The organism is Butyrivibrio sp. INlla21, assembly GCF_900116875.1.
GTDB lineage: Bacteria > Bacillota > Clostridia > Lachnospirales > Lachnospiraceae > Butyrivibrio.
The window spans coordinates 1-57671 of record NZ_FPCC01000004.1 but is presented as its reverse complement, the minus strand read 5'-3'; the positions used below and the strand labels follow the sequence as shown (position 1 = coordinate 57671).

Sequence of the window (57671 nt, the reverse complement as noted above, 5' to 3'; positions counted from 1 at the left end):
ATCAGGAACACACAAGGATTATATTAAAAGACCTTATTAAGCATCCAAATGCAGGAGGTGTGTTGGTTCTCGGACTTGGCTGCGAGAACAGCAATATAGATGTCCTTAAGCCTTATCTTGGAGAATATGACAGAGAAAGAGTGAGATTCCTTGTCTGCCAGGATTCCGAAGATGAGATGGAAGAAGGACTTGTTTTGTTAAAAGAGCTGATTGATGCGGCTTCGGAGGATGTAAGAGAAACAGTCGATGCTTGCAAGCTTACGATAGGACTTAAATGCGGCGGAAGCGACGGCTTTTCGGGAATTACGGCAAATCCTCTTGTCGGAAGAATATCCGATAGGATAATAGAGCATGGAGGAACTTCGATATTAACCGAAGTTCCCGAGATGTTTGGTGCCGAGACAATACTTATGAACAGATGCAAAGACGAGACAATATTTAACGATACCGTCTCGATGATAAACGGCTTTAAGGATTATTTTACAAAGCAAGGTGAGCCGATCTATGAGAATCCGTCTCCGGGAAATAAGCAGGGCGGAATAACGACTCTTGAAGATAAATCACTTGGATGCACGCAGAAATCAGGCGGGTATCCCGTTATGAATGTCCTTGAATACGGCGAAGTTACGGATAAATCAGGGCTTAATCTGTTGTGCGCTCCGGGAAACGATCTATGTGCCGCAACGGCATTGGCGGCATCGGGCGCTCAGATAGTTCTTTTCACAACCGGAAGAGGAACACCATTTGCTTGTCCCGTACCTACTCTTAAGATAGCAAGCAATAACACACTAGCAGAGAAAAAGAAAAAGTGGATCGATTACAATGCAGGCAAGATCCTAAACGGCTGCTCATTTGATGATCTTACGGATGAGCTTTTTGTTCAGATTCTTCGCGTTGCATCGGGAGAAAAAGTAAAAAGCGAGATAGCAGGTTTCCACGATATGGCGATCTGGAAACGCGGAGTGACATTGTGAATGACCATAAAAAGGGGGCTGATAATTCAGCCCCTATAATAATGCATATTTTTGCTCTTAAACTTCCGCTACCACAAGATCATATCCGTTCAGATGCAGTTCTTTTTCATTGAAACGCACTTCTTTGCTGTTTGAAAGAAGGATCGTCTTGATAGGTGATTCAAGCTTAATATCAATTTCTTTTGCCTGATAATTGGTATAAATAATAATAGTCTTATCACCGGTGCGCTTGTAGCAGATAAGATTATCCATGTCGGTATACATGGGGGTAAATTTGCCATAAACAAACGTATCTGTGTATTCCGGGTCTTTTCTTAAAGCTATCAGTTCTTTGTAGAAATTAAATACAGAATCATCGTCTTTTTTCTGAGCTTCCAGGTTTATCTTCTTATAATTTGGATTAACCAAAAGCCAGGGATTGGCGGTACTAAAGCCTGCATGAGCTTCCGATGACCACTGGAAAGGTGTTCGCGCATTGTCCCTGGAGTGCTTGATAAGTACATTAAGAGCATCTTTTTCCGAAAGACCGGCGTTTATAGCAGTGTTGTAAATATCTGCATTGGCGCAGTCATCAAGCTTGTCTGTGCTGTCTATATCGGAACTTTTTAGGTTTTCCATTCCAATTTCCTGACCTTGATAGATAAAAGGAATTCCGGGGAGAAGGAAATAAATTCCGGCAAGGGCTTTTTTACTGTGCTCCGATAAGTCGGAAGTTTTGATATATCTTGATACACCTCGCGGCTCATCGTGGTTTTCGATGATGTTTGACAGATAGCCTATGCCTTCAATTCTTTTGTGATTTGCAAAAATCGCATCTCTGTATTCGTTTGCGGTTATTTCTTTTTCCTCATATCGAGTTTTGCTTTCTTCATCAAGATGTGTCGTGGAGAAATCAAACATGGATGAAAAATAGCCGTTCTCGCCGATGAAAAGAGGAAGCTCGGAATCCTTCTCGTTAAAGACTTCGCCGACAGAAAAGGCGTCATACTTTCGGAAGGTTTCGCTTGCCATCTCGCCTAAGAATTCACCGATGCCGACAGCTTCCTTAAGCATATTGTCCATCGAGGAAAGCCCATCGTCTCTGTCCGCGGGATAATCGGAAAAAGGGAGCTTTTTCTTGATGTTGATGATGGCATCAATCCTAAAACCGGCAATACCTTTATCGAGCCACCAATTGATCATCTTATAGATTTCCTTGCGAAGAAGGGGATTTTCCCAATTTAAGTCAGGCTGTTTTTTATGAAATACATGGAGGTATATCTTGTCATCGTGGCCGGGGAGCTTATCCCAGCATGAACCGCCGAAGTAGCTTCGCCAATTACAGGGTAAGGGCTGACCTTCTTTATGATCCTCGATATAAAAGAACTTTCCGTAAGGTCCGTCCGGATCTTCACAGGCTTTTTTAAACCACTCATGCTCATCTGAGCAGTGATTTACGACAAGATCCATAACGATGCCGATCCCTAGCTCTTTTCCCTTTGCGATAAGATCATCAAGATCATCCATGGTTCCAAAGCGAGGGTCGATATCGTAGTAGTCCGAGATATCATAGCCCTGATCTGCAAGGGGAGACTTATAGATCGGAGAAAGCCATAGGATATCTATTCCAAGTTCTTTAAAATAATCCAGTTTACTTATAATACCTTTGATATCACCGATTCCGTCACCGTTAGAATCCATGAAGCTCTTGGGATAGATCTGATATGCGATTTTGTTATGCCACCATTTGCGTTCCATAGGATTAACCCCCGTTTTTTATAAAATACAGTTTTATTTTAATTTGAAAGTATCACAGAAAGCTTGACAGGTAAATAGGTTATGCGTATAACTAAAAACAGGAGGGTTATAGTAATGGTTCGTATCAAGGATATTGCGGAGAAGTGCGGAGTCAGCACTGCCTCCGTTTCTTATGTTATACACGGAAGAACGGATAAGGTTTCTTCTGCGGTCAGAGAGAAGATTGAAAAAGAGATAGCTTCAAGCGGATATGTTTCCAATCAATCGGCGATGTCTCTAGTAAGCAGAAGCTCGGGACTTATCGGCGTTGCGGTCGCGAATGGGCAGGATAAGAAGAATATTCTTTCAGACCCTTATTTTGGTGCATTTTTTGCATATCTTGAAAGTGAATTCAGAAAGAATGATAAATATATATTGATCATATTAAACCAGAAATCGGATGAGATTCTAAAGGACGCTATGCGTTGGAATCTCGACGGACTTATCCTTTGTAATCATCACAAGGATGTCATGGTAGATATATCAAGCCAGTATCTAAAGCCCGTTGTCACTATCGATGCCTCTTTTGTCTATGAATACAATAAGCTGGTTCAGATCTTTGTTGATGATTATAACGGCGGTTATATAACCGGAAAGTTTTTGGCAAGCGCAGGACATAGAAATGTCGCTATGATCGACGATACCGATTATGAGGCTGACAGGCACAGATGGAGAGGCTTTCGTAAGGCTTTTGAAGATGCCGGAATACCGATCGATGAAAAATCCCATTTTATAATAGATATCCAAAAAGAGGAGATGACAGAGGGGCTTAACAGGATGTATCCGTTGATGCTCGAGAAAACTGCCATTTTCTGCGTTTCGGATTTCTATGCTCTTCAGGTAATAAATTTCCTTCAGAGTAAAGGTGTGAGAGTTCCCGAGGATATATCGGTTTCGGGATATGATAATATCAATTATTCAACGATCTGTACTCCGAAAATAACAACAGTTAGTCAGGATATCGAGAAGAAGGCAAAGTATGCCGTAGATAGCATGCTTAGAATGATCGAAGGAAAAGAAGTTGAACATAATATAAAGATGCCGGTTGAACTTGTTATAAGAGAATCAACAAGAGCATTGTGAAAAATGTCTAAAAATATCCTCCATAACATGTATAGCTTTTATAGTTATGCGCATAACCATTGACATGGTACATTGACTGAGTTACCTTGAATTTAGATAGTTATTCGCGTAACTAAAGCGAAGTGTTTTGGAGGACAACATGGAAAAGAAGTGGTGGAAAGAGAGTGTTGTATACCAGATCTATCCGAGAAGTTTTTGTGATTCCAACGGAGACGGTATCGGTGATCTAAACGGTATCAGAAGTAAACTTGATTATCTTCAGAACCTTGGTATCAACGTCATCTGGCTAAGCCCTGTCTATAAATCACCTAACGATGATAACGGATACGACATATCCGATTATCGAGATATCATGGACGATTTCGGAACTATGGATGATTTCGACGCGCTCCTTAAGGAAGCGCATGAACATGGTATCAAGATCGTTATGGATCTGGTTGTAAATCATACATCCGATGAGCATAAATGGTTCATAGAGAGCCGCTCATCCAAGAACAATTCCAAGAGAGATTATTACATATGGAGAGAGCCAAGGAACGGCAAAGAACCCAATAACTGGGGAAGCTGTTTCTCGGGAAGTGCATGGCAGTTTGATGAGACAACGGGGATGTATTATCTTCATTGTTTTTCCAAAAAGCAGCCCGATCTTAACTGGGACAATCCCAAGGTAAGAGATGAAGTCTTTGACATGATGACCTGGTGGTGCGATAAGGGGATCGATGGATTTCGAATGGATGTTATTTCCATGATCTCCAAAGTTGAGGGGCTTCCCGACGGAAAGGTTTGGCCCGGAAGTAAATACGGAGATCTTGCCAATACTACTAACGGACCGCATGTACATGATTATCTGAAAGAGATGAATAAAAGAGTTCTTTCAAAATATGACATCATGACTGTCGGAGAATGCGCAGGAGTTACGATAGGCGAAGCCAAGAAGTACGCTTCTGACGATCAGACTGAGCTTAATATGGTATTTCAGTTTGAACATATGGGCCTTGATTATGATGAAAACGGTAAGTGGACAACAAAGAGATTCTATTTACCCGATCTTAAGGAAAACCTTTCCAAATGGGAGTATGAGCTTGAAGGTAAGGCATGGAATTCTCTTTACTGGGATAATCACGATCAGCCGAGAATAGTATCCAGGCTTGGAGATGAAACACCTCAGTCCGCAAAGTGTATCGCTACAATTCTTCATATGATGAAAGGTACACCTTATGTATATCAGGGCGAAGAGCTCGGTATGACCAACTGCAGGTTTGGAAAGATCGAGAACTGCAGAGATATCGAAGTGATAAATGCTTATAAGGACATAGTCGGTTCGGGTAAAAGAACCGAAGACGACTTTATGAAGGCGGTAGAAGCAAAGGGCAGAGATAATGCCAGAACGCCCATGCAGTGGGATTCATCCGAGAACGCCGGTTTTACAACCGGAAAACCTTGGATCATGGTCAATCCCAACTACGAGAAGATCAACGCCAAGGCAGAAATTGGTGATGAAGATTCAGTATATAATTATTATAAGAAACTGATTAATATTAGGCGTAATAGCGATTGGTCAGATATAATAGTATATGGTGAATATGAATTATTAGATCCGAAAGACGAAAATGTATTTGCTTATCTCAGAAAACTGAATAATAAAACATTGTTGGTGATATGCAATGTAAGCAGCAAGGAAACTGAATACAGAATTCCTGTAGATTTTAAAGATGAAGCGGCTTTATTGATCTCTGATAATGAAAATGTAAAGCTTCAAAAAGATATAAAGCTTCCACCTTGGTTTGCCGGAGTTTGGGAAATCAATCTGAACAAATAATTTAGTTTGGTAGAGTCTTGGCTCTATAAATAAATGTATTAAAGGAGAGGAAGATTATGAGAAGAAGGTTATTATCACTTATGGTTGCAGGGCTTATGGCAATAAGCCTCGTGGGATGCGGAGGTGCCGAGAGCGGCGCAACAACCGATTCCACAAGCACAGGATCAGCCGGAGCGGCAAGTGCATCATCAGGAAAATCAATCCGCGTGGTTAACGGAAAGATTGAGGTTGATTCACAGCTCAAGAAGCTCGCTGAGATGTATGAGAAGGAATCAGGCGTCCATGTTGAGATCGAGTCAATGGGTGGCGGTATTGATATTCAGGGGGAGCTGAAAGCTTACTATCAATCTGACAATATGCCTGACGTTTTTGTATGCGGTGGAGAAGCTGATTTTAACAACTGGGATGGTTTGCTTCAGGATATGAGCGATCAGGAATGGGTTAAAGATACCGATGCCGCTTATGTAAGTGCTGACGGAACCGTTGGTTTCCCTTACACAACAGAGGCTGTAGGTCTTGCTTATAATGCAGACATTCTTGAGAAAGCAGGCGTTGATCCTGCTTCGATCACAAGTCCCGCAGCGATGAAGGCTGCTTTTGAGACTCTTGATTCCAAGAAGGATGAGCTTGGGCTTACAGCTGTAATCGGATATTTTGCTGAGCCGGTTAACCTTTATTGGTCAACAGGTAACCATCTCTTCGGAACATATCTTGATTCCGGATTAAAGAGAGAGGATACAACTTACATTGACATGCTTAACGACGGCGGAAAGCTTGATGAGAAGAGATTTGCAGATTTCGCTGATATGGTTGAGCTTTTCAATAAGTATTCGGATCAGGCACTTCTTGTTTCGGGTACTTACGATCAGCAGATCCTCAACTTTGCATCAGGTAAGTATGCATTTGTTACTCAGGGATCTTGGATCGGTGCAACAATGACTACAGATGATAAGGATGCATATGCACAGGCAGGAAACTTCAAGTGCGGAATGGCTCCTTATGCTTTCGAAGACGGTATGGATACAATCCTTACAAATTCACCTTCATGGTGGGCAGTTTATAAGGATGGTAATGTTGCGGAGGCAGAGGCTTTCTTGCAGTGGCTTACAACTGATTCCGCACAGGAAGTTCTCGTTATGGAAGCAGGCTTCATCAGCCCCTTCAAGTCATGCACATTTGTTGCCAACGATCCTTTTGCTCAGACTATTTCTGACTACACAGCTGCAGGAAAGACATCCGCATGGCACTGGCTTAACATGACAGACGGCTATGCACAGAATTACACAGGTCAGGTTTTTGCTGACTTTGCTTCGGGAACAATTGATAAAGACGGATTCATCCAGATCTTTAAGCAGGTAACTGAGCAGGCATATGCTAAGTAATCTTAAACTATAAACTTTGAGGATGGGTTGCCATATGACAGCCCATCCTATGTTCATAAATAAAGGGGGTCTACCTAATGAAAAGCAATAAGTCGGCTCGGCTTGTCACATCGATACTTGTGTTATTGGCAGGACTTTCAAGTATTGTTGTTTCTTTGATCATTGATATATTACGTATTGATTTTAGCTTCAGGGGATCAATGTTGGTCCTGGGTATCATTTTGTTTTTTACAGGGCTATATTTTATTCCGACTCAAAAGCATCATAAAGCAATAATCAACGTTATATTTTTATTCCCGTTATTATTTTGTTTTGCCGTTACCGTTATAATTCCGTTTGGTCTCGGACTTTTTTATTCCACGACCGATTGGAACGGAATCAGAATGACAGGCTTTGTGGGACTTAAGAATTATACGGATATGTTCAATGAACCAAGCTTTCTTTGGTCACTTATCATAACTGTGGTATTTGTAATTATCAATATGATCGCCGTAAATGTTATCGGCCTTGTTTTAGCGGTTTTATGTACGAGTAAGATACGTGCGGTGGGATTTTTCAGAGCTGCATATTTCATTCCCAATCTTATCGGTGGTATTGTACTTGGCTATATTTGGCAATTCATATTTAACAATGTAGTTCTCAAGTGGACATTAGATGCATTCAACTATAACAGTTCAATGCTTTCAAAATATAATACAGGTTTCATGGCTATTGTTCTGGTTTATATCTGGCAGTATGCCGGCTATATAATGATGATCTATATCACGGGACTTACAACCGTTCCGACAGATGTTATAGAAGCTTCGGCTATTGACGGAGCCAATGCGGTCCAGACATTCTTTAGGATCAAGCTTCCGATGATAGCTTCGACTATTACAATATGTACATTCTTAACGCTGCAGTCTGCTTTTAAACAGTTTGATGTAAATATGGCTCTTACAAACGGAACCGGATCTGTGCAGGATTTTATGGGGCAGTATCTTTCAAACGGTACGCAGATGCTTGCACTTAATATTTACAATACTGCGATTACCAAGAACAACTACGCAATGGGTCAGGCCAAGGCTGTTTTGTTCTTCATCATCCTGTCGATAGTTTCGATCATACAGGTGCGAATTTCTAACAAGAGGGAGGTGGAGATGTAATGGTAAAAAAGCTTACACCTTTGGGTATTTTGATAAGACTTATATTCCTAATCATAGCGATATACGTTTTATTCCCGTTTGCGCTTGTTGTCATAAACGTATTCAGAAGCGCCAATGATATAGTGGCAAATCCCGTCAGTGTTTCGGGTATGTCTGTTACTAAACTTCATAACAACCTTGTTTCGGTCATAAACAATTCAAACTTCAGCTTCTGGTCAGCTTTCATGACATCGGCTGTAGTTACGATCTTTTCGCTGGTTCTTTTGGCGCTTTTCGGAGGAATGGCAGCGTGGGTAATCTGTCGCAATAAGACAAAATGGTCGACATTTATCTACATGACTTTTATTGCGTCAATGATCATCCCGTTCCAGGTAGTTATGCTTCCTCTTATCTCTACATTCAGAGATGTCGGAAAGTTCCTTGGTATAAGCATGCTTCAGTCATTTCCGGGAATCATATTTGCATATCTTGGATTTGGCGGTGCCATGACGGTATTTATCCTTACCGGATTTATCAAGACAGTGCCGTTTGAGCTTGAGGAAGCTGCATCCATCGACGGCTGCTCACCGGAGAGGACATATTTTAATATTATTCTTCCTCTTTTGAAGCCGCCTGTTGTGACGGTTACCATTCTTAACGGTATGTGGATATGGAACGATTACCTGCTTCCGTCACTTATGCTTGGTCACAACGGAAAGGTCAAGACGCTTCCGGTGGCGGTTCAGGCTTTTGTTGGTTCTTACGTTAAGCAGTGGGATCTTATCCTGACCGCAGCGCTTCTTGCAATAATACCTATGATCATTCTGTTCTTGTTTGCGCAGAAGCAGATCATGGGCGGACTTGTTGACGGCGCTATCAAATCTTAAAATAAAACAACAAATATAAAGACTGTTAATAAACTTCCCAATAAAGTGGGAACTTATTAACAGCCTCTTTTTTATATTTAATGGACAAAAAATTATCTGCTTTCCAGATATTCAATCTGTCCTTCAAGAACAGAAGGAACCTGGATTCCATCTCGTATAAGCTTATTTTTAAGATTGATAAGCGGCTTTGACAGGTTGGCGTTATGCGATGCCAGGTGATTGATAAGATCTCTGTACTGAGGATTTTCTGCGATCGCATCTCTTATATTCTTTGAGAACGGGCAGAACGTGAACAGTATCTCACGGCTTACCTTGTTAAGCCTCGGCGAACCGGCCGATTCATATTTGATATATGCAAGGTAATCGGCAATAAATACGTTCTTGTAATTATTGCTGAATTTCTTAAGATCGAGCTTGAGCTTTTCCTTAACCTCCGGTGAGAGAGAAGAGTTCTTTTTAAAGAACTGCAGGTAGTCGCAGTACATCGAAGTAAGCGAAGGATCTGTAACATCGTTCCAGTGTACGCCCTGCTCGGTCTTGCACATTTCCCATCTGAACTCACCAAAGAGCTTGATCATACATTCTTCTGTATTTTCCGTATTGAATATGGAAACAAGCATTCTCGCCTTGGTACTTCTCTTTTTACCTTCGATTTCCTGCCACAAAGAAGCTCTGCTTCCGATGTTGGGCATGAGGATCATATAAGGTGTGACATCTTCTGCATAAAAGAGCTGAGTAATACCGACCTCGGGATTGGAGTAAAGTGCCTGTCTGCAGAATACGCCATAGTCGATACTTCTTATATTGTTATAGAATTCATTTATCTTGGATGCGGTGATGTAAGCCATATCCAACGGTCTTAATACATTCTGTGAATCAAATACGGGAACGAATGCGGATATACGACCAAAAGTCATGCGGTTTCCAAGTCCAAAGAGATTATGAATCTCGAAATCAAGTCTGCTGAGCGGATCGTCGGTCATTGCATCAATCTGTGCCTGATTAAGATTTCCTGTTGCCTTCTGTTCGCGAAGATAGGTGGGCCAGTCCTGGTCAAATTCATTTCGTGAAGGCTCAACTTCGAGATTGTAAACTTTCTTAAGCCATTCATATAAAAGAAGCACATTTCCTTCGGGATCGGGCACATAGGCTCTTGCCATGTTGCAGAGTATCCGGGTATTCTTATCACCAGCAAGTTCCTCGTCGACAAAGCCGAACATAAAGAACATCTTAAGCTCCAGAGGAATATCGTTGTCCTCCAGGCTGTGAAGAAATGCTCCCTTATATACATCATAGAATGAAGAAGCGAGCTTTCTTCTAAGGCTCCTTGCTTCATCGGCAGAGTCGTAGCGGTTGTCATCACTCTTGAATTTATGTATTCTTTCCTCAAACTTTGCCGCTATTTCAGGAGCGACGTTTGAATAGCTGATGATCGTGTTGAGCGCATTTACAATGACGATATCGGAAGAGCCGCCTTCGCCTTCGGAAGCAGCCATTGTTTCGAGCTTACCGTTTATCATTTTCATTGTGGTCGCAAAGTCTGTGGTGTTTCTCTTGAGCTGTTTCCTGTATGCGATAAGATATCTGGATGCATCAACAATAAGCCTGCAGCGTTCAAGCGCAAGCATAACGACACCGATACAAATATCAATATTAAGAGGGTAAAAGAACTTTTTGAGATTGACCTCCTGTTCTTTAAGACTCTTAACCATATTGAATTCCCAATCGGAGACCTTATCGGTTCTTTCGGGTGGAATAAGAAGATCTATCTTTTCAAAAGAGATCGGAGTTTCACCTGCTTTTATGCATAAAACAGGGTAGTCTGCGTAATCTGACTTTATCTTTTCGTATTCGGCTAGCGCATCGTCGTAGAGCTTATCGTAAGCGTTAAAATACTGATATACGCTGTCCGAAGCCTGTGATGAAAGTATCGATGCGATCTTTGGATTGGACCTGATCACGACTTCAACGTCTTCATCCGAATTGAAAGGGTAGGAGTATACGGCGCTGTCCTCCAGAGCCTCATAGGTAAACGAATACTCTTTTCCCGGGATCTCGGTAATGCCCAAAAGACCACCGACGGTAAGTACGACTTGTGAATACTGATCGTATACCTTGAATTTACCTTTGACAAGGACTTCTATGGTATTAACGCTGTCATTTCCCGCTTTGTGAAGAATCTGCCCCTTGGCTATCGTTTGAAGACCCATTTTATCCTCCGAAATTTACTGATTTAAATTCCCATAGATTAATGTTATCACGATAATAAAACGGCTGCAATCACATGATTACTGGCTTTAAGCGATATTCGTTTTTGTAACCTTGCTTATTTACTATGTTGTAAATTCTTCCGGCATTAAGAGACTCCTCAAAAAGCCTCATCTGAAGCGGGTTTAGCTTATGCGGAGCATCTTTTAGTCTGTTGAGTACAGGAAGCTTGGTTTTCTTATTTATTTCTGACAAAAGATCTTTTGAGGACGCTTTTTGACCAAGTATTCTGACATAGCCCGTATAAGAATCACCGGCGTATTCATTCATGGCGTCCTTTTTGATATCAAGCAGGATATGTATTAAGATCCGGCTTATCCTTGAATATGTGATGTCTTTTGACTTTATCTTCATGCAAAAGCTTTCAAAATCCTCATATTCATCGAGATTCTTTATGATCTTATTTGAGATATCCGCTGTTACATCAACGTATTCTTCAAAACCTTTATCAGCATTTTGAAGCAGTTTATAGCGCATGATATCGGAGAAATCGTTGCTGCTTACAAAACCTGTTTCTTTGGATAAAAGCAGTTCAAGCGCTTCTTTGGGTATAGAAGCTTTAAGCGTTTTCTTAAGTTCTTTTTTATCAGAAATATCATTAAATATGGTATTTCTGATAGCCATGGCACTCGGAATCTGTGAGAGCGCCTCTGACTTGTAGTCGTCGCCTTCTCTTTTTATCGTAAATGGCTTTATCTTACTTTTAAAAAGCTTAAGAGCACGCACGTATTCGATGGCCAGAATGTTATTGGGAGATGAGATTATTTCTTTTAACTTGGTCTTGGAAAGCTTTATGGGATTCTTTTTTGTAAAAGACTCATCTTCAAGAACGGATAAAAGAGCTTTCTCCCGCGCCGAAGCAAAGCTGCTTCCTTTCTTTAGTTCTTTTGACAGAGCTTCTTTATAGATACGAGGCTCGGCGCTTAATATGCCGGCAACTGTGCTTATCACATCTATATCGCCGCATTCGCTTCCAAAACATAGGTAGTCGACTGCTCCCAATTTATCAAGGATAGAAACTGCGCCTCTTGCAAAGTATTCAGCGCTTCCGGTAGCGTAATAAACAGGAAGCTCAAGAACGAGATCCGCACCGCAGGAAATCGCTGTTTTGGCCCTTGTGAATTTGTCTGTAAGAGCGGGAGCGCCTCGCTGAACGAAGTCGCCACTCATTATAACTATGCATTTATCGGCACCCGTCAGCCTTTTGCACTCGTTTATAAGATGCAAATGCCCATTGTGAAAAGGATTAAATTCGGCTATAATTCCTATTGTATTCATGTGAAAGCGCTTTCAGTGAATATGATAATGATACGATATCTAACTATTATGATATCATAAATAAAAAATGTACGAAAAGAGGTTACGCTAGTTATGAAAATCCTGGTTATCAATTGTGGAAGCTCATCACTTAAGTTTCAGCTTATAGATTCAGCTTCCGAAGATGTTATCTGCAAAGGTCTTTGCGAGAGAATCGGTATTGACGGAAGTCGCATAGTTTATACTCCCGCAGGTAAGGACAAGATCATAAAGGAATCACCTATGCCCGACCACAACAGAGCTATCGAGCTTGTTATCGAAGCTCTTACAAATAAAGAAGACGGTGTTGTTTCACTCGATGAGATCGGCGCTGTCGGACATCGTATAGTTCACGGCGGAGAAAAGTTTACCAAGTCTGTTGTGATAGATGATGAAGTTATCAAGGCCATCGAGGATGTGAGCGATCTTGCACCTCTTCACAATCCCGCCAATCTTATCGGAATCAGAGCATGTCAGAAGGTTATGCCCGGTGTTCCCATGGTTGCGGTATTTGACACGGCTTTCCATCAGACAATGCCTGAGGAGGCTTATATCTATGGTCTTCCTTATTCATATTACGAAAAATACGGAATCAGAAGATACGGCTTCCACGGAACAAGTCATTCTTTCGTAAGTAAGAGAGCGGCTGAGATTCTTGGCAAGAATGCTGCGGATCTTAAGCTTATTGTTTGCCACCTTGGAAACGGTGCTTCACTTTCAGCAGTTGACGGCGGCAAGTGCATCGATACTTCAATGGGACTTACACCTCTTGAGGGGCTTATCATGGGAACCAGAACGGGAGATATCGATCCTTCCGTAGTTGAATTTATTATGAAAAAAGAGAATTCAACCGTTGCCGACGTTATGAATCTTGTTAATAAGAAATCCGGCGTATTCGGACTTTCAAACGATCTTTCTTCTGATTTCAGAGATCTCGAGGATGCATACGTTGCCGGAAATCCCGCAGCTAAGCGTGCTGTAGATGCTTTCGTTTACAGAGTGGTTAAATATATCGGATCTTATACGGCTGCCCTCGGAAGAGTAGATGCTATCTGCTTTACAGCAGGTGTTGGCGAGAACAGCGGCTTTGTTCGTAAGCTCATCTGCGATAAGTTGCAGTTTATCGGAGCTACTCTCAATGAAGAGGCCAATAAGGTTCGCGGTAAGGAAGAGATCATTTCCGGTGCAGACAGCAAGGTAACTCTTATGGTTGTTCCCACAAACGAAGAGCTTGCTATCGCAAGAGATACCTATGCACTTTGCAAATAATACGGAGTTTTTATGAGTTTAAAAAAGAAGAGATATCTTTCGATCTCGCTTATCAGCCTTGTTTTCTTCCTTGCTTGTATTATTCTCGGAAGACTTAAATATTCCACCAATGACGATACGATCATGAATCTTATCGCCGCAGGGGCTTTTGGCGAGAGCTCGCAGTATCTTGTCTATAACAACATTATATTCGGATATGTATTAAAGGTTCTGTATACCGTGATCCCCGGTGTTAACTGGTATTTGTGGTCATATCTTATCTTTAATCTGTTTTCCGTGATCGTTATAAGCGCAGTACTTACGGATGGTTTTTCTCTTCCCGTAACCGCGTTTATAACTTCGGCACTTAATCTTTTATTTGCCTATGATTTTTATACCGAGATACAGTTTACGCAGAATGCGTCTTTTTATGCCATAGCGGGCTGCGTGCTTCTTCTTTCTCTTGTTCTTAAAAGAAAGAGAAGCATTCCCGGTATTGTTATTGCGACACTGCTTATTTCGATGGGTGTTATGGCAAGAGCAGCCGGAGCGGGTATTGTTCTTCCGTTCCTCGGAACAGTGATGCTTTTTATTCCCTGCTTTTTCAAAAAAGAGCTTAAGAATGCACTGATCACATTTGCGGCTCCTATCGCAGCGGTTTTGATATGTCTTTTGGCCAATTACTGGGCTTATTATATGAATCCCGATTGGAAGTATTTCATGGAGTGGAATACTATCATGGTCGAGAAATGCGATCACGGTAACTATAATTTTAATTGGGACAAGGAAGCATATCTTGAAGCCGGGTTCACTGAAACGGATTTTCAGCTGCTTGACCAGTGGGTGTGGAATGATACCGAGTACTTCAACCTCGATAAGTTAAGGACTATGCAGAAGATTGGTCAGGGAACGAGAAAGGATAAGCTAAGACTCGATCCCGAGGTCTTTAAATACACCTTCCAAAAGCTTGTTGAGACACCAAAATACGGTGCGAGCAGTGTTGTTTTTGTTCTATTATTATTGTTCTCTTTACTGTTTCTTAAAAAGAGATACAAGCTGCTTTCGGTTATCCAAACGGCTTGGATATTTGTTTTATATTATGTTCTTACCTGTTCAAAGAGGATAATGTGGCGAGTTGAGAGCGGAGTGTGGCTTTCGGCGATTCTTACTACGGTTACATTTATAATATGTACCGGAGCTTATAAGGATAATGCGCTGTACAGATTATATGAAAAGCGCAGAAAAGGCTTTTCTATTGCAGCTGCGATAGTTGCTGTTCTTTCATGCATCATATTCGTATGCGGACAGTATAGCTTCTTTATTACAGAGAAGAACGGACATGTTGTATATGAGCCCGATCTTACTTATGAGAAGGTTAAGGCCATAACCGAAAGAGACGGCTTTTATATTGTTGATGTCGATACTACGTACGGTGAGCTGTGCGGAGCCAAGAATATTTTTGATATGGACAGAAAGTATCTTGATTATTATGCGAATTTCTGTCAGATAGGCGGTTGGATCCAGCCTTCACCTATCGGGCTTTATCACGCCAATGTCAACGAGATAGACAATCCCATGAAAGCACTTGTGGACAGGGATGATGTCTTTTATATAGGCGGCGGTGAGAGAGCCGGATATGTATATGTTTTCTTAAACGAGAAGTACGGACCGGGCATCAACATGGAAATGGTTGATGAAGTTTGCGGGGCTCCTGTCTGGAGATATTATAGGTAAAAGAGTTTTTGTTTTTGGTATTTTCTTATGAAGGAATTAAATTCATGTAAGGCCGCTATGGCTGAAAGTATAGCGAATAAGTATTTTAGCGTTGCTCATCTGTATAAAGATGAAAAAGCTATGGAAATGCATATTCACGACTGTTATGAGGTTTATTATTCGATATCCGGAGGAAAACAATTCCTTATAGATAATAAGCTTTATGATATTGAGCCGGGAGATATCTTTCTTATAAGTCAGTATGATTCGCATTATCTTACTCAGATAGACAAAGAGCTTCATGAGAGGATCGTTATCATGATCGATCCTGAATTTATGAAGAGCATATCCAGTACGGAAACAGATCTGGATGCTTGTTTTCATAACAGAAGCGAAGGTTTTTCACATAGGATAAGACTTACACAGGAACAGCAAACGAGATTTCTATATTTTATTAATAAGATAGTTACCAGCAACGGTTTCGGTCATGATCTGCTTGAAAGAGCTACCTTTACCGAGCTCTTTGTTATGATAAATCAGATAGTGAGCGCAAGAGACAACAATTTTTCCGAAGAAAAGCTTGCCACTTATAACGAGCAGGTGGATGCGATCCTTTCTTATATCAATAACAATATTAATGAGCCTATCAGTATCGGGGACCTTGCAAAGCAGTTCTATATCAGTGAATCCTATATTTGCAGGATATTTAAATCTGCGACCGGAACAACTATAGGTAAATACATGACGGCCCGTAGGATATCGATCGCAAAGTCGCTTCTGGCCGATGGAAGAGGCGTCAGTGATGTGTGTGAAGAATGCGGATTTTCCGATTACAGCAATTTCCTTAAAGCATTTACCAAATCGGTTGGTATCTCACCTAAGAAATATTCGCAGAACTGCAACAGATAGCGCGAAAAAAACTGTTGACAAATCTATTTCGCATAAGTATACTACTTAGGTATGCTAATGAATAAACGTAAACAATTGCCTTAAAACATAGGCAGTTTCTTATACGGTTACTGGTAAGGAGGTGTTACTCAAATGTCAATCTGCCCTAAGAATAAATCATCAAAAGGCCACAGAGATCAGAGAAGAGCTAATTGGAAAATGACAGCTCCCACTTTGGTTAAGTGCAGTCATTGCGGAGCTCTTATGCAGCCTCACATGGCTTGCAAGAAGTGCGGCTATTATAACAAGAAGAGCATCATTGAAGCTGAGGCTTGATTACTTTTGGTACAACCTCAAATGTGCGTAATTTAAAGGCTTTCCGGCATTGTCGGAAAGCCTTGATTTTTGTATTTTACTCTAGTATATTAGAATAAGTCTATAAATGATGGGAGGTCCCGTATATGTCGGAACTTATTAGAGTTGCGGTCGATGCTATGGGAGGTGATAATGCACCTTTTTCCACAGTCAAAGGAGCCGTAGATGCGCTTTCTGAGGCTGATAACCTTAAGGTTTTTCTTGTAGGTAAGGAAGAGGTCGTTAACAAAGAACTGGCTAAGTACAGCTATGACAAGAACAGACTGGAAGTAATCAATGCGACGGAAGAGATAGAGATGGCTGAGCCCCCTGTAATGGCTATCAGGACCAAGAAGGATTCATCGATCGTTAAAGCGATGTATATGGTCAACCACGGTGAAGCCGATGCGTACGTATCAGCAGGCAGCACAGGAGCCACACTTGTCGGAGGACAGGTTATTGTCGGAAGACTTAAGGGCGTAGACAGAGCACCGCTTGCACCTATTATTCCCACTGAGAAAGGTAATTCGCTCCTTATTGATTGCGGAGCAAATGTAGATGCAAGATCCAATCATCTTGTACAGTTTGCCAAGATGGGAACCGTTTACATGGAGAACATCATGGGCAAGAAGAATCCTACGGTTGCCATCGTTAATATAGGTGCCGAGGAAGAAAAGGGCAATGCCCTTGTAAAAGAGACTTTCCCGCTTCTTAAGAATTGTCCCGATATCAACTTTATCGGCAGTATCGAAGCAAGAGAGATCCCCGCAGGATATGCGGACGTTATCGTATGCGAAGCCTTTACGGGTAACGTTATTATCAAGATGTACGAGGGAGTTGCGAAATCCCTTATGCACGTGCTTAAGAAGAGCCTCATGTCCAATCTTAAGACCAAGATCGGAGCTCTTTTGATCAAAAAAGATCTCAAGAAGGCTCTCGGTAATTACAGTCTCGATCAGTACGGCGGAGCGCCTATGCTGGGACTCAAGGGACTTGTGGTCAAGACTCACGGAAGCAGCGGCCCTGTAGAGATCAAGAATTCAATCTTACAGTGCGTTTCATTCACGGAGCAAAAGATAACAGAAAAAATCAGTGCTAAGCTTTCGCAAGAAAATTGACGCATTGGTCAAATATATGCTATATATTTAATACTGCTGAGCAGTGGAGGTAGGAATTTATGGAATTTGAAAAGTTGAAAGAAGTTATTGCCAATGTACTCAATGTTGATCCTGAGGAGATCAAAATGGAGACAACATTTACAGAGGACCTTGGGGCTGATTCCCTTGATCTTTTCCAGATCATCATGGGACTTGAGGATGAATTTGATGTTCAGATAGATCCTGAGAAGACAGAGAATATCAAGACAGTCGGTGAAGCCGTAGAGCTTTTGAAGGCAGCCATCACTAGTAAATAAGCTGCAAAACAATATACCGGAGTTTAGTGAGGCAGATGTAACTGCCTCACTTTTGTTAAGTGGGTAATATATTTATGTTGAATGATAATGATATTAGTAATTTTGAGGAAAAGATAGGATATGTTTTTAAGGATAAGGATCTTCTGATCCAGGCATTTACACACAGCTCTTTTGTCAATGAGCAGCGTATCAACAAAAAGCCTGATTATGAGAGACTCGAGTTCTTGGGAGATGCCGTTCTTGAGATGGTATCCAGTGAATTTCTTTATAAGACATATCCCGATAAAAAAGAGGGTGAGATGTCCAAGATACGTGCTTCGCTTGTATGTGAGCCGGCTCTTTCTTCAGACGCGGAACAGCTTGAGCTCAAAAGCTATATTCAGCTTGGAAAAGGCGAGGAACACACGGGCGGACGTAATAAGGATTCTATAATAGCCGATGTTATGGAGGCTGTTATCGGAGCTCTTTTCCTTGATGGAGGACTTCCTGTAGCCAAGCGCTATATAGATGATTATATTCTTACAAACACCGAGAGTTTGGAGAAATACAGGGACAGCAAGTCTCAACTTCAGGAACTTGCCCAGAGTATGAAGCATAAAGAAATAAGGTATGAAATTTGTGGCGAAGATGGTCCCGAACATGATAAAATATTCAAGGTGCGCGTCTATGTTGCAGATAAGATTATGGGAGAGGGGACAGGAAAAACCAAGAAGGCTGCCGAGCAAAGCGCGGCTTACCAGGCTATTCTTGTTTTACGCGATTCAAAATAATGTATTTAAAAAGTATTGAGATTCATGGCTTTAAATCTTTTGCCAATAAAATAAAATTCGATTTTCATAACGGCATTACCGGTATCGTCGGACCTAACGGTTCAGGTAAGAGTAATGTCGCCGATGCAGTCAGATGGGTTCTCGGTGAGCAGCGTATCAAGCAGCTCCGCGGAGGATCCATGCAGGATGTCATCTTTTCGGGAACAGAGCTAAGGAAGCCCCTTGGCTATGCTTATGTTGCCATCACATTGGATAATTCCGATCATTCTCTTGCAATTGATTATGATGAAGTAACCGTTTCGAGACGTTTGTATCGCTCCGGTGAGAGTGAATACATGATCAACGGTGCTGCGTGCAGGCTCAAGGATGTGAATGAGCTCTTTATGGATACCGGTATCGGTAAAGAGGGCTATTCCATTATCGGACAGGGTCAGATCGATCAGATCCTTTCAAGTAAGCCTGAGGACAGACGTAACCTTTTTGATGAGGCTGCAGGTATCGTTAAGTTCAAGTCCCGTAAGGAGACTGCGATCAAGAAGCTTGAGGAAGAGAAGATCAATCTTACAAGACTTTCCGATATCTTATCCGAGCTTGAGAAGCAGATTGCGCCTTTGGAGAAGCAGTCTGAGGTTGCCAAGGAATATTTGAAGCACAGAGAGAGACTTAAGACTCTCGATGTGAACATGTTCCTTTTAGAGAACAAGAATCAGAAGGATCAGCTTGAAGAAGCGGGCAAGAACCTCGAGATAGCGACAGAATCTTTGACAGAGGCCAAAGACAGCTATCAGAAGGCTAAGGATGAGTATGAGAATCTCCAGAAAGAGCTTGAGAGATTGGACGCCGAGATCGATGAGGCCAGAGCCAAGATCACGGATTCATCCGTTAAGAAAGAGAAACTTGAGGGACAGATTGGTATTCTCAATGAGAAGATCAATTCTGCCTCTGTTAACGATGCTCATTTCAAGACAAGAATGAAGGATGAGCAGGCTAAGATAGACGAAAAGAACAAAGAAAAAGATAAGTATCTCGAAGAAAAAGAAGAGATAGACAAAGAAGTTAAGGCTCTTTTGGAAGACAGAGACAATGCCAAGAAAGAGCTTGATAACATCTTATCCAAGATTACAGAGATCAACGATAATATCGAGGAATGTAAGAGCACAATTATCGAAACTCTTAATACAAGAGCCAATATCAAGTCCAAGCTCAGTTCACTCGAGACCATGAAGGAACAGGTCAATATCAGAAAGGCTGAACTTACCGGTAAGCTTGTAAGAGCACAGTCCGATGAGTCCAAGCAGGAAGAGATCATCAAAAAGCTTCGCGAAGAGTTCGATAAAATCACAGCGGAGATTTCCGAGATGAACAAGAAACAGAAGGCTTGCGAGCAGGAAATTGTCAGCCTTCGTGAGAATATGTCCCTTAAGGATACCGAGCTTCGTAAGACACAGGGACTTTATCAGCAGGAGAAATCCAGACTTGAAGCTCTCGCCAATCTTACAGAGAGATATGAAGGATACGGCGGCAGTGTTAAGAAAGTTATGGAGAGAAAAGACGACACCAAGGGAATCATCGGTGTTGTTGCCGATATCATCAAGACCCAGCCCAAGTATGAGACCGCTATCGAAGTAGCGCTTGGCGGTAATATTCAGAACATCGTTACAGACGATGAAGAGACAGCCAAGAAGATGATCAAGTATCTTAAGGATTCCAAGGCAGGTAGAGCTACATTCCTTCCTCTTACATCGCTTGATAATCCTCCGGAGCTTAAGGCCAAAGAAGCTCTTAATGAGCCCGGCGTTCTCGGTATGGCCGATGAGCTTGTAGACACAGATCCCAAGTACAAGAAAGTTGCCAAGGCTATGCTTGGAAGGATCGTTGCGGTTGATAACGTGGATAACGCCGTTAAGATCGCAAGAAAATATAATTACACCGTTCGTATGGTTACTTTAGAGGGTGAGCTTCTTGTTCCCGGCGGTGCTATAAGCGGTGGTGCATTTAAGAACAATTCCAACCTCCTCGGAAGACGTCGTGAGATGGATGAGATGGAGGCCAACGTTAAGAAATATAAAGAGCAGATGGACGAGCTCCAAAAAGAGATCGAAGATTCCAAGAAAAAGCGTAACGAGCTTCGTGAAGAAGCCGAGGAACTAAGGACAGAGCTTCAGAGTAAGTTTATTGCTCAAAATACCGCTCGTCTTAACATAGAAAACGAAGAGAGCCGTCAGGAAGAGCAGAAAGGCAATTATTCTGATCTTAAGGCTGAGAATGACGAGATCGAGAGCAAGATCCTTGAGATCGCTTCAGAGAAGGAAGAGTCTGAGGCAGCTCTTGTAGAATCCGAGAATATTGAGAAGACCTGCACAGAGAAGGTTGAGAAGTTCAGAGCAGAACTTGAAGGCCTTCATGAGATAGAAGAACAGGAGAATGATAAAGTCTCCAAGAAAGAGATCGAGTACGAGAAAGCTCATCAGAAGCAGGAATTCTTCAGACAGAATATCGAGCGTGTGGATGAAGATATCGAGACGGAAGAGAAAGCTCTTGCCGAGATCATGGAATCCATGCGTGAAAATGAGGAGAACCTCAATCAGAGTAAGAAGGACATTGAGGAGATAAGGCTTACGATCGAGGCTTCACTTGATGTGCAGTCAGATGCTACCAAGGACCTTGAAGCCAAGAAAGAGCAGAAGAATAATCTTGCGATATCTCAGAAAGAGTTCTTTGGTAAGACGGAAGAACTCAATAAGACAATGTCTGACCTTGAAAAAGAGGTTATAAGGCTTACGTCACGTAAGGAAAAATGTGAGGAAGCCATTGAAACACAGATCAATTACATGTGGAATGAGTATGAGATCACACTTTCCGATGCAGCCGAGCTTCGCGACGAAGAGATGACCGATGTTCCTGCTATGAAGAAAGAGACTTCACAGCTTAAGGATGCTATCAGAAAACTTGGTGATGTCAACGTCAACGCTATTGAAGATTACAAGAATCTCATGGAGAGATATACCTTCATGAAGACTCAGCATGACGATCTTATAGAAGCCGAGCAACAGCTCAAAGAGATCATCAAAGATCTTGACGAGTCCATGAGAAAGCAGTTTATGGAGCAGTTCAAGCTCATAAACATCGAGTTCGACAAGGTATTTAAAGAGATGTTCGGCGGTGGTAAGGGAACTCTTGAGCTTGCCGAGGATGAAGACATTCTTGAAGCAGGTATCAGGATCAACGCTCAGCCGCCCGGAAAGAAGCTTGTCAACATGATGCAGATGTCCGGTGGTGAAAAGGCACTTACCGCGATAGCTCTTTTGTTTGCTATCCAGAACTTAAAGCCTTCACCGTTCTGTCTTCTTGATGAGATTGAGGCTGCGCTTGATGAAAATAACGTAGTTCGTTTTGCCAAGTACCTTCATAAGCTTTCAAGTACTCAGTTCATTGTAATTACACATCGTCGTGGTACAATGGAAAGTGCCGACAGATTATACGGTATTACAATGCAGGAGAAGGGTGTATCCACTCTTGTAAGTGTTAATCTTATTGATAAGGAGCTTACGAACTGATGGCCAACAGCTTTTTTGCCAAATTACAACAGGGCTTGTCCAAGACAAGAGAAAATATCGCCAAGGGAATCGACAATGTTTTTTCCGGCTTTTCGGGAATCGATGACGATTTCTATGAGGAGCTCGAAGAGACTCTTATCATGGGTGATATCGGTATCAATGCAACAAGCCGTATTATAGACAACTTAAGAAAACAGGTAAAAGAGAGGCATATTTCCAATCCTGCCGAGTGCAAAGAGCTTCTTATTCAGAATATCAGAGAGCAGATGAGCATTGATGAGCATGCTTATGATTTTGAGGATAAGAAAACGGTTATCTTTGTAATCGGAGTTAACGGTGTCGGAAAGACAACTTCCGTAGGTAAGCTTGCATCTATTTTCAAGAATAAAGGTAAAAAAGTTCTTATTGCAGCTGCAGATACTTACAGAGCCGCTGCTACGGAACAGTTAAAAGAGTGGGCTGACAGAGCCGGATGCCCCATTATTACAGGTAGAGAAGGCGGAGATCCCGCGAGTGTTATTTATGATGCGGCCTTTGCTTTTAAATCAAGAGACTGTGATATTTTGATAGTTGATACAGCCGGAAGACTTCACAATAAGAAGAATCTTATGGAAGAGCTTGCCAAGATGAACAGGATCATCGATAAGGAGCTTGGCGAGATCTGCAGAGAGAACTTCATTGTTCTTGACGGAACAACCGGTCAGAATGCTATCATGCAGGCAAGAGAATTCGGTGAGGCTGCCGATCTTACGGGTATCATTCTTACCAAGCTTGACGGAACTGCCAAGGGCGGAATTGCCGTAGCTATAGTTTCGGAGCTTAATATTCCGGTTAAATATATCGGAGTCGGAGAAGCTATCGACGATCTTGAGAGATTTAACTCTGATGAGTTTGTCGATGCACTTTTTAGCTAATACACTGCTTTTGCGGTATAAATATAAGTTGGGAGATAGGAAAAGAAATGGCTGACGAGAATAAGATGACACTGGAGAAATTTGAAGAAGCATATGAGGACGTCAAAAAGGTAACTCTTGAGACTAAGCTCATATACAGTGATTACTGGAGCAACAACACAGGTAATAAAGTTTATTTAAAGCCCGAGAACCTTCAGAGAACAGGTGCTTACAAGGTTAGAGGCGCTTATTACAAGATTACGACTCTTACAGATGAAGAGAGAAGCAAAGGACTTATAACCGCTTCGGCCGGCAACCATGCGCAGGGTGTTGCTTATGCGGCTAAGCAGTACGGAGTTAAGGCTACGATCGTAATGCCTACTTCAACTCCTCTTATCAAGGTTAACAGAACCAAGGCACTCGGAGCCGAGGTTGTTCTTCACGGTAATGTTTATGACGAAGCTTACGAGCATGCATGCGAGCTTGCCAATGAGCACGGATATACGATGGTTCATCCTTTTGACGATCTTGATGTCGCAACAGGTCAGGGTACGATCGCAATGGAGATCATCAAAGAGCTTCCCACAGTTGATTATATTCTTGTTCCCATCGGAGGAGGCGGACTTGCAACCGGTGTATCAACACTTGCAAAGCTCCTCAATCCCAAGATCAAGGTAATAGGTGTTGAGCCTGCGGGTGCAAATTGTATGCAGGAATCAATAAAGGCAGGACACGTTGTAACCCTTCCCGGAGTCAACACAATTGCTGACGGTACAGCCGTTAAGACTCCCGGAGAAAAGATCTTCCCTTATATATCCAAGAACATTGATGACATCATCACCGTTCCCGATGAAGATCTTGTTGTATCCTTCCTTGATATGGTCGAGAACCACAAGATGGTTGTTGAGAATTCAGGTCTTTTGTCAGTAGCTGCACTTAAGCAGCTTGACTGCAAGGATAAAAAGATAGCATGTGTACTTTCGGGTGGAAACATGGATATCATCACAATGTCATCCGTAGTACAGCAGGGACTTATCATGAGAGACAGAATCTTTACCGTTTCTGTACTTCTTCCCGATAAGCCGGGCGAACTTTCGAGAGTATCAGGCATAATAGCTGATGTGAGCGGTAATGTTATCAAGCTTGAACACAATCAGTTCGTATCAATAAACAGAAATGCAGCCGTTGAGCTTAGGATCACACTTGAGGCGTTCGGAAGCGAGCATAAGGAGCAGATCCTTAATGCGCTTGAAGAAAACGGCTACAAGCCAAGAATAGTAAGGACAAATATTTAAATAAAATATGAGCAAACCGGTAACTATTAAAAGAAGGTGCTTTGAGTACCTGATAATAACCTTTGCGGCAATACTTTACGGAATTGGAACGGCTCTTTTGATCGATCCCAACAATATCGCCCCGGGAGGACTTACCGGACTTGCCATTGTACTTAACAGAATCTGGGGCATCGGAACAGGTATGTGGTTCCTTATCATGAACATACCGATACTGATCATCGCCATATACAAATTCGGTATCAGATTTACGATATCGACTATATATGCGACGGGACTCATATCGTTTGCAACTGATTTTTGCTCCAAGTATTTCATTCAATACGCAATTTATGATAGGCTTCTGGCGATCACGTTCGGAAGTGCGACAACCGCAATAGCGATAGGTCTTTTGTTTAAGTGCCATACCACGAGCGGCGGAACGGATGTTATCATCAAGCTTCTCCGCATCAGGTATCCGCATATCAAGACCGGTATTTTGTATATGTTGACCGATATATTCGTGCTGATCGCAGCTACGTTTGTATTGCACGACATTACCGTTGCGCTTTATTCGTTCCTATGTGTTATCATCACTTCACTTATTCTTGATCTTGTTCTATATGGAAGAGATGAAGCGAAGCTTATCTACATCATATCCGACAGACCGGATATCATTACTGCAAGGCTTTTGGAAGAGCTTGATATCGGTGCCACTCATGTTTTCGGACAGGGCGCTTACAGCGGTGAAGAGAAAAAAGTAATTCTCTGCGCCGTTAAAAAGAGATTATCTCCACTTGCGGAGGATATCGTAAGAGATGAGGATCCGAATGCGTTTATGATAATCACAAGCGCAAGTGAAATCTTCGGTGAAGGCTATAAGAGCTATTTTGATGAGAGAATGTGACTATGAAAACTAACCTTCAGGATATAAGAGAAAAAAGAGGCGTCAGAAATTCTCATAATATTGTTTCCATAATATTTTTGAGTCTTGTTTCTATTATGGCGCTGTCTTTTAGTATCTTTCTTCTCGTTAAAAATGCATCACTTCAAAGACAAGAGGCTGCTTTCAGAAGCGAGCTTGATGCGATAACAAGTGAAGGCTATTATACCGCTACAGAGGCACAGCGTCTTATTGATGAGGCTTCAAACGAAGCGGAGCAGCGCACCAAGGCTTCCATAAGGGAGACTTTTCGTAGGAAGCTTGAATCGGGAGAAGGAGCCATTTCGGCTGTGAGAACTCTTTTTCCGGATCAGATTGTTGTGTCCAGTTCGGGAAGATATTTTTTCTTTCCTATTTCCGATGAGATCGAACATCACGGTTTTGATGAAAATGATTTTGAGTTTACCGACAACGGTTTTCTTAAATATATAGGAAACGATGATATTTATATCAAACAGGGTGTTGATGTTTCCAGATTCCAGGGAAATATTGACTGGGACAAGGTTGCTGCGGACGGCATTGACTATGCCATGATCAGAGCCGGTTACAGAGGAACGACTGAAGGTAAGCTTCTTCAGGACGATAAGTTCATCGATAACATTGAAGGTGCACTCGCAAGCGGACTGGATGTCGGAGTTTATTTCTATTCACAGGCTCTGAATAAAAAAGAAGCCATTGAAGAGGCACAGCTTTTGCTTGATATGATAGAGCCTTATGATATCAAGTATCCCGTTGTTATAGATATTGAATCGGCTGAATCCGACGAAGCACGTACCGCAACGCTTTCTTCCGATGTATATGAAGAAAATGCCAAGGTTTTCTGCGATACCGTAAGTGCTGCAGGTTATAAACCCATGATCTACGGTAATGTTAAGTCGTTTGCTCTTTTGATGGATGCCGTGGATGTGGATGATTACGATATTTGGATCGCTTATTACGGCGCTCCTTTGTATTACCCTTATCATTTCAACATGTGGCAGTATACATCTGCCGGTAAAGTGAACGGAATAGACGGTAACGTTGACCTCAATGTCTGCATAACAGAGTACTGAGCATGAATATTAAGGATAATCTCAAGGAATATGAGCAGAAGGGATATCTGAATAAGGATTTTCGTTTCTTTCATATTTCCGACAAGGAAGAACTGGATATACCGTATCATTATCACGATTTCCATAAGCTGATACTGATACTTGACGGTAACGTTAAATATATGATCGAAGGACGGGAGTATGAGCTTTTGCCCTTCGATTTTGTGCTGGTTAACAGGTTCTATATTCACAGACCGGTTGTATCAAGTGACGGTGGAACATATGACAGGATAATCCTGTATCTGAGTCATAGTTTTCTTGAAAGTAACGGACTTTTGGATGCATTTAATATTTCTGCCGAAAAAGACAGTCATGTTGCGCGATTTTCAGCCAATATCAGCGCGGAGCTTCTTGATATGCTCAAGCTGATAGAAGATGATATGGCAAAAGAGTCTTCTGAATATGCGGGTGAGCTTACGACAAGACTTGATGTTCTTAAGATGCTGATAGCATTTAATAAAGCATGTATTTCGGAAGAAAGAGCTTTCGGTGCTGAGGCACGCTATAACAGAAGAGTAATCGAACTTATAGAATATATCACGGATAATTTGGGCAGTGATCTTTCGATAGATCTTTTGGCAGATAAATTCTATATGAGCAGATATCATATGATGCGTACGTTTAAGAAAGAAACCGGATATTCGATTCACAGATATATTTCGGAAAAGAGAATACTTAAGGCAAGAGATTTGATCATATCCGGAATGCCGACGACAGCAGCCTGTATCGAGAGCGGATTTAAAGACTATTCGTCTTTTAGCAGAGCGTTTAAAAATCAGCTCGGAATTCTTCCTTCCGACGTTAAAATCTAAGCTTCGAGGTGTCAAGAAAAAATACTTGACACCTCTTATTTATATGTTTATTATATTCAATGTGTCTTAATGACCAAAGGATGGTATATGGAAAAAATCGTAGAGCAGGGCTTGTTGTATGATTTTTACGGCGAGCTTCTTACAGAGCATCAAAAGAGCATATATGAAGCGGCCGTTTATGAGGATATGTCCCTTACAGAGATTGCCGATGAACACGGTATCAGCAAGCAGGGAGTTCATGACCTCATCAAGAGATGTACCAAGACATTGCAGAGTTACGAAGACAAGCTTCACATGATAAGACGATTTGAAGCGATCAAATGCAGTGCGGAAGAGCTTTTGCAGCTTACCGATTCCGCGGATTCTTTATCCACGGATGAACTTAAGAAGAGCACCAAAGAGATATCAAGTCGCATTATAGAGGAGTTAACATAATTAATGGCTTTTGAGAGTCTTACAGATAAATTACAAAATGTATTTAAGAACCTTAGAGGAAAAGGACGTCTTTCCGAAGAAGACGTAAAGGCAGCTCTTAAAGAGGTTAAGATGGCCCTTTTGGAAGCTGACGTAAGCTTCAAGGTTGTAAAGCAGTTCATCGGTTCCGTTCAGGAGCGTGCTGTCGGAGAGGATGTTCTTAACGGACTTAATCCCGGACAGATGGTCATCAAGATAGTTAATGAAGAGATGACTGCCCTTATGGGTTCTGAGACCACCGAAATCTCGCTGCTTCCTATAAATGAGATCACAGTCATCATGATGTGCGGTCTTCAGGGTGCAGGTAAAACAACCACCGCAGCTAAGATTGCCGGCAAGCTCAAGATGAAGGGCAGAAAGCCGCTTCTTGTTGCTGGCGATATTTACAGACCTGCCGCTGTCGATCAGTTACAGATCAACGCAGGCAAGCAGGAAGTTGATTTCTTCTCAATGGGCACGGATGTAAGCCCTGTTGAGATTGCTAAGAATTCGATAGAACAGGCTCGTAAGAACGGCAACAATGTTGTTATTTTGGATACAGCAGGCCGTCTTCAGATAGATGAAGAGATGATGAAGGAGCTTACGGATATCAAGGAAGCCGTAACCGTTCATCAGACGCTCCTTGTTGTGGATGCCATGACAGGTCAGGATGCGGTTAATGTTGCATCGCAGTTCGACGAGAAAGTCGGAATCGACGGTATCATCCTTTCCAAGATGGATGGTGATTCCAGAGGTGGTGCGGCTCTTTCAACCAAAGCAGTTACGGGAAAGCCCATTCTTTTTGTAGGTATGGGTGAGAAGCTCTCAGATCTTGAGCAGTTTTATCCCGACAGAATGGCAAGCCGTATTCTTGGTATGGGCGATGTCTTAAGTCTTATCGACAAGGCAGTTGAAGCCAATGCCGAGCGAGACGCCGAGAAGGACAGAGAGATGGCGTCCAAGATGAAGAAGGGCAAGATTGATTTCGAGATGTATCTCGAGAGCATGAAGCAGATGCGCAACATGGGTGGCCTTTCTTCGATCATGGGTATGCTTCCCGGAATGGGTAAGGTGAGCGATGATATGCTCCCCGATGAAAAGAAGCTTGCCAAGATGGAGGCTATCGTTCTTTCGATGACTCCCGAAGAGCGTAAGAATCCTAAGCTTATGTCTCCTCAGAGAAAGCACAGGATCGCTAAGGGTTCAGGTAATGATATTGCCGATGTAAACCGCTTTATCAAGCAGTTTGAGCAGATGCAGAAGATGATGAAGCAGATGCCCGGACTTATGGGCGGCAAGCGCGGAGGCTTTGGCAGAATGGGCGGCCTTGGCGGAATGTTCGGCGGAAACAAGTTCTTTTAACTAATAATTATGATATGTCATGCAGCACACAGCTGTTTCACACATATAAAAAGACAATTTATTATCTATCTTATTTATTAAATGGAGGAAAATTAAAATGGCAGTAAAGATCAGATTAAAGAGAATTGGTAAGAAGAAGGTTCCTTTCTACAGAATCATCGTTTCTGATTCTAAGTTCCCTGTACAGGGTAAGTTCATCGAGGAGATCGGAACATACGATCCCAACACAGATCCCAGCACAGTTAAGGTTGATGAGGAGCTTGCAAAGAAGTGGATCGCTAACGGTGCACAGCCTACAGAGTCTGTTGCTAAGTTGTTCAGACAGGCCGGCATTAGCAAGTAATTGAATGATATAGGTGTCACAAAGTGGAGCAATCCGTATATCATGTCATATACATATAATTACTTACGCCGGAGGTAAAACAATGAAAGAATTAGTTGAAGTAATCGCTAGAGCGCTTGTAGACAATCCGGATGAAGTTGTTGTTTCCGAGAAGAAAGACGGGCGCAATTATATGATCGAGCTTCATGTTGCACCTTCTGACATGGGCAAGGTAATTGGCAAACAGGGACGTATCGCGAAGGCTATACGAGCTGTTGTTAAGGCAGCATCTACCAGAGAGAACATCAAGGTTGATGTGGAGATTGTTTAAGACTTATTTACGAACAATGAGCCGAATAGGGGAAACTCTTATTCGGCTCTTTTTTACCTCTGAATTTATAAAAGGATTATTATGAATTTTCATATTATGACTTTGTTTCCCGAGATGATTGAACAGATTCTTTCAACGAGTATTCTTGGAAGAGCCATTAACAAGGGACATATCTCCTTTGAAGCGGTCAATATCAGGGATTATTCCAATGACAACAAGCATCACAAGGTTGATGATTATACATACGGAGGCGGTGCGGGCATGCTTATGCAGGCACAGCCTATTTATGATTGTTATCTTGCAATAAAAGATAAGATCGAACAAAATAAAAAGAGTGATACCAAGAACCCCAGAGTCATATACGTCACTCCGCAGGGCAAGGTCTTTGACCAGAAGCTTGCAAGCGAATTGTCCAAGGAAGATGACCTTATCTTTTTGTGCGGACATTATGAGGGCGTGGATGAGAGAGTTCTTGAAGAAATAGTTACGGATTATATTTCAATAGGAGATTATGTGCTTACGGGCGGTGAGCTCCCTGCTACAGTCATGATCGATGCGATCGCAAGGCTTGTTCCGGGCGTTCTTAATAATGATGAATCCGCGATGACGGAGAGCTTTAGCAATAATCTTCTTGAATATCCCCAGTATTCAAGGCCAGAAGAGTGGATGGGGAAGTCGGTTCCGCCGATTCTTTTATCCGGAGATCATAAAAAAGTTGATGAATGGAGACTTGAACAGGCTATAATAAGAACTAAGGAGAGAAGGCCGGATCTCTACGAGAAATACATTGAAGAGAATCCTCCCAAGCCTCCCAAGAAGCCAAGAAGAAAGAAAAAGAATCCGGATTCGGAACAGAGCATTTGACGGAGAATTGTATGACAGATAGATTTCAGGTTGGTGTTGTTGCTTCAACACACGGTCTTCACGGTGAAGTTAATGTATTTCCCACAACGGAAGATCCCAATAGATTTAAAAAACTTAAAAAAGTAACTCTTCACACTCAGAGAGGCGAAGAGCTCTTGCTTGACGTTCAGAGCGCCAAGTTTTTTAAGAAATTTGTGATAGTGAAATTTAAGCAGTTCGATAAAATCGAGGATGTAGAGAAATTTAGGGGCTGTGAGCTTACGATAGACAGGAAAGATGCCATTAAGCTTAATCCCGGTGAATACTACATTGCCGATATGCTGGGACTTGATATTGTCGATGAAGATGACAACAAGCTGGGTGTTCTTACGGATGTTATCCAGACCGGAGCCAACGATGTATACGAGATGGAGGCGGGTGACGGCAATAAGATTTATATCCCTGCCATCAAGGATTGCGTGAAAGAAATAGATATAAAAAACAAAAAGATCATTATTCATGTCATGGACGGACTTCTGTGATATAATTATTATAAGTTATATTGTGATTAAACTATTGCTAATATCAATATTTAGCGGTTAGGAATGAATATGGTCGATTATACTGAGGGTGCGGGATATCAATATCATACTCATGTTAAACCCGGAGACGTAGGAAGATACGTTATTTTGACAGGCGATCCCGGAAGATGTGAGACTATTTCCAAGCTTTTTGATAATCCTGAATTTATTGCTTATAATAGAGAATATAATACTTATACGGGAACCTTGGACGGAGAGAAGGTTACCGTTATGTCACACGGTATCGGAGGCGCATCTACTGCAATCGCTGTAGAAGAGCTCAGGAAGTGCGGAGCCGATACTTTCATAAGGATGGGTACCTCGGGAGGTATGCAGGAGGATGTTATCGGAGGCGACATCGTGATCGCATCCGGCGCTATTCGTGCGGAAGGAACATCCAAAGAGTATGCCCCCATTGAATATCCTGCAGTTGCAAGCTTTGATGTTGTTAGTGCTCTTGTAGAAGGCGCCAAGAAGGCCGGAGCAAATTATCATGTCGGTGTTGTACAGTGTAAGGATTCATTCTTTGGTCAGCATGAACCTGAGACCAAGCCTGTAGGACCTGAGCTTTTATACAAGTGGGACGCATGGATCAAATGCGGAGCACTATGTTCTGAGATGGAATCATCCACATTATTTGTAGTAGGAGACTATTTAAGAGCAAGAACTGGAGCTGTTATGCTCGTTGTTGCCAATCAGGAAAGAGCCAAGAAGGGACTTCCCAATCCACAGGCTCATGACATGGAAGTGGTGTACAAGACCACCATTGAGGCGGTAAGACGTCTTATTGCATCGGATAAAGCCTAAACGGTTTTATTATACAGTAGTACATCATAAAATAATGGAGGACAATTATGAAAAAGAAACTTTTTGCAGTAATTATGGCTGCATCAATGGTAGCTTCTCTTGTTGCCTGCGGTTCTAACAATGCTGGTACCGCTACAACATCAGAACCTGCACAGACTACTGAGACTACTGAAGCTGCTGACGCTACAGAGGCACCTGCCGCTGAAGAGACAGCTGCTGCTACTGACATGAGAGTTGCAATGATCACTGACTACGGTGACATTACAGACCAGTCATTCAACCAGTCAACTTACGAGGCATGTAAGGCTTTCTCAGAGGCTAACGGATGTGACTTCACATACTACAAGCCCGAAGGCGATTCAGACGCTGAGAGAGTAGCTATGATCGACAAGGCTGTAGCTGATAACTATAACGTAATCGTTATGCCCGGCTACGCTTTTGCAGGAGCTATCAAAGAGACAGCTGACATGTATCCCGATGTAAAGTTCGTTGCTCTTGACGTTTCAGAGTATGATCTTGAGGGCGATGATTCAGATTTCAACAATGAGACATATGCTAACGTATTCTCTGCAGTATACCAGGAAGAGCTTCCCGGATACATGGCAGGCTACGCAGCAGTAAAGATGGGCTTCACAAAGCTCGGATTCCTCGGTGGAATGGCAGTTCCCGCTGTTATCCGTTACGGTTACGGATTCGTTCAGGGTGCTGACGCAGCCGCTAAGGAAGTAGGCGCTGACGTAACACTTAACTACGCTTACGGTAACCAGTTCTACGGCGATGCTGATATCACAGCAGCTATGGATACTTGGTATCAGGGCGGCACAGAAGTTGTATTCGCTTGCGGCGGTGGTATCTTCACATCTGCAGGTGAGGCTGCTGCTAAGGTTGGCGGCAAGGTAATCGGTGTTGACGTTGACCAGGCTCCTACAATCGACGGAATGTATGAGAAAGGCATGACAGTTACTTCAGCTATGAAGGGACTTCAGGCTACAGTTAACACACTTCTTTCAGCAATCAGAGACGGACAGTGGGATAAGTTCGCAGGAAAGATCGAGAATCTCGGTCTTGTATCAGGCGATGACACATCACTTAACTATGTAGGACTTCCTGAGGATTCAACAGTATGGAACGATACATTTAGCAAGGATGATTATCTCAAGCTTGTTGCTGATATGGCAAGCGGAACAATCAAAGTTTCCAACGACACATCAGCTGAGAAGCCTTCTGCTGAGAACATTAAGGTTAACTTCCAGGGCAACATTAAGTAATTTTGCTTTTAACAGCTATTAAGCTGATAGGGACCGGCAGATTCATAGTCTTCCGGTCCTTTTTACCAATTAGGTAGATTAAATTTATGGAGGAGACAAAAGTGGCAGATAACAGCGAATATGCTATTGAGATGCTTGGCATAACTAAACGTTTCCCGGGTATTATCGCTAATGACAATGTTACCATTCAGCTGAAAAAAGGCGAGATCCATGCTCTTTTGGGTGAGAACGGAGCAGGTAAATCTACTCTTATGAGCGTGCTTTTTGGCTTGTATCAGGCTGAAGAAGGTGTTATCAAGAAGGACGGAAAGGAAGTACAGATTAACAATCCCAATGATGCCAATGACCTTGGTATCGGAATGGTTCATCAGCACTTCAAGCTCGTTCAGTGCTTTTCTGTACTCGATAACATCATTCTCGGTGATGAGACGGTTAAGCACGGATTCCTGCAGAAGGACGTAGCTCGTAAGAAGATACTTGAGCTTTCCGAGAAATACGGACTTAAGGTTGATCCCGATGCCAAGATCGAGGATATCACGGTTGGTATGCAGCAAAGAACCGAGATCCTTAAGATGCTTTACAGAGATAATGAGATACTTATCTTTGATGAGCCCACTGCGGTTCTTACACCCGCTGAGATCGATGAGCTTATGCAGATCATGAAGAATCTTGCAAAAGAGGGCAAATCAATTCTCTTTATTTCTCATAAGCTTGCTGAGATCATGGCAGTTGCCGACAGATGTTCGGTTCTTAGAAGAGGTAAGTACATCGGTACGGTTAATATTTCCGAGACCAATCAGGAAGAGCTTTCAAGAATGATGATCGGTCGTGACGTACAGCTTGTAGCTACCAAAGAAGATAAGGAGCCCGGCAAGGTTATCCTTCATGTTGAAAATATGACGGTTCCTTCCAAGCTTCATCATAACAATGCCGTTAAGAACGTCTCTTTCGACGTAAGAGAAGGCGAGATCGTATGTATTGCCGGAATCGACGGAAACGGTCAGACAGAGCTTGTTTACGGATTATCCGGACTTGAGAATATTACAACCGGTAAGATAGAACTTTCAGGTAAAGATATTACTCATGCTTCGATAAGAGAGCGTTCAACAAGCGGTATGAGCCATATCCCCGAGGACAGACACAAACACGGCCTTGTACTTGATTATTCACTTGCATATAATCTCGTGCTTCAGAGATATTTTGAGCCTGAGTTCTCTACAGGAGCAGGCTTCCTTAAAAAGAACGAGATCAACAAATATGCAGATAAGCTTATTGATCAGTACGACATCCGTTCCAGCCAGGGCGCTGTTACATTGGCGAGAAGCATGTCCGGTGGTAATCAGCAGAAGGCGATTATTGCAAGAGAGATCGACAAGAATCCCGATCTTCTTATTGCGGTTCAGCCTACCAGAGGCTTGGACGTAGGTGCCATCGAATATATTCACAAACAGCTCATCGCTCAGAGAGATTCGGGACATGCGGTTCTTCTTGTTTCGCTCGAGCTGGAAGAAGTTATGAGCATTTCAGACAGAATCCTCGTAATGTACGAGGGAGAGATCGTAGGAGAGTTCGAACCTAAGAAGACAACTCCCGAAGAACTCGGACTTTACATGGCCGGAGCCAAGAGAAAGGAGGTAGGTGCATAATGTCTGCAGAAAATAAATCGACTGAAAAAATAAGCTTCTTTGCAAGACCTGCTGTGCAGTCAATACTTGCATCACTTCTTTGTATCGTATTCGGTCTTTTGATCGGTTATATCGCACTTCTTTTTATCAATGCAAAGGGTGCGACAGAAGCTATTATCACTATCATAAAGAACTATTTCACTTATCCTACCAAGGCAGCTGCACTTAAGTACTTTGGTAATACGCTCGTTAAGGCTGCGCCTCTTCTTATGTGTGCGCTTTCAATCCAGTTCTGTTATCAGGCAGGCCTTTTCAATATCGGAGCTGCAGGACAGTACGTAGCGGGCGCCGGAGCATCTCTTTTCTGTGCTCTTAAGCTCGGACTTCCTTGGTATGTATGCCTTATCGCCGCATTCGTTGCAGGCGGTATATTCGGTGTCGTTGTAGGTATCCTTAAGGCATATCTTAATGTTAACGAAGTTATTTCAGGTATCATGCTTAACTGGATAGGTCTTTATACGGTTAACATGCTCCTTTCAGGGGTAAAAGAAACAGCGAGCCCTTATACGGTAACTCTTGCAAGCACAAACAAAGCTGCTGTTTTACCTTCAATAGGACTTGAGAAGTTATTCTCAAACAATAAATACGTTACTATAGCGATCCCGCTTGCCATTCTTATAGCTGTGCTTCTTAAGGTAATCCTTTCAATGACAGTATTCGGCTATGAGATCAAGGCTACCGGAATTGCCAAAGATGCTGCAAAGTATAGCGGAATGAAAGAGAAGAGAAATATTATTCTCACACTCTTTATCGGGGGTGCTCTTGCGGGCCTCGGTGCCGCATTCCTTTACCTTACGGGATATGAGCAGTGGTCCGTAACACAGTCATCCGTTCCGGGAATGGGCTTTAACGGTATCGCAGCTACGTTCCTCGGAGGACTTGATCCTATCGGAACAATCTTTGCTTCGTACTTTATACAGCACATTACCAGTGGAGGATCTTATCTTGATAAGAATATCTATCCTTCACAGATTTCCGATTTTATTTCGGCGATCATCATCTATCTCTGCGGTTTCGTACTGTTCTTTAAGTACTTCCTAAACAGCAGGATCAGAAATAAAAAGAATAATGCAGAAGGAGGTAACAAATAATGGTATTACTTCTTCAATATACACTTTTGTTTGCCTCGGTTTTGATATTGGTTGCTCTCGGCGGATGCTTCTCAGAGCATTCGGGTGTTATCAACCTCGGACTTGAAGGAATAATGGTTATAGGAGCTCTCGGTGGAGCACTTACCCTTAAGTACATCAATCCTTCACTTCCCAAGCTTTTGATTGTACTTGCGGTACTTGGTACTTCAATATTGTGCGGTGTTATCTATTCAATGCTTCTTGCATTTGCCTGCATCAACTTTAAGGCAGATCAGACACTTGTAGGAACCGCTCTTAACATGCTTGCCGCTGCGGCTGCAACCGTTATTGTTAAGTCGATCAACATCGCTGAGAATCCCGACAACGTTTCTTCAACTGTTCAGTATGTAACATCTAAGAAGGCACTTGTCGTAAATATCGGTAAATTCCAGTTCAACTGGTTTATGCTTGTTGCTTTGATAGCGCTTATCGCTTCATACATCGTGCTTTACAAGACAAGATTCGGACTCAGACTCATGGCCTGCGGTGAGCATCCTCAGGCTGCCGACAGCGTAGGTATAAATGTATATACAATGCGCTGGGCGGGAGTGCTTATTTCCGGACTTCTTGCAGGTATCGGCGGAATTGTGTACATAACTGCCGGTGTTAGTGAGTGGAAGTTTGAAAACGGTGTTGCGGGCTTTGGTTTCCTTGCACTTGCCGTTATGATCTTTGGTCAGTGGAAACCTGTAAATATCGGACTTGCTGCACTTTTGTTCGGATTCTTCAGAGCACTTTCCAACGTATATTCGGGCTTTGATTTCCTTGCAGCTCTCAATATACCCGGATCCGTATACAATATGATGCCTTACATCATCTCGCTTATAGTTCTTGCACTTACATCTGCCAATTCAAGGGCTCCCAAGGCTGAGGGTATTCCTTACGACAAGGGCTCAAGATAATCGAGGTATTATGTATGGATGAGCAAAAGATAAAAGAGCTAATAACATATGCACTTAATATGAGAGCTTTTTCTTACACGCCGTATTCGCATTTTAATGTCGGAGCAGCACTTCTTGCGGGAGATGACAGGGTGTATACCGGCTGTAATATAGAAAATGCCTCTTATACACCAACCATATGCGCTGAGAGAACTGCTTTTTTCAAGGCTGTCAGCGAAGGAGTTAAGGATTTTAAAGCAATTGCCATTGTCGGCGGACATAGAGGCGAGGATGAACTTGATTATTGTTTCCCATGCGGTGTCTGCAGACAGGTTATGAGCGAGTTTTGCAGGGATAATTTCCTTGTAATAATCGCCAAATCGGTAGACGAATATAAGACATTTTCCCTTCCGGAGATACTTCCGGAAAGATTTGGACCGAAAGATCTTTTGTGTTGACGAATAGGCTGTTTATGTGTTATATTAGTGTACGTTATGATAATCAGACGGTCCTCTGTTACAGATAGTGTATTAAGAACGTCCATTGAATAGGAGAAATATATATGAGTACAATTATCCAGGAGCTCGAGAAAGAGCAGCTGAACGCTAATGCGCCTCAGTTTAGCACAGGTGATACTGTAAGAGTACACGCTAAGATCAAGGAAGGAAACCGTGAGAGAATTCAGGTTTTCGAAGGAACTGTTAAGAAGATCCAGGGCGGTAGCAACCGTACAACTTTCACAGTAAGAAAAGAGTCTTACGGTGTTGGCGTTGAGAAGACATGGCCCCTTCACTCACCTATCGTTGAGAAGGTAGAGGTTGTTAGAAGAGGTAAGGTTAGAAGAGCTAAGCTTAACTACCTTAAAGGTCTTACAGGTAAGAAGGCTAAGGTTAAGGAGCTTGTTACCAGATAATTTGCTACAAAAGGCAGTTACTTTTCACAGTAATTGCCTTTTCTTTATTATCGAGGAATTTGTGATATTATTTGTTTAACCTTAAGGGGGAACAATGTTTAGGAGAAGACGTCGTAACAGCTTATATATTTATCATAAAAAGAAGACATTTTCCGGAGCGCTTATAAGAGAGATCTTTTCATGGATCGGAGTCACGGCCTTTGCTGTTTTTTGTGCGGTCGTTTTTATGACTATCTTCGGCCTTCAGGTCGGTACGATTGGGGATTCAATGGAACCCATGCTTTATAACGGACAGAAAGTACTTGTAAACAAGCTTGCTTACATGATACTTAGTCCCAAGAAGGGTGACGTTATCGTTTTTTTGCCTAACGGTAATACCAATTCACATTATTATGTAAAAAGAGTGGTGGCTGTTCCCGGAGAAAAGGTACAGATCATCGACGGATCTCTTTATATTAATGGCAGCTTACAGGAAGAAGACGACAGTTTATATGATAAAATGGAAGATGAAGGAATCGCATCCAATGAGATAGTGCTTGGAAAGGGTGAATTCTTTGTCCTTGGAGATAACAGAAACAGCTCTGAGGATTCGAGAAGTGCCAATATAGGCCCCGTCAAGACCAATATGATCGTTGGAAAGGCTTGGTTTAAGATAAGAAGCGGCGATAACAAGTCAGGTTTTATATTTAGGAAAAAGTAAGTGGTGAATTTATGAATTTTCAGTGGTATCCCGGACATATGACCAAAGCGATCAGAATGATGCAAGAGAACATCAAGCTGATCGATATAATTATAGAGCTTACAGACGCCAGGATTCCCGCATCAGGGAGAAATCCTGATATAGATGAGCTCGGAAAGAATAAGTATAGGCTTATTCTTCTTAATAAGGCCGATCTGGCCGATCCTTCAATAACCTCTAAATGGAAAGAGTTTTACAAGAACGAAGGCTATTTTGTGCTTGAGATGAACTCAAAGACCGGAAACGAGGCAGGAAAGGTTAAGGATCTCATTCTTAAGGCATGCGCCGACAAGATTGAGAAAGACAGAAAAAGAGGAATAGTCGGAAGACCCATAAGAGCAATGGTTGCAGGCATTCCCAATGTCGGAAAGTCTACTTTTATCAATAAGCTTGCAGGTAAGGCTTCCGCAAAGACCGGAAATAAGCCCGGTGTTACCAAGGGAAAACAGTGGATCTCTCTTGGTAAGAATATGCAGCTTCTTGATACTCCCGGTATCTTGTGGCCTAAATTTGAGGATGATACGGTCGGTCTTCATCTTGCACTTATTGGTTCCATGAACGATGAGAATCTTGATACAACGGAGCTTGCGTGTGAACTTATTAAACTTCTTGAAGAGAATTACGCAGAAGCCATTCCTTCGAAGTATAATATAACCAAGGAACAGGTTGATGAGCTTGAGGAAGTTCCTTATTCCACGCACCTTAGCGCTGTACTTTCTGCAATTGCCATTAACAGAAAGTGTTTTAAGCAAGGAGCTGAGCCTGATATTTCAAGAGCTGCAGCAATGCTTCTTGATGATTTCAGAAACGGAAGACTTGGCAAGATTACTCTTGAAAGACCTAATGAGTAATTTCTTTTTACCAAAATACATTATATAAGGACAGTCATAATATGAGTAAAGAATCTAAAAAAAGCATAGCAAGAGAAATATTGGATACACTTATTTATCTTGCGGTGGTCTTTGTTTTGACCCTTCTTTTCATAACCTTTGTTGCACAGAGAACACAGGTTATCGGTTCTTCAATGAATCCGACGGTATACGATTCGGAATCGCTTATACTTGAAAAGGTTAGCTACAGATTCCACGATCCCAAGAGATTTGATATTGTTGTTTTCCCTTATGAGCATGGAAACAAACAGAACTTTATCAAGAGAGTTATCGGTCTTCCCGGTGAGAAGGTAAGGATCGATTACGATGGCAATATCTATATTAACGGTGAGATTCTTGAAGAAAATTACGGGGCTGAAGTCATTCAGGATCCGCAAAGAGCGGCTGAGGAGATAACTGTTCCCGAGGGAGAATTCTTTGTTCTCGGTGATAACAGAAATCACAGTATGGACAGCAGGGATGAATCCGTAGGAACAATTAAAAAGAGCCGTATCATGGGAAGAGCCGTATTTAGAATTTTTCCTTTGAACAAATTTGGGGGAATTAAATAATGGAGTCAATTTCTGCTATCAAAGATATCTTTCAGAATCTTGACAGCGTTGATGGATATAAGGTTTTCATTTCTGAGTATTCCGGCGATGACAGAGCAGGTGTGCAAAAGCTTGTTGAAAACGCCGGTAAGAAGATCGATGCGATCGAAAAAGAGATCCGTCGTACATATGAGATGAAAAAATATGAGAGGGAGAATGAGTCTTTTGGCTTATTATGCGGCATTGATGAAGTAGGAAGAGGGCCGCTTGCGGGACCTGTGTACGCAGCTGCCGTTATCCTTCCCATGGATGCTGATATTCTCTATATTAATGATTCTAAGAAATTATCCGAAAAAAAGAGAGAAGAGCTTTATATCGAAATAATGAATAAGGCTCTTGCGGTTGGCATCGGTCATGTCTCAAATGAGAGGATCGATGAGATCAACATACTTCAGGCTACTTTTGAAGCTATGACTATGGCTGTCAACGAACTTTCGGTCAAGCCGGGGGCTCTTTTGATAGATGCTGTGCATATTCCGCAGCTTGAGAAGTATAAGCAGATATCTATTATTAAAGGTGATGCAAAGAGTATCTCGATTGCTGCTGCCAGCATAATTGCTAAGGTTACAAGAGACAGGGTGATGAAGGACTATGCGATCAAGTATCCCGAGTACGGATTTGATTCCAACAAGGGTTACGGAAGCGCGGAACATATAGCGGCTATCAAGAAATACGGTCCTTGCCCGATTCATCGCAGAAGCTTTATAGGTAACTTTATATGAGCATCATTCAGAATGTATCACAATCAGGTTCGGCGTATATAATTGACGGCAAGACTTTGAATACTCCGGAAGGCGTCTCCAAGCCTCTGGAGCTTAAGGCGGGCTCATCTATCCAGGGTACGGTTATTTCTGTATCTGATGTTGACGGAGAGAAGGTCGCCAATATAAGTGTGGGCGATAACGTGATCTCTGCCAAGCTTTCTGATGAGATGGGTCTTAGAGAGGGGCAGACACTTAATTTTGCGGTCAGGTCCACGGCAAACGGTAAAGTTGCCATAACGCCGTTGTACGAGAATACAGCGGTTACAGAGAGTACATTAAAGGCGCTTAACGCAGCCGGAATCGAAGTTACGCACGATAGCGTCGAAATGGTCAAAAATATGATGGAAGCAGGTCTTCCCATTGGAAGAGATGCGCTGCTTGCCATGAACAAAAATCTTACCATGTTTCCGAATTCTTCCATCTCTTCTATGGTGGAGATGAAGAGTCTTAATATTCCAATAAGCGAAAACAACATTATTCAATTTGAGAGCTACAAAAACTATGAGCATCAGGTCATAGGCCAGATAAATGAGCTTATGGATGAGCTTCCCGCCGCATTTAACGAGCTTTCCGCAAACGGCAACGAAGAAGGTGCCATGAAATTATACGGAGCTTTGTTAAATGAGCTTTCGGAAGGCGCTGTTTCTGCAGGCGATGCCACTGCAGCGAGTGCGGGTGAAACAGTAGAAGCTCAAGCGGGCGAAACAGTAGCACAGGCCGGCGCAGCCGAACAGGCAGGCGAAACAGTAGCTCAGGTAGGCGAACTCGCTTCACAGGCAACTGAGGGCGCTTTGCAATCTGCTGATGGAGCTTCGAAGACCGGAGAAGGAGCATCACAGACCGCCGCCATTGCAGGTCAATCTGGGGAAGAAGCTGTCAGCGCGGGCGCAGCCGAACAGGCAGGCGAAACAGCAGCTCAGGTAGGCGAACTCGCTTCACAGGCAACTGAGGGCGCGTCCAATCTTGATGAACTGCGCAATAATTTAAAGGCTTTGAACCTTTCGAATGAAGCGATAAATAAATATATTGAGACTTCCAAGACAGATGCGGGCGAAGCTGCGAAAGTTCTTTTAAAAGAGCTAAATAACAGCTACGCTTCCGCGGATCTTTCCGATAAGAGCCAAAGCGCGGCTTGGAAGAATCTTTTTACAAGTAATGACTATAATAAGGTCCTTAAGGATGCCATGAGTTCCGAATGGCTGTTAAAACCGGGCGACGTTCAAAAGAAAGAGAATATCGACAATCTGTATCAGAGACTTAATTCTCAGATGAAAGGCTTGTCGGATGCAATAGTAAATACCGTCGGAGCAGATTCGAAGCTTGGGCAGGCGGTAAGCAATATTCAGAACAACCTTGATTTTATAAATCAGCTTAATCAGATGTTCCAATATGTTCAGCTTCCTCTTCGGATGGCGGGGCAGGATGTTCACGGAGATCTTTTTGTCTACAGAAATAAGCATAAGAAGCTCTCTGAAGACGGCTCAGTAAGTGCGGTGCTTCATCTTGATATGGAAAACCTCGGTCCTGTTGATGTCTACGTTAAGATGCTTAATACCAAAGTTACGACGAATTTCTATGTGGCTGATGATTCTGTGCTTGATCTTATAAATGACAACATCCACATTCTTAATGAAAGGCTTGAGAAGAGAGGCTATTCGATGCAGGTTAACATGATGCTTCATGATGAAAAGGACGGTGAAGACGCAGCTGTTGACGAGATGCTGAATGTATCGAGAAATACGCTTATCTCTACGGCTTCCTTTGATGCCAGAGCATGACGGAAAGATTGTTTTGGCATAAACTTTTTTGCACGAGGAAATGACAATGGCAAACAATGGCAATAATGACAACGAAAAAGTGAAAACCGCGGTCGCGCTGGCCTATGACCCCAATGAAGACGGTGCCCCCAAAGTCGTTGCATCCGGAAAAGGAGCTCTTGCCGAAAAGATCATCGAAAAGGCTAAGGAGAGCAAGGTTCCCGTTCATGTTGACGACAAGCTGGCAGACACTCTTTCTAGGCTTGAGATCGGTGAGATGATCCCTCCCGAACTTTATGAGGTTGTGGCTGAGATTCTGGTATTCGTCGATGCGATGGATAAGATTAAGGCAAAGGACAAGACGAGAAGGCATTAAGAAATAGTAATACAATAGAAAGACAGTTAAGTGATGGAATTAAATAAAAGAGTTTTAGGCACCGCACTTGAAGATGTTGCGACTGATCACTTATGCGACAACGGTGCAAGCATTATAGAGAGAAATTTTCGTTGTAGGAGCGGAGAAATCGATATAATCGCGCGCGATGGAAAATACCTGTGTTTTATAGAAGTTAAATACAGAAAGAGTGTTAAATACGGCAGTCCCGAGACTGCCGTAGATTATTCTAAAAGGAAAAAGATATCAAAGGCATCCCTTGTTTATCTTAAATGCAAAAATTTGTCTGAAAATACACCTATTCGCTACGATGTTGTCGCAATTTATGGCGATGAAGGAGAATATAAGATAAAATGGATTAAAGATGCGTTTGAATACGTATATTAAACATTTGGAAGGAAAGAAATTTGGATACAACAATCAAAAGAACCGGCGATGAAAGAACGATGGAGCTTCGGGAGAAAAACGGTGTTAAATACCTTGTTTTCCCAAGACTTGAAAGCATAGATTTTATAGATCATCTTTTCAGTACAAGATTTGGAGGCGTTTCTAAGGGCTGCTACAGTGAGATGAACCTAAGCTATACAAGAGGCGATGAAAAGGAAGCCGTAGATGAGAACTACAGAAGAATAGCAGATGTAATGGGACATGGAAAAAGTCTTGATGATTTTGTATCAACGTTCCAGACTCATACCACCAACATTAAGGTTATCACCGAAGAAGACAGAGGTAAGGGACCTGCAAAGTCAAGAGATTACACCGATATAGACGGACTTATCACAAATGTTCCGGGGATTATCCTGTCGACATTTCACGCAGATTGCCCTCCCATATATTTTATTGATCCTGTAAATAAGGCAATCGGACTTTCACATTCGGGATGGAAGGGAACTAAGGGAGAGATCGCTGCAAGGACCATAGAAAAGATGTCTGAGAATTACGGAACGAAAGCTTCTGATCTGATCTGTGCGATCGGCCCGTCTATCTGCGGTGAGTGCTATGAGATAGGAGAAGATGTTGCAACAGAGTTTTCCGAGAATTATACGGAAGAAGAATTAAAGAACGAAAAGATACTGATAAAGTATCCTGAAGGCAAGTACAGATTGTATCTGTGGAATGCCATTAAGCTGACTCTTTTAAAAAAAGGAGTAAAGAAGGAAAATATAATTGTCACCGATATATGCACCAGATGTAATCCGGATCTTTTGTTTTCTCATAGGATTCATCACGATGATAGAGGTAATCTTGCTGCATTTTTATCGATAAAAAGAGATTCTTAAGAAATCTTAAGAATTTTCTACAGCAAATCTTAAGATTTATCTGTTTTAATATTAATTAGGGATTGAGAGGATAGTATGGAAAATATTCTTGTATGCGATGATGATAAGGAAATAGTAGATGCGATCGAGATCTATCTTGAGCAGGAGGGTTTCAAGATCTATAAAGCCTACGATGGCATCGAAGCACTGGAAGTTCTTAAGAGTGCCAAGATTCAGCTTGCGATTGTCGATGTAATGATGCCGCGAATGGACGGTATTCATTTTGTGAGGGAACTAAGAAAATTCAGCACTATTCCTGTTGTCTTTCTATCAGCTAAATCCGAAGATTCGGACAAGATATTGGGACTTAATATCGGTGCGGATGATTATATCACCAAGCCTTTTAACCCACTTGAGCTTGTTGCCAGAGTTAAGTCCAATATCCGCAGATTTATGACACTTGGTAGTGTTGAAGACAAGGAAAATGTATATTCTACGGGCGGTCTTGTCATTGATGACAATTCCAAGGAATGCTTTGTCTACGGAGAGAGCATTAGACTTACGCCCATTGAATACAATATTTTGGCGTTTCTTGTTAAGAACAAAGGCAAGGTATATTCGATCAATCAGATATACGAGCAGATCTGGAAGGATTCAGCTGTTCGGGTTGACAATACCATCGCCGTACACATCAGGCATATAAGAGAAAAGATTGAGATTAATCCGAAGGACCCCAAATACCTCAAGGTAGTTTGGGGAGTCGGATACAAGATTGAGGATGAGGTTATATGAAAGATAATCGACTTGGGAGAATTAACGTACGAAGTGTTATACAGCATTTTCTGGCGGCTTTTATCGTTCTTATACTCTTATTTTCCATGCTTGGAACCAATATCCTTATAAACGGCGTAGGCGGAGATATTTCATACAGCCTTCATGAAGCCGATAAATCCAGACCTTATGAGGAATCTTATCTTTTCAATAATATTCTTGGGAATAACATATCCAATGTTCTTAGGTTGGTTGCTCAGCGAAGCCAGCTTGAGATGAACGGACAGTATGACGGTGACAAGATTATTGACGTTACCGCATACGTTAACAGAGGCTCGGTTCTTTTGGGCGGTTATATAACTGCTCATTACCGCCTTTCCGATCTTTTAAAATGGGCTCAGAACGGTTTTGAGACTGAACGTAAGGATATGACCGCAGAAGAGTGCGAAGAGTTTCTTGCGGAAGAAACCACATACACTCATCTTAAAAACAATATTGTATCCGGAGGAATGAACTCATACCTGAGTTCTCAGCTTGATCAGAACAGTATCACTTCAACAAAGCCCAGAGACTATGAGTTTCAAGACGGTCAATATGATATTCTTAAGTGCAGATATCAGACCGCTGACGGTAAGAATATTGAAGAAATCGTTTCAAATTGGGATGAATACAATACTTTGCGCCAGTCTGTCGAGAGCGCTTCTGTAGCTTTGCTTAGCAGCTACAATGAGTATGTAAATAACATTTCTTATTACAGCTATCAGAACACAAATTTAAGATATTACGTTTCAAGAACTATAAACGACAAGACCGATATTTATACTAATGTCCGTATTGAAGACGGTGAAAACATTCTTGATAAATTCAAAAAATACGGAAAATACATCTATTATTGTCCAAATGAGCTTTCGTATGATACCAATACGCTCATTAAAGAGAATATAGTAAGATCCATGATCAAGAATTACAGCTATGCTTATCCCGATCAGATCAAAGTTTACATTGGTGTTGATACGAATGCTTATCCTTGCGAGGATGATTTCACACAGGGTAAAGCCGGTTTCACCAAGTATAGCCCATACAGATCACAGCTTTATTTCTTCTGTGCTATGTGTGCGTTTATATATATCCTTCTTTTGATCGTATCTATTTCTCAGATTTCCGTTATACCGGAAACGACCGAGAACAGAACGGCGACAGAGCTTATTACTCTTAGAGGGCTTGCTATAATGGCGGTTCCTTTAGGGATAACATATCTGGCTTCCATGACCTACAAGGGAAGCATTGACAGACTTTTAGAGAATCCGGTTGTCCTGATACTTGTCGGAATTGGCGTATTTATCGCAGATATCGGACTTCTTGATCTTATATATAACCTTACGGAAAAGGGTAAGAGCGGTCTTTTATGGAAAGACAGTCTTATCAAGAAGCTTGTCTTCGGTGCTAAGGATGTTGTTGTTAATACGACCAATAACGCCAGTGTAATTGTGCGCACATGGGTTCCTTATGCGATCTTTGTTGTGATCAATATCCTTCTTGTGCTTATTGGTATTCCCGGCATCGTTATTGCGGTGATCATGGATATAATGATCGGAGTATTCGTATACAGACAGAATCTTGACAGAGATAAGATCATCCATGTAATTGAGAATATCAAAAACGGGGATGTCAGCGCCAAGGTTGATGTGGAGAATCTTCGTTCCGACAACGTAGCACTTGCCGAAGCCGTTAATTCTATCGGTGACGGTATCAAGATGGCTGTAGATACCAGCATGAAGGATGAGAAGATGAAGGCGGATCTCATAACCAATGTCTCACATGACATTAAGACGCCTCTTACTTCGATCATAAATTATGTTGATCTTATAAAAAGAGAAAAGATTGATAATGACAAGGTTAAAGAGTATATAGATGTCCTTGATCAGAAATCTCAGAAGCTTAAACAGCTTACCGAGGATCTTGTTGAAGTAGCCAAGATAAGTTCGGGTAATATCAATATCAATCTTCAAAGAACCGATTTTGTAGAGCTTGTTAATCAGACTATAGGCGAATTTTACGAGAAATTTGAGGACAGTAATCTTTCTCCGATATTTAAGCATGAGGCTGTCAGCATGTGTATCACGGCTGATGCGCATCATCTTTGGAGAGTTATAGAGAATCTACTCAACAATGTTTGCAAATACGCGCTTTCCGGAACAAGAGTATATATGGACATGAAATATGTTCCCGGAAAAGATAACAGAAACAACGTTGAGTTTTCCATAAAAAACATTTCCGCTACTGAGTTAAATGTTGATGTAAGCGAGCTTACGGAGAGATTTATAAGAGGAGATGTATCGAGAGCGACGGAAGGAAGCGGACTTGGATTATCAATAGCCAAGAACCTCACCGTTGCACAGAACGGAAGCTTTGATATAAAGCTAGACGGAGACCTGTTTAAGGTTGTTATCAGCTTTGAGGCTGTTTAACAATACATAAAGGGAAAGAGAAAAGAGAGGGAAAACGCCTTGACAAGTTACGACTTGCCAAGGCGCTTTCTCTATATTGTAAGTGTTATTTTTAATCAAAAAGCTCTGTCGGTGTCTTGCAACCGGAGTTGTATTTCTCGACGATCTCGTGGATCTTGTCTGTAGGCATGTTAACCGTTGACATTGAAGCATCGTGATTTAAGAAGTTGATGATGGTTGCAAGGAATTTACCCATATCAGCGATGAAGATATATTCTCTCTTGGTGATTTCTTCATCCATATATGTGAGATTGGTTGTGATAACGGCGTCGAAGTATCCCTTTTCATATCCTTCATCAAACTTATCCATTCCGTCGGTGAAAAGACCGAATGTAGTACAGATAAATACGCGTTTGGCACCCATGTTCTTAAGCTGTCTTGCGGTATCGATCATACTTGAACCTGAAGAGATCATATCATCGATTACGATAACATCTCGTCCTTTTATATCTGAACCTAAGAATTCGTGAGCAACGATTGGGTTGGAACCGTTAACGACATGAGCATAATCACGTCTCTTATAGAACATACCGGTATCTGCGCCGATAACGTTCGCAAAATAAACGGCTCTGTCAAGAGCACCCTCATCGGGAGAGATAACCGTCAGATGATCCTTATCAACGATAAGGTCATCAATATGTGACAGAAGAGCTTTCATAAACTGATATGAAGCCAGGAAGTTATCAAATCCGCCGAGAGGCTTAGCATTGGATATTCTTGGGTCGTGAGCATCAAAGGTGATGAAATTGGAGATTCCCATGTCATAGAGCTCTTTAAACATCTGAGCCGCATCTAGGGATTCCATTCCGTTTCTCTTGTGCTGTCTTCCTTCATAGAGGAAGGGCATGATTACGTTAATTCTTTTGGCTTTGCCTGTAAGGGCACCGATAACTCTCTTAAGATCCTGATAATGATCGTCGGGAGATTTGTGGTTAACGTAGTTGTACATCTTGTAAGTTATGCTGTAATTGCAGATATCCGTAAGGATATAGACATCGTTACCGCGGACACTCTCGTTAATGGTGGCCTTAGACTCGCCGCTTCCGAATCTGTCCATGGTAAAGTGGATTTTGTAGCTGTCCTTAACATAGCCGTGAAATGCGGGATCGTTACCCGGCATTGAATAGAGCTCGTGTCTGAACTGTGAAATATAAGAATCTACGCTGTTTCCCAGTTCCAAAGCAGACTCCATAACGATAAGATTAAGAGGCGCTACGGGAATAGTACCTTCCAAAAGGTGAAAATCAGGCATAATAATTCCTTTCATATGGTTTGTATTTCTTCCATATATTGTTTTATCATCATAATTACTGACACGTCAAGGAAATTCATGTATAATAACACCCGGGAGTATTAGCTTAAAAGAGGTAATAATATTAGATGAATTCAGAAAAAGGTCATCTTATCGGCAAAGTTGTAGAAGGAAGTATTGCCGAAGAAATGAATATTGAGCCGGGCGACAGACTCCTTAAGATCAACGATCAGGATATCGGGGATATCTTTGATTTTCAGTATCTTGTTCAGGATGAGCATCTTGATGTACTTATTCTTAAATCAGACGGAGAAGAGTGGCTTCTCGACATCGACAAAGAGTTCGATGAGGATCTTGGCATAGAGTTTGATAACGGACTTATGGACGATTACAGGTCCTGCAGCAATAAATGCATTTTCTGTTTTATAGATCAGATGCCTAAGGGTATGCGTGATACTCTGTACTTTAAGGATGATGACTCAAGACTTTCTTTTTTGCAGGGAAATTATGTAACTCTTACCAATATGTCCGACAAGGACATAGACAGAATCCTTAAATATCACCTTTCGCCTATCAACGTATCTTTTCAGACCACCAATCCCGAGCTTCGTTGCAAGATGCTTGGTAACAGGTTTGCGGGCGAAGCACTTAAAAAGGTCGACAGACTCTGCGCTCCGGGAACGGGAATAGAGCTTAACGGCCAGATCGTTCTGTGTAAGGGGGTTAATGACGGAAAAGAGCTTGAGAGATCGATTCGTGACCTTGCGGGGTATATTCCCAACCTTCAGAGCGTTTCTGTAGTTCCGGTGGGACTTTCCAAGTACAGAGACGGACTTTATCCGCTCGAACCTTTTAACAAAGAGGATGCCGAGCAGGTCATCGATCTGATAGAAAGCTGGCAGAAGAAGGTGTATGCAGAGCACGGGATCCATTTCATTCATGCAAGTGATGAGTGGTATTTCCTTGCAGGCAGGGATTTTCCCAAAGCCGAGACATACGACGGATATATTCAGTATGAGAACGGCGTCGGTATGATGAGACTTCTCATAGATGAATTTGATGAGGCGCTTGAAGTAATTAAGAACGAACATGCGACGCATCTTTTATCTGTTAAAAGAAATATCTCCATAGCGACAGGAAGACTTGTTTATCCTTGTATCAAGGCTATGGCTGATAAGGCTATGGAACTGTGCGAGGGCCTTAAAGTTAATGTTTATGAGATAGTAAATGAGTTTTTTGGTAAGAGGATTACCGTTTCGGGTCTTCTTACAGGTCAGGACATTATTAAGCAGTTAAAAGAAAAAGAGCTTGGATCAACGCTTTATCTTCCGGAGAACCTGCTTAGAAGCGGAGAGGATTATTTCCTTGATGATCTTACGGTTTCGGATGTGGAAAAAGAGCTTTCGGTTGATATCGGAATATCCAAGTGCGACGGACATGAGCTTGCAGCTCTTTTGTTTGATATTCCGGCTTTAGAAACTTATTAATTACAGTCTTTTATAAAGGAAAAAATATGAGTAGAAAAAATATAGTTGCAGTGGTCGGAAGACCAAACGTCGGTAAATCCACGCTTTTTAATGCAATGGCAGGTAGCAGGATCGCTATCGTTCAGGATACGCCGGGCGTTACAAGAGACAGATTATATCAGGATGTGGAGTGGCTTAATCATAACTTCACCCTTATCGATACAGGCGGTATTGAGCCCGATTCCAAAGATATCATTCTTTCTCAGATGAGAGAACAGGCTCAGATAGCGATAGACACTGCCGATGTCATTATTTTCATGGTAGATGTCAAGCAGGGACTTACGGATTCTGATTCCAAGGTTGCCGATATGCTCAGAAGATCCGGTAAGCCGGTTGTTCTGTGCGTCAATAAGGTTGATAACTACACAAGAGATTCTCTTGATGTTTACGAGTTCTATAACCTTGGTATCGGTGAGCCTTTCCCTATTTCAGCCGTTAACAAGCAGGGAATCGGCGATCTTCTTGAAGAGGTTGTAAGCCATTTCCGCAAGGATTCGATTAACGATGACGAGGACGATACCACCAAGATCGCTATAATCGGAAAGCCCAATGTCGGTAAGTCTTCAATTATCAACAAACTTATCGGTGAGAACAGACTTATTGTGTCCGATATAGCCGGAACAACACGTGATGCCATCGATACTGAGATCAAGTATAACGGCAAGAACTATACTTTTATCGATACAGCCGGACTTAGGCGTAAGAGTAAGGTTAAGGATGCGCTTGAGCACTACATGATCGTTAGGACAGTAGGAGCCGTTGAGAGAGCCGATGTCGCTATCCTTGTTATCAACGCTGAGGAAGGTGTTACCGAGCAGGATGCCAAGATCGCAGGTATTGCACATGAGAGCGGCAAGGCAGTTATTATCGCGGTAAATAAATGGGATCTTATTGAGAAAGACAATCATTCGGTAAAAGAGTTTACGAAGAATATCAGAAATACGCTTCCGTTCATGAACTACGCGGAGATAATCTTTATATCTGCAGAGACCGGACAGAGACTTGTTAAGCTCTATGACCTCATAGATATCGTAAGCGAGAATCATTCTATGAGAGTTGCAACCGGTGTTCTTAACGAGATCATGACGCAGGCCGTTGTTATGCAGCAGCCGCCGAGTGATAAGGGCAAGATCCTTAAGCTTTATTACATCACGCAGGCATCCGTTAAACCGCCGACCTTTGTTATTTTTGTAAATGACAAAAAGCTGATGCATTTCAGCTATACAAGATATATTGAGAATCAGATAAGAGAGGCGTTTGGCTTTAAAGGTACGCCGCTACGATTCATCATCAGGGAGAGAAAAGAGGATAAGTAATGTTAGAAAGAGTATTGTGTTTGGTTATCGGTTATGTATTTGGCATGTTTCAGACCGCTGTTTTGTACGGCAAGATGAAAGGAGTAGACATCAGAAGCGTCGGAAGCGGTAATGCAGGTACGACCAATACACTGAGAGTTATGGGAACTAAGGCAGGTCTTATCGTTCTTTTGGGAGATATGCTTAAGTGCATACTTGCTATTGTTGTTACATTTTTCCTTTTTACAAAAGGAAATCCGGAGTATAAGTACCTTTATATGATCTATACGGCTGCAGGCTGTGTACTTGGTCATGATTTCCCGTTCTTCCTTAAATTCAAAGGCGGAAAGGGAATCGCTTGTACCGCAGGGTATATTATTTCTATGGGATGGAAGTTTGTTGCTGTCGGACTTCTTGCGTTCTTTATTCCTTTTAACATTACGCATTTTGTCTCAGTCAGCAGCCTTTGCCTTTACACTTTATTTTTTATCCAGACAGTTATTTTCGGACAGATGGGGCTTCTCGGAGCACTTCCTCAGAGTGAGCTCAATGAAATCTATATAATAGTTGCTGTATTAACAGCGCTTGCTTTCTATCAGCACAGAGGAAATATCAAAAAGCTCATATCGGGTACTGAGAGAAAGACTTATTTAACTAAGAAAAATAAGATAGACTAAAATATATTTTTGGAGGACCTGATTTGGGTACACAAGTTGGCATAGTAGGTGCGGGAAGCTGGGGTATTGCGTTGGCGCACGTGCTTTCAGGTAACGGGCATGACGTAACGGTATGGTCAAGGAGTGAAGACAGCGTTTCCAAGCTGCGTGCATACAGAGGAAACGAAGAAAAGCTTCCGGGTATTAAGCTTCCCGAGAGCGTTAAGTTCACTTCGGATATGGAAGAGACAGTTAAGGATAAGGATATAATCGTTGTCGTTGTTCCTTCGGCACATATGCGCGAAACAATAAGGCGCATTAAGCCTTTTATAAACGAGAGCGAAGAACATAAGCAGATAATCGTTAATTGCAGTAAAGGTATTGAAGAAGAATCACTTATGGTGATGAGCGATGTTATACTGGATGAACTTCCGGGCTGCCATGTATGCGTATTGTCCGGACCTTCACATGCCGAGGAAGTCGGAAAGAGTATGCCTACCACAATAGTTGTAGGTGCTTTTGATAAAGATATCGCTAAATACGTTCAGAACATATTTATGAACGATTACTTCAGGGTATATATAAGCCCGGATATGCTTGGAATAGAGATAGGTGCGGCACTTAAGAATGTCGTTGCTCTTGCCGCAGGTATTGCGGACGGATTCGGCTGCGGTGATAATGCCAAGGCTGCACTTATTACCAGAGGAATTACCGAAATCTCAAGACTTGGAATGGCTATGGGCGGTAAGTTTGAGACCTTCGCAGGTCTTTCGGGTATCGGTGATCTTATCGTTACTTGCGCATCCATGCATTCCCGTAACAGACGCGCCGGAATCCTCATCGGACAGGGCAAGACATATCAGGAAGCCATGGACGAAGTTAAGATGGTCGTAGAGGGCGTTTACAGTGCCAAGGCAGCTCTTAAGCTAGCCGAGAAGTACGATGTCGAGATGCCTATCATCAAGGCAGTTAACGATATCTTATTTAGCGGAAAGTCACTTCAAGAAGCTGTTAAAGATCTTATGTTAAGAGATAAGAAGATAGAAAACAATAACTTGGAGTGGTGAATTAAGATTTGAACATAATGAAGCGATTGCTGGAACTTACTGTTCTTGCAGTCGCTTTTTTGTTGCAACATAATAAGAGGAATAATTGTGTTATATATAGAGAAACGGTTGTTTTATTAATAGACGGATATTATAATGTTAAGCAAAGAGTTACATTATATAATGTTCTATAAAAAAGTATTTGTTGGAATGGAGAGGGAAATAAATGACCAGAGAAGAGAGAACACAGCATGCATTTGATATAAGTAGTAAGTATGTATCCCGGATAAGCCCTGAGAATACTGAAATTATGCAAGAAATTAAGCAATTGCCTATTCAGGATATTATTACTATATATTCAAATGCTCGCTATGCTTTTAAAAATAATATGTATGTGGGTATTAATCTTGAAGCATATGAGAATCGTGAATATGATGCGGTTGTATTCGTAAAAGCAATTGATTTTTTAAAAGAAATAATAATTGATAATCTTAAAGATGCTAAGTGTCTTTGGACGATTACGGATAAAATAACTCGTTCGCCTTTTATAAATGATAATGACGGGGTATGGCTTTTTACAGAAAAAGATTATGCCGACGAATGCGTTGATTATTTTATGCAACGATACAGAACGACTTTTGAAGTAGCAGAAATACCGCATGAAAATATATATAAATTTATGGGTACAACAGCATATATGAAAGGAGCTCTATTTTTTCATGTGGATGAAGGAGCTTATGCCAATATAGAATTAAAAAACAGTGATGTTGTCACTCCGCCTGATTTTAGTAATGTTCCAATGATCAATCGTCCTGTTATGAATCCCACTTATTATAGAGCTTTAGCTAAATTTCAGCAGGAACGATTTTACAGAGCTGATTATGATGGGAAGAAAGATAAACTTCGTAAGTTAGAAGATGATATGATTAAAGCCTTCTGTGAGGCCAGATTCCTTATCCCTGTAAAAGGAATGGGTCAACTTAAAAAGAATTCAGAATCAGCAGATTCCGTTAATGGCGAAGCGGTATTAAAAAAAGGAACTACTATAACAATTCCATCTTTAACCAAGGGTGAAGGCGAAACTTTTACCAAAGCCACGCCGGTTTTTACTGACTGGGAAGAGTTTAATAAAGTGTATTCACAGGATGAATGGGGAGGATGGATATGGAAAGCGTCCGATCTGGCAGGAGCGCCAGATGATTTTGTTGTGATAAATGCTGCTTCTTTAGGCTTTGAAATGTCAAAGAAAATGATTAAACAATCTTTTGATATATATGAAAAAGAGTTTAAATCCTAAGTTTTTAAAGGAACGATGATATTATGAGAAGGCATTGGAGATATATTAATTATACGATTTATGAAAGCAGCAAACTTGCAACTTTGATAAGTGCTATTGGAGCAACGGCTCTTGAAGTGGGGCTTCCTTTTTTAATATTTATAGTGGTACTAATTTCGCAAGGTGTTAAAGACGATGAAGCAATGATAATTCTTCTTGTTTCTATTGTGCTTGTAATCTTCGGTGCGCTTTGTAAATTTAAATGGGCTGAAAAAATAGCTGATAATGCGATAAAAAATTCAAATAACCAAAGAAATACATAGCGCGGGTGGAGAAAAATGTGTGAAAAGATAATTCGATGTCATAAATGTGATAAAAAAGGAGTAAATATCATGAAAACTAAACTAATCGGAATGATATTGATATCATTATTAACCGTATCGATTGGTGGCTGTGGGTTTGGTGGATCAAAAGGAGCTTCTGCAGATTCATCACAAGATGCTGCATTTGAATATAACGGAGTTACGGTGTCCATAAAGGATGAAAATATGGATAATGTTTTTGAAGCATTCGGACAACCCGAGACCAAGGAAGGTGATAAACCCGGATTTTATTATACTTTCGATTCGGGGCTTGTTGGGGTGTCATCATATATCATAAACGAGATTGATGAAGAAAACAGACAGGAATTTCCCGATATGATCTCTATTAAAGATGAGAATATCAAGACTTCAAAAGGAATAAGTGTCGGAAGTACAGAAGAGGAAGTTAAGGCGGCATACGGTGAAACTAAAGGTGTAGCTATAGATAGCATGAATATTTTAACTTATTCATATGATGATTACACGATCTCTTTTGTGATCGATCAAACCGTCACCGAAATAAAATACACGGGGTGATAAAAAAATCTTATAGATTTTGCAACGTCATATCCTCTAAAGTTGTGTATTATATAGTTGGTTAATATATATAATCATATGATCTCTCGGAATCTTGAGTGATCATGCCAGCTAAATTCTGGCAATTGAACTTTGACAAGTGAATATTACCCAAGATGAAAAAAAGATGCAAAACAGGGCATGAATAATAGACATAACACTGTTGCTATGCCTGAGAATGCTGTATGATATTTACGAGATCATGCTACATTACAAACCAACTTTCTCAGGGCGGATTCGTAAGGCAGATCCCATGCATCCAAATGTTGTAACATGAGGATGTGATAGAGGCGGCAGTACCACATCTTTGTTGAGCGGTGCCTGCCGCTTTCTAGCTTGAAGTCTATTTTCTCACGCTTGTTTGAGCGTTCAACAGAAGTTCTTGCATTATACTCGTTTTTCCATTCATCACTATCTCTTGGCGGTATGTTTATAAGGCGCGGATTATCTTTCATGGCCAAATGAACAGTACGACCATATTTGGAATTCGAGCATGGTTCACTACAGGAACATCCAAATTTTCTGCTTGCCAAGGGACAACGGAATTTAATGCGGTATTTGGAGCTTTCAACACCATCATGGTTCATTTTTCTTCCAGCCTTGCATACAGGAACACCATCTTTACCAATGGTGAAATCATTCTTGTATTGCACTTTTATGCCACGCTTTTCGTTTAGATCAATAAAAGGAGTTATGTGTTCCTTTTTACAGTATTCATAGTAAGGCATGGCATCATGAGCAGAATCCAGTAATAGTTTACGGACGTTATAATCCGGAAGAAATGATTTCATCCTGAAGAAGGAATGAAGAAAGCCATGCGAATCATGCATTGAGGCTGGATTTAAGAGCGGGAATACGGGGAGATCACTTTCTGAGTCTGACGCAACAATCATATATAGATCATATCCGTGATAGAAGCAGTCTCTGGAGGAATCCCATCCGATGTCACAATCAGGCTGAGAAAAGTATCTTTCACAGTCGCAGTCAGTAATACCTTTTTCGGCACATTCACAGATGCGATGTTTGCGTTCTCTTGCTGATGTGACAACAGGAGTTCCGTCGCCGGCAATAGATAGATTAGAACTATTTATCAGACCTTTACGGACAGAGTTTTCCAGAAATTCTTTCTTAAAAAGTTCAAAGAGAGAACCATAAGGTTGATCCTTAATAGAGAACGTAGTTCCTTCGAGCTGCTTAAATAGTTCATCGACAGTAACTTTATCAATGGGTTTGGCTTTAGAACCTTTTTTACCAGGTTTTTTAACAGTGGCTTTTAGTTTATGCAGATGAGAAGACAGGTTATTATCATTCGAATCCCACAGCCTGGAAAAGAAATCATAGAAAGTTCCAATACCGGGCGTATCACCTACTTCAAAACCGCTGAGAATGGCATAAAGAGGATTGATCTTTAATTGTGAAACCCATTCGGTAATAGAATCAACTTTGAAGTCAATGCTAAGAAGGTAAGAACGATGCATGCAGGAAGGAGTTCTGGGAGCAGGACCAAATTTAGAATACTTGGAGATCATGTTTTGATCAGTGTAGGAAAGATCAAGGTTCCAAAAGCGGTCTATGATATCCCAGGTGCTTTGAGATATAGCATCTGGATCAGGGTAATATTTGCGGAGATTTTCAACAACAAAGTTTTGGTAGTCGGCATGACTGCCACAATTAACAGGTAACATAAAATCGCCCTCCAATCAAAAAACTTACGGCCGCGCCGTAACGACACTTCCTTTTTGACAAGGGCGCGAAGCGCCGCATTTTTGGAGGTAAATGTCAAGTGTTTTTTGATAAAAAAGTGGGGGATTTTAATAAAAAAGGAATCTGAAAGCCGCATTGTTACTGGCTTATAGATTCCGAGAGTATATT

General features: G+C 41.8%; 54 protein-coding genes (1 of these 54 running past the window's edge). 49 read left to right on the top strand and 5 right to left on the bottom strand.

The genetic code is table 11. The annotated features are described in order from the left end of the window. Nucleotides 1-974, top strand: partial view of a UxaA family hydrolase gene (locus BM377_RS02880; protein ID WP_092243422.1) — the 3' portion only. 529 nt of this gene lie to the left of the window's left edge; only the last 974 of its 1503 coding nucleotides appear in the window; the start codon falls outside the window, past its left edge; it ends in the stop codon at nt 972-974. Between the two features lie 57 nt (nt 975-1031). Here the strand turns inward: BM377_RS02880 and BM377_RS02875 are convergent, their stop codons facing one another. Further along, nucleotides 1032-2711 (bottom strand): alpha-glucosidase, encoded by a 1680-nt coding sequence (locus BM377_RS02875; RefSeq protein WP_092243419.1) that lies wholly within the window; start codon nt 2709-2711, stop codon nt 1032-1034. A gap of 114 nt (nt 2712-2825) precedes the next feature. Between BM377_RS02875 and BM377_RS02870 the strand changes: the two genes are divergently transcribed. From BM377_RS02870 to BM377_RS02850, 5 genes are all read left to right on the top strand, one after another. Further along, entirely contained in the window at nt 2826-3833 is a 1008-nt protein-coding gene (locus BM377_RS02870) for a LacI family DNA-binding transcriptional regulator (RefSeq protein WP_177223776.1), read from the top strand. Between the two features lie 139 nt (nt 3834-3972). Then, on the top strand, nt 3973-5652 hold the full coding sequence (locus tag BM377_RS02865; protein WP_092243416.1) for a glycoside hydrolase family 13 protein: 1680 nt from the start codon (nt 3973-3975) through the stop codon (nt 5650-5652). A gap of 56 nt (nt 5653-5708) precedes the next feature. Continuing rightward, complete coding sequence (locus BM377_RS02860) at nt 5709-7034, top strand: ABC transporter substrate-binding protein (RefSeq protein ID WP_092243415.1); 1326 nt, start codon at nt 5709-5711, stop codon at nt 7032-7034. 77 nt (nt 7035-7111) lie between these two features. After that, entirely contained in the window at nt 7112-8179 is a 1068-nt protein-coding gene (locus tag BM377_RS02855) for a carbohydrate ABC transporter permease (RefSeq protein ID WP_092243413.1), read from the top strand. Then, entirely contained in the window at nt 8179-9045 is an 867-nt protein-coding gene (locus BM377_RS02850; RefSeq protein WP_092243408.1) for a carbohydrate ABC transporter permease, read from the top strand. Before BM377_RS02855 ends, BM377_RS02850 begins: the two co-directional genes overlap by 1 nt. A gap of 92 nt (nt 9046-9137) precedes the next feature. Here the strand turns inward: BM377_RS02850 and BM377_RS02845 are convergent, their stop codons facing one another. Continuing rightward, nucleotides 9138-11255 (bottom strand): cyclic nucleotide-binding domain-containing protein, encoded by a 2118-nt coding sequence (locus BM377_RS02845; RefSeq protein WP_092243405.1) that lies wholly within the window; start codon nt 11253-11255, stop codon nt 9138-9140. A gap of 70 nt (nt 11256-11325) precedes the next feature. Then, on the bottom strand, nt 11326-12591 hold the full coding sequence (locus BM377_RS02840; RefSeq protein WP_092243402.1) for a nucleotidyltransferase: 1266 nt from the start codon (nt 12589-12591) through the stop codon (nt 11326-11328). Nucleotides 12592-12684: 93 nt separating this feature from the next. Between BM377_RS02840 and BM377_RS02835 the strand changes: the two genes are divergently transcribed. The 36 genes from BM377_RS02835 (at nt 12685) to BM377_RS02660 (ending at nt 47771) form a co-directional block, all read left to right on the top strand. Next, nucleotides 12685-13878, top strand: a complete 1194-nt coding sequence (locus BM377_RS02835) for an acetate/propionate family kinase (protein WP_092243399.1) — start codon at nt 12685-12687, stop codon at nt 13876-13878. Between the two features lie 12 nt (nt 13879-13890). Further along, a complete protein-coding gene (locus tag BM377_RS02830; RefSeq protein WP_092243396.1) occupies nt 13891-15591 on the top strand; it encodes a hypothetical protein in 1701 nt (566 codons plus the stop codon). Between the two features lie 27 nt (nt 15592-15618). Continuing rightward, the gene (locus BM377_RS02825; protein ID WP_092243393.1) at nt 15619-16479 is read left to right on the top strand and encodes an AraC family transcriptional regulator; all 861 of its coding nucleotides are present in this window, start codon (nt 15619-15621) and stop codon (nt 16477-16479) included. 132 nt (nt 16480-16611) lie between these two features. Beyond that, nucleotides 16612-16794: a 50S ribosomal protein L32 gene (gene rpmF / locus BM377_RS02820; protein WP_092243392.1), complete on the top strand. Its 183-nt coding sequence runs from the start codon at nt 16612-16614 to the stop codon at nt 16792-16794. A 125-nt stretch (nt 16795-16919) separates the two neighbouring features. Continuing rightward, a complete protein-coding gene (gene plsX, locus BM377_RS02815) occupies nt 16920-17930 on the top strand; it encodes a phosphate acyltransferase PlsX (protein WP_092243389.1) in 1011 nt (336 codons plus the stop codon). Between the two features lie 59 nt (nt 17931-17989). Further along, entirely contained in the window at nt 17990-18226 is a 237-nt protein-coding gene (gene acpP, locus BM377_RS02810; RefSeq protein ID WP_092243386.1) for an acyl carrier protein, read from the top strand. A 74-nt stretch (nt 18227-18300) separates the two neighbouring features. Beyond that, complete coding sequence (rnc, locus tag BM377_RS02805) at nt 18301-18996, top strand: ribonuclease III (protein ID WP_092243383.1); 696 nt, start codon at nt 18301-18303, stop codon at nt 18994-18996. Continuing rightward, nucleotides 18996-22553, top strand: a complete 3558-nt coding sequence (smc, locus tag BM377_RS02800) for a chromosome segregation protein SMC (RefSeq protein WP_092243380.1) — start codon at nt 18996-18998, stop codon at nt 22551-22553. The genes rnc and smc overlap by 1 nt, the downstream gene beginning before the upstream one ends. Then, nucleotides 22553-23467 (top strand): signal recognition particle-docking protein FtsY, encoded by a 915-nt coding sequence (gene ftsY, locus BM377_RS02795; protein WP_092243376.1) that lies wholly within the window; start codon nt 22553-22555, stop codon nt 23465-23467. The genes smc and ftsY overlap by 1 nt, the downstream gene beginning before the upstream one ends. 47 nt (nt 23468-23514) lie before the next feature. Beyond that, nucleotides 23515-24741, top strand: coding sequence for a threonine ammonia-lyase (gene ilvA / locus BM377_RS02790; RefSeq protein WP_177223775.1), 1227 nt, complete (start codon nt 23515-23517; stop codon nt 24739-24741). Nucleotides 24742-24748: 7 nt separating this feature from the next. Continuing rightward, nucleotides 24749-25624 (top strand): YitT family protein, encoded by an 876-nt coding sequence (locus BM377_RS02785; protein WP_092243373.1) that lies wholly within the window; start codon nt 24749-24751, stop codon nt 25622-25624. A 2-nt stretch (nt 25625-25626) separates the two neighbouring features. Further along, the gene (locus BM377_RS02780; protein ID WP_092243370.1) at nt 25627-26712 is read left to right on the top strand and encodes a glycoside hydrolase family 25 protein; all 1086 of its coding nucleotides are present in this window, start codon (nt 25627-25629) and stop codon (nt 26710-26712) included. A 2-nt stretch (nt 26713-26714) separates the two neighbouring features. Then, nucleotides 26715-27563, top strand: a complete 849-nt coding sequence (locus tag BM377_RS02775) for an AraC family transcriptional regulator (protein WP_092243368.1) — start codon at nt 26715-26717, stop codon at nt 27561-27563. A gap of 87 nt (nt 27564-27650) precedes the next feature. Continuing rightward, complete coding sequence (gene ylxM, locus BM377_RS02770) at nt 27651-27998, top strand: YlxM family DNA-binding protein (protein ID WP_092243365.1); 348 nt, start codon at nt 27651-27653, stop codon at nt 27996-27998. 3 nt (nt 27999-28001) lie between these two features. Further along, nucleotides 28002-29378 (top strand): signal recognition particle protein, encoded by a 1377-nt coding sequence (ffh, locus tag BM377_RS02765; RefSeq protein WP_092243362.1) that lies wholly within the window; start codon nt 28002-28004, stop codon nt 29376-29378. 97 nt (nt 29379-29475) lie between these two features. Then, nucleotides 29476-29721, top strand: coding sequence for a 30S ribosomal protein S16 (rpsP, locus tag BM377_RS02760; RefSeq protein WP_092243359.1), 246 nt, complete (start codon nt 29476-29478; stop codon nt 29719-29721). An 82-nt stretch (nt 29722-29803) separates the two neighbouring features. Then, on the top strand, nt 29804-30031 hold the full coding sequence (locus BM377_RS02755; RefSeq protein ID WP_092243356.1) for a KH domain-containing protein: 228 nt from the start codon (nt 29804-29806) through the stop codon (nt 30029-30031). Nucleotides 30032-30112: 81 nt separating this feature from the next. After that, on the top strand, nt 30113-30895 hold the full coding sequence (gene trmD / locus BM377_RS02750) for a tRNA (guanosine(37)-N1)-methyltransferase TrmD (RefSeq protein ID WP_092243353.1): 783 nt from the start codon (nt 30113-30115) through the stop codon (nt 30893-30895). An 11-nt stretch (nt 30896-30906) separates the two neighbouring features. Further along, on the top strand, nt 30907-31416 hold the full coding sequence (gene rimM / locus BM377_RS02745) for a ribosome maturation factor RimM (protein ID WP_092243350.1): 510 nt from the start codon (nt 30907-30909) through the stop codon (nt 31414-31416). A gap of 69 nt (nt 31417-31485) precedes the next feature. After that, nucleotides 31486-32262, top strand: a complete 777-nt coding sequence (udp, locus tag BM377_RS02740; RefSeq protein ID WP_092243842.1) for a uridine phosphorylase — start codon at nt 31486-31488, stop codon at nt 32260-32262. Between the two features lie 47 nt (nt 32263-32309). Beyond that, on the top strand, nt 32310-33530 hold the full coding sequence (locus BM377_RS02735; RefSeq protein WP_092243347.1) for a BMP family lipoprotein: 1221 nt from the start codon (nt 32310-32312) through the stop codon (nt 33528-33530). 131 nt (nt 33531-33661) lie between these two features. After that, complete coding sequence (locus BM377_RS02730; RefSeq protein ID WP_092243839.1) at nt 33662-35176, top strand: ABC transporter ATP-binding protein; 1515 nt, start codon at nt 33662-33664, stop codon at nt 35174-35176. After that, nucleotides 35176-36306 (top strand): ABC transporter permease, encoded by a 1131-nt coding sequence (locus BM377_RS02725; RefSeq protein WP_092243345.1) that lies wholly within the window; start codon nt 35176-35178, stop codon nt 36304-36306. The genes BM377_RS02730 and BM377_RS02725 overlap by 1 nt, the downstream gene beginning before the upstream one ends. Next, nucleotides 36306-37247 (top strand): ABC transporter permease, encoded by a 942-nt coding sequence (locus BM377_RS02720; RefSeq protein ID WP_092243342.1) that lies wholly within the window; start codon nt 36306-36308, stop codon nt 37245-37247. The genes BM377_RS02725 and BM377_RS02720 overlap by 1 nt, the downstream gene beginning before the upstream one ends. A gap of 14 nt (nt 37248-37261) precedes the next feature. After that, nucleotides 37262-37684, top strand: a complete 423-nt coding sequence (locus BM377_RS02715; RefSeq protein WP_092243340.1) for a cytidine deaminase — start codon at nt 37262-37264, stop codon at nt 37682-37684. A 104-nt stretch (nt 37685-37788) separates the two neighbouring features. After that, on the top strand, nt 37789-38139 hold the full coding sequence (gene rplS / locus BM377_RS02710; RefSeq protein WP_092243338.1) for a 50S ribosomal protein L19: 351 nt from the start codon (nt 37789-37791) through the stop codon (nt 38137-38139). Nucleotides 38140-38233: 94 nt separating this feature from the next. Continuing rightward, nucleotides 38234-38839, top strand: coding sequence for a signal peptidase I (gene lepB / locus BM377_RS02705; RefSeq protein WP_092243336.1), 606 nt, complete (start codon nt 38234-38236; stop codon nt 38837-38839). An 11-nt stretch (nt 38840-38850) separates the two neighbouring features. After that, a complete protein-coding gene (ylqF, locus tag BM377_RS02700; RefSeq protein WP_092243333.1) occupies nt 38851-39729 on the top strand; it encodes a ribosome biogenesis GTPase YlqF in 879 nt (292 codons plus the stop codon). A gap of 41 nt (nt 39730-39770) precedes the next feature. Next, a complete protein-coding gene (lepB, locus tag BM377_RS02695) occupies nt 39771-40319 on the top strand; it encodes a signal peptidase I (RefSeq protein WP_092243330.1) in 549 nt (182 codons plus the stop codon). Then, nucleotides 40319-41080 carry a ribonuclease HII gene (locus tag BM377_RS02690; protein ID WP_092243327.1) on the top strand — a complete coding sequence of 254 codons (762 nt, stop codon included), beginning with the start codon at nt 40319-40321 and terminating at the stop codon, nt 41078-41080. The genes lepB (BM377_RS02695) and BM377_RS02690 overlap by 1 nt, the downstream gene beginning before the upstream one ends. Beyond that, nucleotides 41077-42900, top strand: coding sequence for a flagellar hook-length control protein FliK (gene fliK / locus BM377_RS02685; protein ID WP_092243324.1), 1824 nt, complete (start codon nt 41077-41079; stop codon nt 42898-42900). The genes BM377_RS02690 and fliK overlap by 4 nt, the downstream gene beginning before the upstream one ends. A 46-nt stretch (nt 42901-42946) precedes the next feature. Next, entirely contained in the window at nt 42947-43255 is a 309-nt protein-coding gene (locus tag BM377_RS02680; protein ID WP_092243321.1) for an EscU/YscU/HrcU family type III secretion system export apparatus switch protein, read from the top strand. A gap of 33 nt (nt 43256-43288) precedes the next feature. Beyond that, nucleotides 43289-43660, top strand: a complete 372-nt coding sequence (locus tag BM377_RS02675; RefSeq protein ID WP_092243318.1) for a YraN family protein — start codon at nt 43289-43291, stop codon at nt 43658-43660. Nucleotides 43661-43680: 20 nt separating this feature from the next. Continuing rightward, nucleotides 43681-44553: a peptidoglycan editing factor PgeF gene (pgeF, locus tag BM377_RS02670; protein WP_330392931.1), complete on the top strand. Its 873-nt coding sequence runs from the start codon at nt 43681-43683 to the stop codon at nt 44551-44553. Nucleotides 44554-44628: 75 nt separating this feature from the next. Beyond that, the gene (locus BM377_RS02665; RefSeq protein ID WP_092243313.1) at nt 44629-45324 is read left to right on the top strand and encodes a response regulator transcription factor; all 696 of its coding nucleotides are present in this window, start codon (nt 44629-44631) and stop codon (nt 45322-45324) included. Further along, nucleotides 45321-47771 (top strand): sensor histidine kinase, encoded by a 2451-nt coding sequence (locus tag BM377_RS02660; protein ID WP_092243309.1) that lies wholly within the window; start codon nt 45321-45323, stop codon nt 47769-47771. Before BM377_RS02665 ends, BM377_RS02660 begins: the two co-directional genes overlap by 4 nt. A 91-nt stretch (nt 47772-47862) precedes the next feature. Here the strand turns inward: BM377_RS02660 and BM377_RS02655 are convergent, their stop codons facing one another. After that, complete coding sequence (locus tag BM377_RS02655) at nt 47863-49062, bottom strand: ribose-phosphate pyrophosphokinase (RefSeq protein WP_092243833.1); 1200 nt, start codon at nt 49060-49062, stop codon at nt 47863-47865. A gap of 128 nt (nt 49063-49190) precedes the next feature. Here BM377_RS02655 and BM377_RS02650 point away from each other — a divergent pair, with 128 nt between their 5' ends. The 7 genes from BM377_RS02650 to BM377_RS02620 all read left to right on the top strand — a co-directional run bounded on the left by BM377_RS02650 (nt 49191) and on the right by BM377_RS02620 (nt 55760). Then, nucleotides 49191-50549: a DUF512 domain-containing protein gene (locus BM377_RS02650; RefSeq protein WP_092243305.1), complete on the top strand. Its 1359-nt coding sequence runs from the start codon at nt 49191-49193 to the stop codon at nt 50547-50549. Between the two features lie 26 nt (nt 50550-50575). Next, nucleotides 50576-51904, top strand: a complete 1329-nt coding sequence (der, locus tag BM377_RS02645) for a ribosome biogenesis GTPase Der (RefSeq protein WP_092243302.1) — start codon at nt 50576-50578, stop codon at nt 51902-51904. Next, complete coding sequence (plsY, locus tag BM377_RS02640) at nt 51904-52560, top strand: glycerol-3-phosphate 1-O-acyltransferase PlsY (protein ID WP_092243300.1); 657 nt, start codon at nt 51904-51906, stop codon at nt 52558-52560. Before der ends, plsY begins: the two co-directional genes overlap by 1 nt. Before the next feature lie 23 nt (nt 52561-52583). Continuing rightward, nucleotides 52584-53606, top strand: a complete 1023-nt coding sequence (locus tag BM377_RS02635; RefSeq protein ID WP_092243297.1) for an NAD(P)H-dependent glycerol-3-phosphate dehydrogenase — start codon at nt 52584-52586, stop codon at nt 53604-53606. Between the two features lie 205 nt (nt 53607-53811). Further along, nucleotides 53812-54882 carry an SseB family protein gene (locus tag BM377_RS02630; protein ID WP_092243294.1) on the top strand — a complete coding sequence of 357 codons (1071 nt, stop codon included), beginning with the start codon at nt 53812-53814 and terminating at the stop codon, nt 54880-54882. A gap of 23 nt (nt 54883-54905) precedes the next feature. Next, nucleotides 54906-55184 (top strand): hypothetical protein, encoded by a 279-nt coding sequence (locus tag BM377_RS02625; RefSeq protein ID WP_092243290.1) that lies wholly within the window; start codon nt 54906-54908, stop codon nt 55182-55184. A gap of 69 nt (nt 55185-55253) precedes the next feature. Then, nucleotides 55254-55760: a DUF4309 domain-containing protein gene (locus BM377_RS02620; RefSeq protein WP_092243287.1), complete on the top strand. Its 507-nt coding sequence runs from the start codon at nt 55254-55256 to the stop codon at nt 55758-55760. A gap of 239 nt (nt 55761-55999) precedes the next feature. Here the strand turns inward: BM377_RS02620 and BM377_RS02615 are convergent, their stop codons facing one another. Continuing rightward, nucleotides 56000-57484 carry a transposase gene (locus tag BM377_RS02615; RefSeq protein WP_092243284.1) on the bottom strand — a complete coding sequence of 495 codons (1485 nt, stop codon included), beginning with the start codon at nt 57482-57484 and terminating at the stop codon, nt 56000-56002. Between the last annotated feature and the right edge of the window lie 187 nt (nt 57485-57671).

Bases quoted from the DNA above. Each gene is read 5' to 3' on its own strand.
- BM377_RS02875 (WP_092243419.1), bottom strand. From the start codon at position 2,711: ATGGAACGCAAATGGTGGCATAACAAAATCGCATATCAGATCTATCCC.
- BM377_RS02870 (WP_177223776.1), top strand. From the start codon at position 2,826: ATGGTTCGTATCAAGGATATTGCGGAGAAGTGCGGAGTCAGCACTGCC.
- BM377_RS02865 (WP_092243416.1), top strand. From the start codon at position 3,973: ATGGAAAAGAAGTGGTGGAAAGAGAGTGTTGTATACCAGATCTATCCG.
- BM377_RS02860 (WP_092243415.1), top strand. From the start codon at position 5,709: ATGAGAAGAAGGTTATTATCACTTATGGTTGCAGGGCTTATGGCAATA.
- BM377_RS02855 (WP_092243413.1), top strand. From the start codon at position 7,112: ATGAAAAGCAATAAGTCGGCTCGGCTTGTCACATCGATACTTGTGTTA.
- BM377_RS02850 (WP_092243408.1), top strand. From the start codon at position 8,179: ATGGTAAAAAAGCTTACACCTTTGGGTATTTTGATAAGACTTATATTC.
- BM377_RS02845 (WP_092243405.1), bottom strand. From the start codon at position 11,255: ATGGGTCTTCAAACGATAGCCAAGGGGCAGATTCTTCACAAAGCGGGA.
- BM377_RS02840 (WP_092243402.1), bottom strand. From the start codon at position 12,591: ATGAATACAATAGGAATTATAGCCGAATTTAATCCTTTTCACAATGGG.
- BM377_RS02835 (WP_092243399.1), top strand. From the start codon at position 12,685: ATGAAAATCCTGGTTATCAATTGTGGAAGCTCATCACTTAAGTTTCAG.
- BM377_RS02830 (WP_092243396.1), top strand. From the start codon at position 13,891: ATGAGTTTAAAAAAGAAGAGATATCTTTCGATCTCGCTTATCAGCCTT.
- BM377_RS02825 (WP_092243393.1), top strand. From the start codon at position 15,619: ATGAAGGAATTAAATTCATGTAAGGCCGCTATGGCTGAAAGTATAGCG.
- rpmF (WP_092243392.1), top strand. From the start codon at position 16,612: ATGTCAATCTGCCCTAAGAATAAATCATCAAAAGGCCACAGAGATCAG.
- plsX (WP_092243389.1), top strand. From the start codon at position 16,920: ATGTCGGAACTTATTAGAGTTGCGGTCGATGCTATGGGAGGTGATAAT.
- acpP (WP_092243386.1), top strand. From the start codon at position 17,990: ATGGAATTTGAAAAGTTGAAAGAAGTTATTGCCAATGTACTCAATGTT.
- rnc (WP_092243383.1), top strand. From the start codon at position 18,301: ATGTTGAATGATAATGATATTAGTAATTTTGAGGAAAAGATAGGATAT.
- smc (WP_092243380.1), top strand. From the start codon at position 18,996: ATGTATTTAAAAAGTATTGAGATTCATGGCTTTAAATCTTTTGCCAAT.
- ftsY (WP_092243376.1), top strand. From the start codon at position 22,553: ATGGCCAACAGCTTTTTTGCCAAATTACAACAGGGCTTGTCCAAGACA.
- ilvA (WP_177223775.1), top strand. From the start codon at position 23,515: ATGGCTGACGAGAATAAGATGACACTGGAGAAATTTGAAGAAGCATAT.
- BM377_RS02785 (WP_092243373.1), top strand. From the start codon at position 24,749: ATGAGCAAACCGGTAACTATTAAAAGAAGGTGCTTTGAGTACCTGATA.
- BM377_RS02780 (WP_092243370.1), top strand. From the start codon at position 25,627: ATGAAAACTAACCTTCAGGATATAAGAGAAAAAAGAGGCGTCAGAAAT.
- BM377_RS02775 (WP_092243368.1), top strand. From the start codon at position 26,715: ATGAATATTAAGGATAATCTCAAGGAATATGAGCAGAAGGGATATCTG.
- ylxM (WP_092243365.1), top strand. From the start codon at position 27,651: ATGGAAAAAATCGTAGAGCAGGGCTTGTTGTATGATTTTTACGGCGAG.
- ffh (WP_092243362.1), top strand. From the start codon at position 28,002: ATGGCTTTTGAGAGTCTTACAGATAAATTACAAAATGTATTTAAGAAC.
- rpsP (WP_092243359.1), top strand. From the start codon at position 29,476: ATGGCAGTAAAGATCAGATTAAAGAGAATTGGTAAGAAGAAGGTTCCT.
- BM377_RS02755 (WP_092243356.1), top strand. From the start codon at position 29,804: ATGAAAGAATTAGTTGAAGTAATCGCTAGAGCGCTTGTAGACAATCCG.
- trmD (WP_092243353.1), top strand. From the start codon at position 30,113: ATGAATTTTCATATTATGACTTTGTTTCCCGAGATGATTGAACAGATT.
- rimM (WP_092243350.1), top strand. From the start codon at position 30,907: ATGACAGATAGATTTCAGGTTGGTGTTGTTGCTTCAACACACGGTCTT.
- udp (WP_092243842.1), top strand. From the start codon at position 31,486: ATGGTCGATTATACTGAGGGTGCGGGATATCAATATCATACTCATGTT.
- BM377_RS02735 (WP_092243347.1), top strand. From the start codon at position 32,310: ATGAAAAAGAAACTTTTTGCAGTAATTATGGCTGCATCAATGGTAGCT.
- BM377_RS02730 (WP_092243839.1), top strand. From the start codon at position 33,662: ATGCTTGGCATAACTAAACGTTTCCCGGGTATTATCGCTAATGACAAT.
- BM377_RS02725 (WP_092243345.1), top strand. From the start codon at position 35,176: ATGTCTGCAGAAAATAAATCGACTGAAAAAATAAGCTTCTTTGCAAGA.
- BM377_RS02720 (WP_092243342.1), top strand. From the start codon at position 36,306: ATGGTATTACTTCTTCAATATACACTTTTGTTTGCCTCGGTTTTGATA.
- BM377_RS02715 (WP_092243340.1), top strand. From the start codon at position 37,262: ATGGATGAGCAAAAGATAAAAGAGCTAATAACATATGCACTTAATATG.
- rplS (WP_092243338.1), top strand. From the start codon at position 37,789: ATGAGTACAATTATCCAGGAGCTCGAGAAAGAGCAGCTGAACGCTAAT.
- lepB (WP_092243336.1), top strand. From the start codon at position 38,234: ATGTTTAGGAGAAGACGTCGTAACAGCTTATATATTTATCATAAAAAG.
- ylqF (WP_092243333.1), top strand. From the start codon at position 38,851: ATGAATTTTCAGTGGTATCCCGGACATATGACCAAAGCGATCAGAATG.
- lepB (WP_092243330.1), top strand. From the start codon at position 39,771: ATGAGTAAAGAATCTAAAAAAAGCATAGCAAGAGAAATATTGGATACA.
- BM377_RS02690 (WP_092243327.1), top strand. From the start codon at position 40,319: ATGGAGTCAATTTCTGCTATCAAAGATATCTTTCAGAATCTTGACAGC.
- fliK (WP_092243324.1), top strand. From the start codon at position 41,077: ATGAGCATCATTCAGAATGTATCACAATCAGGTTCGGCGTATATAATT.
- BM377_RS02680 (WP_092243321.1), top strand. From the start codon at position 42,947: ATGGCAAACAATGGCAATAATGACAACGAAAAAGTGAAAACCGCGGTC.
- BM377_RS02675 (WP_092243318.1), top strand. From the start codon at position 43,289: ATGGAATTAAATAAAAGAGTTTTAGGCACCGCACTTGAAGATGTTGCG.
- BM377_RS02665 (WP_092243313.1), top strand. From the start codon at position 44,629: ATGGAAAATATTCTTGTATGCGATGATGATAAGGAAATAGTAGATGCG.
- BM377_RS02660 (WP_092243309.1), top strand. From the start codon at position 45,321: ATGAAAGATAATCGACTTGGGAGAATTAACGTACGAAGTGTTATACAG.
- BM377_RS02655 (WP_092243833.1), bottom strand. From the start codon at position 49,062: ATGCCTGATTTTCACCTTTTGGAAGGTACTATTCCCGTAGCGCCTCTT.
- BM377_RS02650 (WP_092243305.1), top strand. From the start codon at position 49,191: ATGAATTCAGAAAAAGGTCATCTTATCGGCAAAGTTGTAGAAGGAAGT.
- der (WP_092243302.1), top strand. From the start codon at position 50,576: ATGAGTAGAAAAAATATAGTTGCAGTGGTCGGAAGACCAAACGTCGGT.
- plsY (WP_092243300.1), top strand. From the start codon at position 51,904: ATGTTAGAAAGAGTATTGTGTTTGGTTATCGGTTATGTATTTGGCATG.
- BM377_RS02630 (WP_092243294.1), top strand. From the start codon at position 53,812: ATGACCAGAGAAGAGAGAACACAGCATGCATTTGATATAAGTAGTAAG.
- BM377_RS02625 (WP_092243290.1), top strand. From the start codon at position 54,906: ATGAGAAGGCATTGGAGATATATTAATTATACGATTTATGAAAGCAGC.
- BM377_RS02620 (WP_092243287.1), top strand. From the start codon at position 55,254: ATGAAAACTAAACTAATCGGAATGATATTGATATCATTATTAACCGTA.
- BM377_RS02615 (WP_092243284.1), bottom strand. From the start codon at position 57,484: ATGTTACCTGTTAATTGTGGCAGTCATGCCGACTACCAAAACTTTGTT.